The 55,646-nt window shown below is 71.8% G+C and carries 55 protein-coding genes (2 of these 55 cut by a window edge); 36 read left to right on the plus strand and 19 right to left on the minus strand.

The window, feature by feature from the left end; translation table 11 throughout:
• Window positions 1–579, plus strand: the end of a protein-coding gene (locus BX283_RS26660) for a Na+/H+ antiporter (RefSeq protein WP_101390040.1). 1,020 nt of this gene lie to the left of the window's left edge; 579 of the gene's 1,599 nt are visible here — the last part of the coding sequence; its start codon lies beyond the left edge, outside the window; its stop codon occupies window positions 577–579.
• Window positions 580–601: 22 nt separating this feature from the next.
• Here the strand turns inward: BX283_RS26660 and BX283_RS26665 are convergent, their stop codons facing one another.
• From BX283_RS26665 to BX283_RS26680, 4 genes are all read right to left on the minus strand, one after another.
• Window positions 602–1,504, minus strand: coding sequence for a 1-aminocyclopropane-1-carboxylate deaminase/D-cysteine desulfhydrase (locus tag BX283_RS26665; RefSeq protein WP_101390041.1), 903 nt, complete (start codon window positions 1,502–1,504; stop codon window positions 602–604).
• Window positions 1,505–1,526: 22 nt separating this feature from the next.
• Complete coding sequence (locus tag BX283_RS26670) at window positions 1,527–2,117, minus strand: N-acetylmuramoyl-L-alanine amidase (RefSeq protein WP_101390042.1); 591 nt, start codon at window positions 2,115–2,117, stop codon at window positions 1,527–1,529.
• 149 nt (window positions 2,118–2,266) lie between these two features.
• Window positions 2,267–3,478 carry a globin domain-containing protein gene (locus BX283_RS26675; RefSeq protein ID WP_101390043.1) on the minus strand — a complete coding sequence of 404 codons (1,212 nt, stop codon included), beginning with the start codon at window positions 3,476–3,478 and terminating at the stop codon, window positions 2,267–2,269.
• Between the two features lie 76 nt (window positions 3,479–3,554).
• Complete coding sequence (locus BX283_RS26680) at window positions 3,555–4,013, minus strand: Rrf2 family transcriptional regulator (RefSeq protein ID WP_101390044.1); 459 nt, start codon at window positions 4,011–4,013, stop codon at window positions 3,555–3,557.
• 197 nt (window positions 4,014–4,210) lie between these two features.
• Here BX283_RS26680 and BX283_RS26685 point away from each other — a divergent pair, with 197 nt between their 5' ends.
• The 3 genes from BX283_RS26685 (at window position 4,211) to BX283_RS26695 (ending at window position 7,558) form a co-directional block, all read left to right on the plus strand.
• Entirely contained in the window at window positions 4,211–5,608 is a 1,398-nt protein-coding gene (locus BX283_RS26685) for a family 2B encapsulin nanocompartment shell protein (protein ID WP_101390045.1), read from the plus strand.
• Window positions 5,609–5,778: 170 nt separating this feature from the next.
• On the plus strand, window positions 5,779–6,810 hold the full coding sequence (locus BX283_RS26690) for a family 2 encapsulin nanocompartment cargo protein polyprenyl transferase (RefSeq protein WP_101390046.1): 1,032 nt from the start codon (window positions 5,779–5,781) through the stop codon (window positions 6,808–6,810).
• 133 nt (window positions 6,811–6,943) lie between these two features.
• Entirely contained in the window at window positions 6,944–7,558 is a 615-nt protein-coding gene (locus tag BX283_RS26695) for a GNAT family N-acetyltransferase (protein ID WP_101390047.1), read from the plus strand.
• 49 nt (window positions 7,559–7,607) lie between these two features.
• Here the strand turns inward: BX283_RS26695 and BX283_RS26700 are convergent, their stop codons facing one another.
• Window positions 7,608–8,180, minus strand: a complete 573-nt coding sequence (locus BX283_RS26700; protein ID WP_101390048.1) for a TetR/AcrR family transcriptional regulator — start codon at window positions 8,178–8,180, stop codon at window positions 7,608–7,610.
• 142 nt (window positions 8,181–8,322) lie between these two features.
• Between BX283_RS26700 and BX283_RS26705 the strand changes: the two genes are divergently transcribed.
• The 5 genes from BX283_RS26705 (at window position 8,323) to BX283_RS26720 (ending at window position 10,867) form a co-directional block, all read left to right on the plus strand.
• The gene (locus tag BX283_RS26705) at window positions 8,323–8,898 is read left to right on the plus strand and encodes a dihydrofolate reductase family protein (RefSeq protein WP_101390049.1); all 576 of its coding nucleotides are present in this window, start codon (window positions 8,323–8,325) and stop codon (window positions 8,896–8,898) included.
• A gap of 58 nt (window positions 8,899–8,956) precedes the next feature.
• Window positions 8,957–9,400, plus strand: a complete 444-nt coding sequence (locus tag BX283_RS26710) for a DUF6304 family protein (RefSeq protein ID WP_101390050.1) — start codon at window positions 8,957–8,959, stop codon at window positions 9,398–9,400.
• A gap of 134 nt (window positions 9,401–9,534) precedes the next feature.
• Complete coding sequence (locus BX283_RS26715; RefSeq protein WP_257583882.1) at window positions 9,535–10,221, plus strand: DUF1648 domain-containing protein; 687 nt, start codon at window positions 9,535–9,537, stop codon at window positions 10,219–10,221.
• A complete protein-coding gene (locus tag BX283_RS41720) occupies window positions 10,218–10,511 on the plus strand; it encodes a hypothetical protein (protein ID WP_257583883.1) in 294 nt (97 codons plus the stop codon). Before BX283_RS26715 ends, BX283_RS41720 begins: the two co-directional genes overlap by 4 nt.
• A complete protein-coding gene (locus tag BX283_RS26720) occupies window positions 10,511–10,867 on the plus strand; it encodes a GntR family transcriptional regulator (protein WP_101390051.1) in 357 nt (118 codons plus the stop codon). The genes BX283_RS41720 and BX283_RS26720 overlap by 1 nt, the downstream gene beginning before the upstream one ends.
• 4 nt (window positions 10,868–10,871) lie before the next feature.
• Here BX283_RS26720 and BX283_RS26725 read toward each other — a convergent pair whose 3' ends face one another.
• The gene (locus tag BX283_RS26725) at window positions 10,872–11,279 is read right to left on the minus strand and encodes a VOC family protein (RefSeq protein ID WP_101390052.1); all 408 of its coding nucleotides are present in this window, start codon (window positions 11,277–11,279) and stop codon (window positions 10,872–10,874) included.
• Between the two features lie 150 nt (window positions 11,280–11,429).
• A complete protein-coding gene (gene sodN, locus BX283_RS26730) occupies window positions 11,430–11,825 on the minus strand; it encodes a superoxide dismutase, Ni (protein WP_067163856.1) in 396 nt (131 codons plus the stop codon).
• Between the two features lie 166 nt (window positions 11,826–11,991).
• Between sodN and sodX the strand changes: the two genes are divergently transcribed.
• Window positions 11,992–12,417 carry a nickel-type superoxide dismutase maturation protease gene (gene sodX / locus BX283_RS26735; protein ID WP_101390053.1) on the plus strand — a complete coding sequence of 142 codons (426 nt, stop codon included), beginning with the start codon at window positions 11,992–11,994 and terminating at the stop codon, window positions 12,415–12,417.
• Here the strand turns inward: sodX and BX283_RS26740 are convergent.
• The gene (locus tag BX283_RS26740) at window positions 12,321–12,950 is read right to left on the minus strand and encodes an ABATE domain-containing protein (protein ID WP_101390054.1); all 630 of its coding nucleotides are present in this window, start codon (window positions 12,948–12,950) and stop codon (window positions 12,321–12,323) included. The two genes, sodX and BX283_RS26740, sit on opposite strands and share 97 nt — an antisense overlap.
• Before the next feature lie 371 nt (window positions 12,951–13,321).
• Between BX283_RS26740 and BX283_RS26745 the strand changes: the two genes are divergently transcribed.
• Complete coding sequence (locus BX283_RS26745) at window positions 13,322–13,765, plus strand: hypothetical protein (protein WP_143676456.1); 444 nt, start codon at window positions 13,322–13,324, stop codon at window positions 13,763–13,765.
• A gap of 61 nt (window positions 13,766–13,826) precedes the next feature.
• On the opposite strand, the gene BX283_RS26750 is transcribed toward BX283_RS26745, so the two are convergent.
• The 3 genes from BX283_RS26750 to BX283_RS26760 are packed head-to-tail and all read right to left on the minus strand — an operon-like array spanning window position 13,827 to window position 16,546.
• The gene (locus tag BX283_RS26750) at window positions 13,827–14,627 is read right to left on the minus strand and encodes an amino acid ABC transporter ATP-binding protein (RefSeq protein WP_101390056.1); all 801 of its coding nucleotides are present in this window, start codon (window positions 14,625–14,627) and stop codon (window positions 13,827–13,829) included.
• Window positions 14,624–15,553: an amino acid ABC transporter permease gene (locus tag BX283_RS26755; RefSeq protein WP_101390057.1), complete on the minus strand. Its 930-nt coding sequence runs from the start codon at window positions 15,551–15,553 to the stop codon at window positions 14,624–14,626. Before BX283_RS26755 ends, BX283_RS26750 begins: the two co-directional genes overlap by 4 nt.
• Window positions 15,554–15,586: 33 nt before the next feature.
• The gene (locus BX283_RS26760; protein ID WP_101390058.1) at window positions 15,587–16,546 is read right to left on the minus strand and encodes an ABC transporter substrate-binding protein; all 960 of its coding nucleotides are present in this window, start codon (window positions 16,544–16,546) and stop codon (window positions 15,587–15,589) included.
• A gap of 545 nt (window positions 16,547–17,091) precedes the next feature.
• On the opposite strand from BX283_RS26760, the gene BX283_RS26765 reads away from it, so the two are divergent.
• The 3 genes from BX283_RS26765 (at window position 17,092) to BX283_RS26775 (ending at window position 20,957) form a co-directional block, all read left to right on the plus strand.
• A complete protein-coding gene (locus BX283_RS26765) occupies window positions 17,092–18,306 on the plus strand; it encodes an NADP-dependent malic enzyme (protein WP_101390059.1) in 1,215 nt (404 codons plus the stop codon).
• Window positions 18,307–18,564: 258 nt separating this feature from the next.
• Complete coding sequence (locus BX283_RS26770) at window positions 18,565–19,530, plus strand: zinc-binding dehydrogenase (RefSeq protein ID WP_101390060.1); 966 nt, start codon at window positions 18,565–18,567, stop codon at window positions 19,528–19,530.
• 65 nt (window positions 19,531–19,595) lie between these two features.
• Window positions 19,596–20,957, plus strand: a complete 1,362-nt coding sequence (locus BX283_RS26775) for a cellulase family glycosylhydrolase (RefSeq protein ID WP_257583884.1) — start codon at window positions 19,596–19,598, stop codon at window positions 20,955–20,957.
• 10 nt (window positions 20,958–20,967) lie between these two features.
• Here BX283_RS26775 and BX283_RS26780 read toward each other — a convergent pair whose 3' ends face one another.
• From BX283_RS26780 to BX283_RS26790, 3 genes are all read right to left on the minus strand, one after another.
• Window positions 20,968–21,825: an MBL fold metallo-hydrolase gene (locus tag BX283_RS26780; RefSeq protein ID WP_101390062.1), complete on the minus strand. Its 858-nt coding sequence runs from the start codon at window positions 21,823–21,825 to the stop codon at window positions 20,968–20,970.
• A gap of 268 nt (window positions 21,826–22,093) precedes the next feature.
• Entirely contained in the window at window positions 22,094–22,981 is an 888-nt protein-coding gene (locus BX283_RS26785; RefSeq protein ID WP_101390063.1) for a PadR family transcriptional regulator, read from the minus strand.
• A 1-nt stretch (window position 22,982) separates the two neighbouring features.
• Complete coding sequence (locus BX283_RS26790) at window positions 22,983–23,846, minus strand: DUF4097 family beta strand repeat-containing protein (RefSeq protein ID WP_101390064.1); 864 nt, start codon at window positions 23,844–23,846, stop codon at window positions 22,983–22,985.
• 145 nt (window positions 23,847–23,991) lie between these two features.
• On the opposite strand from BX283_RS26790, the gene BX283_RS26795 reads away from it, so the two are divergent.
• Window positions 23,992–24,816 carry a hypothetical protein gene (locus BX283_RS26795; RefSeq protein ID WP_101390065.1) on the plus strand — a complete coding sequence of 275 codons (825 nt, stop codon included), beginning with the start codon at window positions 23,992–23,994 and terminating at the stop codon, window positions 24,814–24,816.
• A 109-nt stretch (window positions 24,817–24,925) separates the two neighbouring features.
• On the opposite strand, the gene BX283_RS26800 is transcribed toward BX283_RS26795, so the two are convergent.
• A complete protein-coding gene (locus BX283_RS26800; RefSeq protein WP_101390066.1) occupies window positions 24,926–25,108 on the minus strand; it encodes a DUF6104 family protein in 183 nt (60 codons plus the stop codon).
• Window positions 25,109–25,242: 134 nt separating this feature from the next.
• On the opposite strand from BX283_RS26800, the gene BX283_RS26805 reads away from it, so the two are divergent.
• The 20 genes from BX283_RS26805 (at window position 25,243) to BX283_RS26900 (ending at window position 51,835) form a co-directional block, all read left to right on the plus strand.
• A complete protein-coding gene (locus BX283_RS26805; RefSeq protein ID WP_101390067.1) occupies window positions 25,243–25,629 on the plus strand; it encodes a CU044_2847 family protein in 387 nt (128 codons plus the stop codon).
• A complete protein-coding gene (locus tag BX283_RS26810) occupies window positions 25,622–27,589 on the plus strand; it encodes a trypsin-like peptidase domain-containing protein (protein WP_101390068.1) in 1,968 nt (655 codons plus the stop codon). The genes BX283_RS26805 and BX283_RS26810 overlap by 8 nt, the downstream gene beginning before the upstream one ends.
• A 229-nt stretch (window positions 27,590–27,818) precedes the next feature.
• Window positions 27,819–28,820: a MoxR family ATPase gene (locus tag BX283_RS26815; protein ID WP_101390069.1), complete on the plus strand. Its 1,002-nt coding sequence runs from the start codon at window positions 27,819–27,821 to the stop codon at window positions 28,818–28,820.
• A gap of 5 nt (window positions 28,821–28,825) precedes the next feature.
• The gene (locus BX283_RS26820; RefSeq protein ID WP_180357260.1) at window positions 28,826–32,239 is read left to right on the plus strand and encodes an SAV_2336 N-terminal domain-related protein; all 3,414 of its coding nucleotides are present in this window, start codon (window positions 28,826–28,828) and stop codon (window positions 32,237–32,239) included.
• The gene (locus BX283_RS26825; protein WP_101390070.1) at window positions 32,236–32,493 is read left to right on the plus strand and encodes a hypothetical protein; all 258 of its coding nucleotides are present in this window, start codon (window positions 32,236–32,238) and stop codon (window positions 32,491–32,493) included. Before BX283_RS26820 ends, BX283_RS26825 begins: the two co-directional genes overlap by 4 nt.
• A complete protein-coding gene (locus tag BX283_RS26830; RefSeq protein ID WP_257583885.1) occupies window positions 32,490–33,728 on the plus strand; it encodes an FxsB family cyclophane-forming radical SAM/SPASM peptide maturase in 1,239 nt (412 codons plus the stop codon). Before BX283_RS26825 ends, BX283_RS26830 begins: the two co-directional genes overlap by 4 nt.
• A 94-nt stretch (window positions 33,729–33,822) precedes the next feature.
• Entirely contained in the window at window positions 33,823–36,810 is a 2,988-nt protein-coding gene (gene fxsT / locus BX283_RS26835) for an FxSxx-COOH system tetratricopeptide repeat protein (protein ID WP_101390071.1), read from the plus strand.
• A 324-nt stretch (window positions 36,811–37,134) separates the two neighbouring features.
• Window positions 37,135–38,388 carry an acyltransferase gene (locus tag BX283_RS26840; protein WP_101390072.1) on the plus strand — a complete coding sequence of 418 codons (1,254 nt, stop codon included), beginning with the start codon at window positions 37,135–37,137 and terminating at the stop codon, window positions 38,386–38,388.
• Between the two features lie 60 nt (window positions 38,389–38,448).
• Window positions 38,449–39,159: an SDR family oxidoreductase gene (locus BX283_RS26845; RefSeq protein ID WP_101390073.1), complete on the plus strand. Its 711-nt coding sequence runs from the start codon at window positions 38,449–38,451 to the stop codon at window positions 39,157–39,159.
• Between the two features lie 59 nt (window positions 39,160–39,218).
• Window positions 39,219–39,677: a carboxymuconolactone decarboxylase family protein gene (locus BX283_RS26850; RefSeq protein ID WP_101390074.1), complete on the plus strand. Its 459-nt coding sequence runs from the start codon at window positions 39,219–39,221 to the stop codon at window positions 39,675–39,677.
• 160 nt (window positions 39,678–39,837) lie between these two features.
• Window positions 39,838–40,719: a sigma-70 family RNA polymerase sigma factor gene (locus BX283_RS26855; protein ID WP_101390075.1), complete on the plus strand. Its 882-nt coding sequence runs from the start codon at window positions 39,838–39,840 to the stop codon at window positions 40,717–40,719.
• A 393-nt stretch (window positions 40,720–41,112) separates the two neighbouring features.
• The gene (locus tag BX283_RS26860; RefSeq protein ID WP_101390076.1) at window positions 41,113–42,633 is read left to right on the plus strand and encodes an MFS transporter; all 1,521 of its coding nucleotides are present in this window, start codon (window positions 41,113–41,115) and stop codon (window positions 42,631–42,633) included.
• Window positions 42,634–42,786: 153 nt separating this feature from the next.
• Window positions 42,787–43,203, plus strand: a complete 417-nt coding sequence (locus BX283_RS26865; RefSeq protein ID WP_101392591.1) for a pyridoxamine 5'-phosphate oxidase family protein — start codon at window positions 42,787–42,789, stop codon at window positions 43,201–43,203.
• A gap of 197 nt (window positions 43,204–43,400) precedes the next feature.
• Window positions 43,401–44,888 carry an FAD-dependent monooxygenase gene (locus tag BX283_RS26870; protein WP_101390077.1) on the plus strand — a complete coding sequence of 496 codons (1,488 nt, stop codon included), beginning with the start codon at window positions 43,401–43,403 and terminating at the stop codon, window positions 44,886–44,888.
• Between the two features lie 110 nt (window positions 44,889–44,998).
• A complete protein-coding gene (locus BX283_RS26875) occupies window positions 44,999–45,835 on the plus strand; it encodes an NAD(P)H-binding protein (RefSeq protein WP_101390078.1) in 837 nt (278 codons plus the stop codon).
• A 69-nt stretch (window positions 45,836–45,904) separates the two neighbouring features.
• Window positions 45,905–46,891, plus strand: a complete 987-nt coding sequence (locus BX283_RS26880; RefSeq protein WP_101390079.1) for an alpha/beta fold hydrolase — start codon at window positions 45,905–45,907, stop codon at window positions 46,889–46,891.
• 28 nt (window positions 46,892–46,919) lie between these two features.
• The gene (locus BX283_RS26885) at window positions 46,920–48,386 is read left to right on the plus strand and encodes an FAD-dependent monooxygenase (RefSeq protein ID WP_101390080.1); all 1,467 of its coding nucleotides are present in this window, start codon (window positions 46,920–46,922) and stop codon (window positions 48,384–48,386) included.
• A gap of 179 nt (window positions 48,387–48,565) precedes the next feature.
• Window positions 48,566–49,750 carry an acyltransferase gene (locus tag BX283_RS26890; protein ID WP_101390081.1) on the plus strand — a complete coding sequence of 395 codons (1,185 nt, stop codon included), beginning with the start codon at window positions 48,566–48,568 and terminating at the stop codon, window positions 49,748–49,750.
• A 204-nt stretch (window positions 49,751–49,954) separates the two neighbouring features.
• Window positions 49,955–50,422 (plus strand): carboxymuconolactone decarboxylase family protein, encoded by a 468-nt coding sequence (locus tag BX283_RS26895; protein ID WP_101390082.1) that lies wholly within the window; start codon window positions 49,955–49,957, stop codon window positions 50,420–50,422.
• Window positions 50,423–50,605: 183 nt separating this feature from the next.
• Window positions 50,606–51,835 carry an acyltransferase gene (locus tag BX283_RS26900; protein ID WP_101390083.1) on the plus strand — a complete coding sequence of 410 codons (1,230 nt, stop codon included), beginning with the start codon at window positions 50,606–50,608 and terminating at the stop codon, window positions 51,833–51,835.
• A gap of 12 nt (window positions 51,836–51,847) precedes the next feature.
• Here the strand turns inward: BX283_RS26900 and BX283_RS41725 are convergent, their stop codons facing one another.
• From BX283_RS41725 to BX283_RS26910, 3 genes are all read right to left on the minus strand, one after another.
• Window positions 51,848–51,982: a hypothetical protein gene (locus tag BX283_RS41725; RefSeq protein ID WP_257583886.1), complete on the minus strand. Its 135-nt coding sequence runs from the start codon at window positions 51,980–51,982 to the stop codon at window positions 51,848–51,850.
• A gap of 93 nt (window positions 51,983–52,075) precedes the next feature.
• Window positions 52,076–52,897 (minus strand): AfsR/SARP family transcriptional regulator, encoded by an 822-nt coding sequence (locus tag BX283_RS26905; RefSeq protein ID WP_101390084.1) that lies wholly within the window; start codon window positions 52,895–52,897, stop codon window positions 52,076–52,078.
• A 91-nt stretch (window positions 52,898–52,988) separates the two neighbouring features.
• A complete protein-coding gene (locus BX283_RS26910; protein WP_101390085.1) occupies window positions 52,989–53,837 on the minus strand; it encodes an AfsR/SARP family transcriptional regulator in 849 nt (282 codons plus the stop codon).
• Between the two features lie 629 nt (window positions 53,838–54,466).
• On the opposite strand from BX283_RS26910, the gene BX283_RS26915 reads away from it, so the two are divergent.
• On the plus strand, window positions 54,467–54,871 hold the full coding sequence (locus BX283_RS26915; RefSeq protein WP_373979630.1) for a carboxymuconolactone decarboxylase family protein: 405 nt from the start codon (window positions 54,467–54,469) through the stop codon (window positions 54,869–54,871).
• A gap of 197 nt (window positions 54,872–55,068) precedes the next feature.
• On the opposite strand, the gene BX283_RS26920 is transcribed toward BX283_RS26915, so the two are convergent.
• Window positions 55,069–55,646, minus strand: partial view of a gamma-glutamyl-gamma-aminobutyrate hydrolase family protein gene (locus BX283_RS26920; RefSeq protein ID WP_257583887.1) — the 3' portion only. Its footprint extends 118 nt past the window's final position; the window shows 578 of its 696 coding nt (coding positions 119–696); its start codon lies off the right edge, out of view — the gene reads right to left on this strand; its stop codon occupies window positions 55,069–55,071.

Genomic DNA, 55,646 nt, shown 5'->3' on the forward strand with positions numbered 1-55,646 from the left:
ACGGCGCCGGTGATCGTGGGGTGGGCCGGGATGCGCGGGGTGGTCTCGCTCGCCATCGCCTTCTCGATCCCGATGACCATGCACGACGGCCGCCCCTTCCCGGCCCGCAACCTGGTGCTCTTCCTGACCTTCACCACGGTCATCGCCACCCTGGTGGTGCAGGGGCTGACGCTGCCGCCGCTGATCCGGGCGCTCAGGCTGCCGGGCCGGGACGCGCGGGCCGAGACGCTGGCCGAGGCACAGGCCCAGAACGAGGCCTCGGCGGCCGCCGAGCGCCGCCTGGACGAGCTTCTGGCGGACGAGGCCAACGCGCTGCCGCCGCCGCTCGCCGACCGGCTGCGCACGGTCCTGGAGCGGCGCCGCAACTCCGTGTGGGAGCGCCTGGGCGGGGTGAACGCGGTGACCGGCGAGTCGGCCGACGCCACCTACCGCAGACTGTCGCGGGAGATGATCGGCGCCGAGCGCGAGGTCTTCGTGCAGCTGCGGGACGCGCGCCGGATCGACGACGAGATGCTCCGGACCCTGCTGCGCAGGCTGGACCTGGAGGAGGCGGCGGCGTACCGGGAGAGCGAGTCGTGAGGACCGGAGCGGGTCGTGAGGGCTAGAGCGGCTGTCCGGTGACGACGGCCGCGACCGCCGTGCCCTCGGGGAAGGCGCCCTCCTCGGCGAGGGCCAGCAGCCCGTACAGCATCTTGGCGACATAGAGGCGCTCCACGGGCAGCCGGTGACGGGCCTCGAAGTCGTCCGCGAAGGCGTTGAGTGCGGGGGTCGTACGGGCGTAACCGCCGCAGTGGAAGCGCTCGTCGAGCGACCAGTTGTCCCCGGCCGCCCCGAACGCCGCCTGCTGCAACTCCCGTATCTCGCGCGCGAGGAACCCGCCCCGCAGCACCGGGACCCCGAGGGCCCGCTGGCCCGGGGCGAGCCCGGCGGCGAGACCGGCGAGCGTGCCGCCGGTGCCGCAGGCCACCGCCACCACGTCGGCGAGCCCGCGCAGTTCGCGCCCGAGGTCCGCGCACCCCCGCACCGCGAGGGAGTTGCTGCCGCCCTCCGGGACGACGTACGCGTCCGCGCCGAACCGCTCGCGCAGCCCGGCGAGCACCTCCGGCTCGGCCTTGCGCCGGTAGGTCGCGCGGTCCACGAAGTACAGCCGCATGCCGTCGGCCGCGCAGCGGGCGAGCGACGGGTTGAGGGGCCGGTCGGCGAGCTCGTCGCCCCGGACCACGCCGACGGTGGGGAAGCCGAGGAGGCGGCCCGCGGCGGCGGTGGCGCGCAGATGGTTGGAGTAGGCGCCGCCGAAGGTCAGCACCGGCCGCCCGGCCGCCTCGCGCAGGTTCAGGGCGAGTTTGCGCCACTTGTTGCCGGGCAGCGCCGGGTGGATCAGATCGTCGCGCTTGAGCAGCAGACGGACGCCGTGGCGGGTGAAGCGCTCGTCCTCGACCGGTTGCAGGGGCGAAGGAATGCGCGGCCGCAGGGCGGCGGCGAGGTCGAGCGCTTCTTCGGTCACCTGTCCATTGTGACCGGCGCCCTCACTTCAGGCGCTCCTGGATCCGCTCCCGCAGCCAGTCCATGCCGAAGCCGCGCGGGTCGACCTTGCCGGGCTGCCACTCCTTGTGGCCGATCACCGACCGCTCGGTCCAGCCGTAGTGCCGGCAGACGGCCGCCGCGGCCTTCTCGATCGCCAGGAGCTGGGCCGGTGGCCAGTCGTCTTCCCCGTCGCCGAGGTTCTCGCACTCGAACCCGTAGAAGCGCGCGTTGCCGTCGGTGTCGGCCTTGCCGCAGGGCGGCAGGCGTTTCTCGGCGATCACCGCGCGCAGCACGTCGCCGTCGCCCGCGCCGGCGTGGTTGGCGCGGCCGTTGCCGACCAGGTGGACCGTGCCGTCCTTGGTGATCACGCCATGGCAGAGCGGGCCGGGCAGGCTGTCGTAGCCGTCGTAGCAGATGCGAACGGTGGCGGCGGATCCCCGGGTGACGGTGTGGTGGATCATCACGCCGTTGAGCGGCCCCCAGGCGCCGTGCCCGGCCCGGTTGTGGGTGCGCCAGCCGTCGACCTCGACGACCCGGAGGCCTTCGGCGCGCAGGGCGGTGAGGAACTGGTCAGCCGACATGGGTGGGGCCATGGCCGACTCCTTCGGGCTTGCGGCGCCGGATGGGGCGCCTGGTGCGGTTCGGAGCGGAATGCTCGCCACCGCTTTTACCGGAACTTCCGTACGGGGGCGATCTGTTCGCACGGCGTGCGAGCCGATCCGGACAGATCGCCCGATTACGGTCAGTTGCCTGCGAGCCAGAGGTCGGGGCCGAACACCTCGTAGTGGATGTCGGCGGCCGCGACCCCCTTGTCGAGCAGCTGGCCGCGCACCGCCCGCATGAACGGCAGCGGACCGCACAGGTACGCGCGCGTGCCCGGCGCCACCGCGACCGAGGAGAGGTCGACCAGGCCCGTGCGGTCGACGGGGTGGCCCGGCTCGGGCCGCTCGTACCAGAAGTGCGCCGAGGAGTCCGCGAGTTTGGCCGTGAGCGCCGCGTGGTCCTCGCGCAGGGCGTGGTCGGCGGGGGAGCGGTCGCCGTGCACCACGGTCACCGGGGCGCGGTGGCCCGCGCCCGCCAGGTGCTCCAGCATCGACAGCATCGGCGTGCAGCCGATCCCCGCCGAAACGAGCAGCAGGGGCACCCCGCCGTCGAGGGCGGACGCGTCGAGGACGAGATCGCCGTACGGGGCCGAGACGCGCAGCCGGTCGCCTTGGCGTACGCGCGCGTGCAGGTGGAGGGAGACCTCGCCGTCGGGGTCCGGGCCCTCGCCCCGGACCCGCTTGACGGTGATCGAGCGGGTGGCGGAGCCGGGAGCGCCGCTGAGGCTGTACTGGCGTATCTGGCGGGCGCCGTCGGGGAGTTCGACCTGCACGGAGACGTACTGGCCGGGGCGGAAGCCGGGCGCCGGGGCGCTGTCGGCGGGCCGCAGCCGGAAGGTGGCGACGTCGGCCGTCTCCTCGGTGCGCCCCTCGACGGTCCACTCGCGCCACACGTCCCCGGCGGCCACGCCCCGCTCGGCGTATAGCCGGGCCTCGACGGCGATCAGGGCGTTCGCCATCAGCCAGTACACCTCGTCCCAGGCGGCGGCGACCTGGGGCGTCACGGCCTCGCCGAGCACCTCGGCGATGGCCGCGAACAAGTGCTCGTGGACGACCTCGTACTGCTCGGCCGTGACGCCGAGCGAGGCGTGCTTGTGGGCGATGCGGCCCAGCATCACGTCGGGGCGCTCGTCCGGGTGGTCCAGGAGGTGGACCGCGAAGGCCGCGATCGACCCGGCGAGCGCCTGCCGCTGGACCCCGGCGGCCTGGTTGCCCCGGTTGAACAGGTCGCGCAGCAGCTCGGGGCGGGCCGCGAAGAGCCGCGCGTAGAACCGCTCGGTGATGGCGGGGAGGGCCGCGCCGACGGCGGGCAGGGTGGCGCGTACGGTCGCGGCCGACTTCTCGGACAGCAAGGGAACTCCTTAATCGGAATCTCATACTCGTATTTTTGGCCGTGGAGCGGGACCCGGCGAGTGGTCCGGTGGTTCCTCAGTCGTCCGTCCGGCGTCCGCCCACGAGCCCGATGAGCAGCGGGCCGGTGGGCGAGGTGACGAGGTCGGCGACGGTGAGGGGGTCCAGGGACGCGCAGAACGCCTCCTGGGCCTGGCGCAGCGCCCCGCGCAGCCGGCATGCCGAGTTCAGCGGGCACGGCACGGCCCCCTCGCACTCGACCACGTCCCCGGGGCCCTCCAGTTCGCGGACGAGCCCGCCGACCGACGCCCGGCGGCCCGCCGGGGTGAGCGCGAGCCCGCCGCCCCGGCCGCGCCGCGCCTCGACGAGCCCGAGGTGCTGGAGCCTGGCGACCACCTTCGCGGTGTGCGTATAGGGCACCCGCATGGTCTCGGCCACCTCGCGGGTGGTCGGCGGGGCCTCCCGGTCGCCCTCGTCGGCGACGGCCAGGCGCATCAGTACGCGAAGCGCCAGGTCCGTGAATCTCGTCAGCCGCATGACGGCAGCCTAGATAACTTGCATATGCCGTGCAAATTTGTGGCCGGAAGTGCGAGGGTGCCCCGGCGGGAGTGCGCAACCTGCCCCGCCGAAGTCCCTTCTAGTCCCACTCATTTGTGTAATGGCGCGCGCACGGTCCGTGCTGGAAGGCTTCTCCCGCAGGTCAGCTCATGATCGGAAGATCGAGAGGGAATCACATGTCGGTCGAGGCAGGGCCCGAGAGCCGCGCGCAGCAGAGTCTTGGCACCGCCGCCGCGCGGAATCTGGCGACCACCACCAAGTCCGCCCCGCAGATGCAGGAGATCACCTCCCGGTGGCTGCTGCGGATGCTGCCATGGGTCCAGGTGCAGGGCGGTACGTACCGGGTCAACCGGCGACTGAGCTACTCGGTGGGTGACGGCAAGATCACCTTTGTGCAGACCGGCGAGCGGGTCGCCGTCATCCCGGCCGAGCTGGGGGAGTTGCCCGCGCTGCGCGGGCTCACGGACGAGTCCGCGCTGACCGAGCTGGCGAACCGGTGCGAGCAGCGCGAGTTCGCCGCCGGGGAAGTCCTGGCCGCCGAGGGCGACCCGGTGGACACGGTCTACCTGCTGGCCCACGGCCGCGTGGAGCGGATCGGCACGGGGCCGTACGGGGACGAGGCGGTGCTCGGGGTCCTCGCGGACGGGGCGCACCTGGGCGAGCAGGCACTGGTCTCCGGCGAGGCCACCTGGGACGCCACGGCCCGGGCGGCGACGGCCTGTACGGTCCTCGCGCTGAGCCGGGCGGACGTGCTCAACCTGGCGGAGCGGGCGAGCTCGCTCGGCGAGCACCTCGCGGCGTACGCGCTGATCCCCGAGCAGCGCACCAACAACTACGGCGAGGCGGCGATCGACCTCGCCTCCGGCCACGTCGGCGAACCGGTCATCCCGCACACGTACGTCGACTACGAAGGCGCGCCCCGCGAATACGAACTGTCCGTGGCGCAGACCGTCCTGAAGGTCCACAGCAGGGTCGCGGACCTCTACAACCAGCCGATGAACCAGACCGAGCAGCAGTTGCGGCTCACCGTGGAGGCGCTGCGCGAGCGCCAGGAGGACGAACTCATCAACAACCGTGAGTTCGGCCTGCTCGCCAACTGCGACTACGGACAGCGGCTCCAGCCGCACGACGGCGTGCCCAGCCCCGACGACATGGACGAACTGCTCTCGCGCCGCCGCGGCAACAAGCTCTTCCTCGCCCACCCCCGCGCCATCGCCGCCTTCGGGCGCGAGTGCAACAAGCGCGGTCTGGTGCCCGAGAGCATCGATGTCAACGGCAACCGCATCCCGACCTGGCGCGGCGTGCCGATCTTCCCGTGCAACAAGATCCCGGTCAGCGACGCCCGTACGACCTCGATCATCTGCATGCGTACCGGCGAGGCCGAGCAGGGCGTCATCGGACTCCAGCAGAGCGGCATCCCCGACGAGATCGAGCCGAGCCTGTCGGTGCGGTTCATGGGCATCGACGAGCAGGCGATCATCTCGTACCTGGTCACCGCCTACTACTCGGCCGCGATCCTCGTCCCCGACGCCCTCGGCGTGCTGGAGAACGTGGAAGTGAGCCGCTGGCGCTGACCCCGGGGACCCCGCGCGGGCGGCCGGCGGCACGGGAGGTCCGCCGGCCGTCCGCCCGGAGCCCGCGCCCCGCACGCGGCGCGTGAACGCGCGCACCGGCCACCACGTATGGAACACCGCGTATGCCAGGACCGCGCATCTGACACGGCGAGAGGAATGTCGAGTTGGTCATGGGGGAAGCCGTCGAGGGGCGCGAGGCCGTGGACCTGCTGGAGCGGACCCGGGTGGCAGTCCATCCGCGGCTGCGGAACACGGTGGAGTCGCTGCCGGGCTCGATACGGCGGGTCGCGATGTACCACTTCGGTTGGGAGCACGCGGACGGCACCCCGGCCGCCGGGCAGGCGGGCAAGGCGATCCGGCCCGCGCTCGTGCTCGCGGCCGCCGGGGCCCTCGGCGGTGACCCCGACGACGCGCTGCGGGCCGCGGCCGCCGTGGAACTCGTCCACAACTTCACCCTGCTGCACGACGACGTGATCGACGAGGACGCCACCCGGCGCCACCGGCCCACCGCCTGGACCGTGTTCGGCACCCCCGACGCGATCATCGTCGGGGACGCGCTGCTCGCGCTGGCCCTGCGGCTGCTCGCCGAGGACGGCCACCCCGCGGCCCCGGCCGCCTCGGCCCGGCTCGCGGCCTGTGTGATCGAGCTCTGCGCGGGCCAGCAGGCCGACTGCGCCTTCGAGCAGCGCGGTCCCCAGGAGGTGTCCCTGGACGAGTGCCTGGACATGGCGATGGCCAAGACCGGGGCGCTGCTGGGATGCGCCTGCTCACTGGGCGCGCTGTACGCGGGGGCGGGGCCCGAGGAGGTGGCCGCGCTCGACGCGTTCGGCCGCGAGGCCGGGCTCGCCTTCCAGCTCATCGACGATCTGATCGGCATCTGGGGCGACCCCGGCCGTACCGGCAAACCGGCCGGCGCCGATCTCGCCTCGCACAAGAAGTCGCTGCCGGTGGTGGCCGCCCTGACCTCGGGCACCCCGGCGGCGGCCGAACTCGCCGAGCTGTACCGGGGCCCGATGGGGGCGGCCGCGGTGCGGCGGGCGGCGGGGGCGGTGGACCGGGCGGGCGGCCGCGACTGGGCGCAGGTCCACGCGGGCGACCGGATGGCCCGGGCGGTGGACCAGCTGTCCCGGGCGGTCCCGGACCTCGCGGCGGCGGGCGACCTGCTGGCTCTGGCGGAGTTCGTGACCCGGCGCTCGCGCTGACAGGCCCGAGGGGGGAGGGGACGAGGCGCCCCGGGCTGCCTCCGGGGCACCTCGTCCCCTGACTCGGAGAGAGGCAACTCTAGGATCGTTCCGATCAGTTGAGGATGACCGGAACGCGACAAGGGCGGCCGACATGGGTACGGGACCGGACACGCATATACGGCGGGTCGAGCGGGACGACGAGAAGGCGGTGGAGACGGCCGTGCGCCTCCTCGACGAGGCGTTCCAGGACGACCCGGTGAGCAGCTGGGTCTTCCCGGACCCGGCGCGCCGCCGCGAGGTGCACCGCCACCTCATGCGCGCCTTCCTGGAGATCTCGCTCGACGAGGGCCACGTCGACCTCGCCGGGGACGGCACGGCGACGGCCCTGTGGATCGACGTCCCGGCCGAGCCGGAGGAGGACGGCGAGGACGGCCCGGCGCAGCTGCGGGCCGCCGTCGACCCGGAGAACGAGCGCGTCGAGCAGATCGGACGCCTCACCGGGTCGGTCCATCCGCACGGCCGGGCGCACGCGTATCTGCTGCTGATCGCGGTCGCCCCGGACCGCCAGGGCCAGGGGAGCGGGGCCGCGTTGATCGCGCCCGTCCTGGAGCGGTGCGACCGGGAAGGCCTGCCCGCCTATCTGGAGGCGAGCAGCGAGCGCAGCTCGCGGCTGTACGAGCGGCTCGGCTTCGCACACCTCGGTGAGCCGCTGCGGCTGCCGGACGGCCCGCTGATGTACCCGATGTGGCGCGAGCCGGGAGCCTGAGCGCTCGGCTCCGGGCGGGTGGGGGCCGGTAGCGCAGTCCCCGCGCCCCTCAAGGGGCCACCACCCTGGCCACGATCATCTCCACCAGGCGGTCCGTCTGGTCCGGGCCGAGGACGTCCGGCAGGGTGAGGGCGTCGATCAGCAGGCCGGTCATGGCGAAGTACAGCAGCCTCACGGTGTCCGCGTCGCCCGGCAGCCCCGCGTCCAGATGGAAGCGGATGTTGGCCTCCAGGTCGGCGCGGATGGCCTCGGTGAGCGCCTCCCGCAGCTGCGGCCTGCGGGTGGCCTCCAGACGGAGCTCCAGCATCGCGAGGTAGCCGGTGCGCTCCTTGACGATCCGCCGCAGCTGCCAGTGCATCAGCGAGGCGACCAGCTCCCGTGACGGCGCGGGCCGCATCGCCTCGCTCACCTCGGCCGGATCCGGTGTCATCCGTACGTGAATGTGCCGCCCCGCCTGGGTGAACAGGTCGTCCCGGCTAGTGAAGTAGTTGGACGCGGTGCCGGGCGGCACCTTGGCCTCGGTGTCGACGGCGCGAAAGGTCAGCCCGCGCGCGCCCTCGCGCGCCAGCACCTCGATCGCCGCGTCCACGAGTGCGGTTCTGCGTTCCGGGTTCCTGACCATCCGAGTTCTCTCTCCTCTTCGTTCGAAAGCCCGCGTCCCACGAAAAGTCCATCTGCAAGGGCCTTGCGCAACCACTACGCACAAAGTACTTTATGTGCAGTGGTTGATTGCCCGACCACCTATCGAGCCGGAAGAGGCCAGTTTGCGCAAGCTTTCGTACTACATCGCTCTCTCCATCGACGGTTTCATCGCCGCCCCGGACGGGTCGTACGACTTCTATCCGCTGAGCGACGAGCTCTTCGCCTTCATGGGCTCCGACTTCCCCGAGGCCCTGCCGACCCCCGGCCGCCAGGCCCTGGGTGTCGACGGGACGCCCAACCGGCGGTACGACACGGTGCTGATGGGCCGCGGGACGTACGAGCCCGGCATCAAGGCGGGCATGACCAGCCCGTACGCCCATCTGCGCCAGATCGTCTTCTCGCGCAGCCTCGGCGAGTCCCCGGACCCGACCGTCGAGATCGTCTCCGGCGACCCGGTGGCGTTCGTCCGCGAGCTCAAGCGCGAGGAGGGCCTGGGCATCTACCTGTGCGGCGGCGCCGACCTCGCCGGGCAGCTCGTCGACGAGATCGACGAGCTCGTGATCAAGAGCTATCCGATCGTGATGGGCGCCGGAATCCCCTTGTTCCGGGCGGAGTTCGCCCCCCGCTCCTTCGTGCCGACGGACAGCCGTTCCTTCGAAAACGGTACAGTCGTCACCACTTACGCAAGGAAGCGCTAACTCCCATTTCGGTCACGCCCTGTGACGAACGGCAGGCTGCGGCGCTAATCTCCCGCCCATGACCACACAGTCCTGGGCGGGCTGGTACCGAGACCGCCATGGATCCGAAGCGCTGACGATCACCGCCGACGGGACCCAACTGCACACCCGTATCAGGGGAGTCGACTTCGCCGGGGCCGGGTTCGACTCGCTCGGCCCGGTGCCCGGCATACCGACGGAGGGCTCGTTCGCGCTCGACGGCGGCGCCCTGCGCGACTTCGTCCTGGAATGGGACATGCCGGTACCGGTCGCCTCCGCCGACGGCGCGGTCCACCACGCCACCCTGAGCTGTCTGCTCTCCCTCAAGCCGCCCGAGCCCGATCTGGGGCTTGCGCTGCACCTCGGGGGAGCGGTGTACGCGTCGGGGCGCGCCGAGGTCGACTTCGGGTCGGTCCTCGACGACATCCGCCGCCAACTCCCCAACGGGGCGCAGCTCCAGCCCTCCGTCCTCGAAAGCATCTGACCCGCGAGCGGCCGTCACGTACCGAGACCAGGTAGGTGACGGCCGCTCCTTCTTTTTCACGTGACCGTCAGAAAGCCGTCAAGAAGCGGCAGTTGAAGACAGCCCCACCACATTGTTCTACTACTGTGCGAACAATGAAGGTTTCGCTGAACCGTGTCCGGTACCGCCTGGTGGCCGTCGCCGTGCTGCCGTTCCTGCTGGCGCTCGCCGTCGACCTGCTCCTCTTCGCCGTCCTGCGCGACCGGCTGCCGACGCGCCTGGCCACCCACTTCGACGGCGGCGGCACCGCCGACGACTATGCGAGCCGGGGCGCGTACGTGACGGTGAACATCGGCCTCGCGGCGGGTCTCGCCGCCGTCTGGGCGGTCATCGCGGCCACCGCGGACCTCGCGGTGCGCGGGGTGCGCTGGGTGATCGGCGCGGGATACGCGGCCGCGGGCCTGACCGGCTATGTGATGGCGGCCGCGCTGTACGCCAACCTCGACGCCGACGACGGCAGCGAGGTCCGGCTGCCGCTGTGGCAGCTCGCGGCGGGCCTCGCGGTGGCGGCGCTGGCCGCGGGCGCCGGGGCGCTGCTGCTGCGCCTGCTCGCCCTGCCCCCGGTCGTCCCGCCCCCGGCCCCGGCGCGGTCGAGCGGCTCGACCTCGCGGAGGGCGAGGTGGCGGGCTGGGCCAGGCGCGCCCCGTCGCGGACGCTGTGCGCGGTCGGCGTGGCGCTGCTCGTCGTCGGCGGCGTGCTCACATACGTGTACGGCTGGGGGCGGGCCGCCGCGCCGCTGGCGTGCGGGCTGCTCATCCTCGGCTGCTCCTGTCCGTACGTGACGGTGGACCGGCACGGGCTGACCACCCGCCCGACGGTGCTGCCCTGGCCCCGGGTGCGGATACCGCTTGCGGACGTGGACCGGGCGGTGAGCCGGGAGGTAAAGGCGCTCTCGGAGTACGGGGGTTGGGGCTACCGGGTGCGCCCCGGGCGCTCGGGGCTGATCCTGCGCTCGGGCGAGGCGATCGTGGTGCGGCGCACCGGCGGGCGGGAGTTCGCCGTGACGGTGGCGGACTCCGCGACGGCCGCCGCCCTGCTCAACACGCTGGCCGAGCGCGCGGCGGTGCGCTGATGCTGTTCCGGGTGGACCCGGCGTCCGCGGTGGCGCTGGGCGACCAGATCGCCGCGTCGGTGCGCCGCGCCATCGCCGAGGGCACGGTGGAGCCGGGCGAGCGCCTGCCCGCCGCCCGCGTCCTGGCCGACTCGCTGGGCGTCAACGTCCACACGGTCCTGCGCGGCTACCAGCGGCTGCGCGAGGAGGGCCTGATCGAGCTGCGGCGGGGCCGGGGCGCGGTGGTGGTCGAGGCGACCTCGTCCCGCGCCCGGGCCGGGCTGCTGGTGCGGGTGCGCGAACTGGCGCAGGAGGCCCGGCGGTTGGGCCTGACCGAGGACGAGCTCGTGGACCTGGTCCGCACGGGCCTGCGGTGACGCGTCAGTACGTCTGGAGCTCCACCAGATTGCCGTCGGGGTCGTGCAGATGGGCGGCCCGCATGGTCGGCCCCCACTGCGGCCGGTCCTGCGCCGGAGCGACCACGGTGGCGCCGGCGGAGGCGCAGAGCTCGACCCCGGCGTCCAGCGCCTCGGGCCCGTCCACACGGATGACGACGGACGCGCCCACGGGCACGTTCTCCTCGCCGACGGCCGCGGCCATCGCGGCCCGCGAGAACAGCGCGAACGTCGTACGCCCCTCACAGTCGTCCCAACTCGCGTACCCCGACCCCTCGGTCCCGCGCGCCAGCGAGCATCCGCTCAGCTTGGGCAGCACGGCCGCGTAGAAGTGGAAGGTCGGCTCGTATCGCTCCACCAGGAGCCGGGTGTAAGGGGGTTCGAGAGGTGCCATGGCCCCGAATTTACCCCGTCCGGGGGACCGGGGCGGAGGCGGCCAGAGGGGGAGAGCCCCCCTCCACCCGACGGGAAAAGCCGACAGCACCCGGCTCCGCGCGGATGCCGGGTGCTGTCGTGTGCTGCTGCCGGAACGGCGAAGGAGGCGTTACGCCTTCTTCGTCTCCCAGAAGATGCGGTCGATCTCGGCGATGAGCTCGAGCGCCTTCTCGCCGGTCTTCGGGTCCGTCGACGCCTTGGCGGCCGAGAGGGCCTTCAGGGTGTCGTTGACCAGCTGGTGGAGCTGGGGGTACTTCTCGAAGTGCGGGGGCTTGAAGTAGTCGCTCCAGAGCACCGAGACGTGGTGCTTCGCGAGCTCCGCACGCTGCTCCTTGATGACCACGGCACGCGCACGGAAGTGCGGGTCCTCGTTGGCCTGGAACTTCTCCTGGACGGCCTTGACCGACTCGGCCTCGATGCGGGCCTGGGCCGGGTCGTACACGCCGCAGGGCAGGTCGCAGTGGGCGCTGACCTTCACCTTGGGGGCAAACAGGCGGGAAAGCATTGAGCTGTCCTTCCTCGTGATCGTCTTCTCAGGTGGGACATTACTCGGTGAGAGGACCGATTTCGCGAGTGCCCCCGGGGGCTTAGGACAAAAGTCCAGGGTCACTATGGGACTCGTGGCGGAACGTACCGTGGGAGTGGACCGGGTACCGGGAGGTGGGTGGCGGATGACGGATCAGGGGCGGGAGCCGAGGGTGCCGTTGGGGGTCGCGGAGGTGACCGGGACCTCCATGGTGCCGACCCTGCTCCACGGGGACCAGCTGCTGGTGCACTACGGGACCGAGCTGCGGGCGGGTGACATCGCCGTGCTGCGGCACCCGCTCCAGCAGGACCTGCTCATCGTCAAGCGGCTGATCGAGCTGCGCGAGGGCGGGTGGTGGGTGCTCGGCGACAACCCCGACGACGAGGTCGTCGACAGCCGGGCCTTCGGGACCGTGCCGTGCGAGCTGGTGCTCGGGCGGGTGCGCGGCCGCTACCGGCCGCTCACCCCCGGGCGTCAGCGCTCGGTCGGCGTGCTGCTGTCCTGGCTGGTCTCGGCGGTGCGGCCGGTGTTCGCCGACCGGTCGGTCTCCAGGCGCTTGCGCGCCCGGTAGGCGGCCACGTTCGCCCGGGTCGCGCACCGGTCCGAGCAGTAGCGCCGGGAGCGGTTGGTGGAGGTGTCGAGGTAGGCGTTGCGGCAGGGCGCTGCCTGGCACAGGCCGAGGCGGTCCACGCCGTACTCCGTCAGGTGGAAGGCCAGGCCCATCGAGGCGAGCGCCGCGTAGCCCGCCGTCGCGTTCGAGGTGTGGTCGGCCAGGTGCATGTGCCACAGCGGGCTGCCGTCCTCGTCCCGGTGGTCGTGCCCGGAGACCTGCGGGCTGACCGGGAACTCCAGGAGGAGCGAGTTGAGCAGGTCCACCGCCTGGACCTCCTCGCCCGCGTCCGCCGACTCGAAGACCGCCCGCAGCCGCGCCCGGACCGCCCGCAGCCGCGGCACGTCCGCCTCGGTCGCGCGCCGGGCCGTCGTCGACTCGGAGCCGAACAGCTCGCGGATCACCTCGACCGTCGTCAGGGAGTCCTTGTTACGGGCCGGCTCCTCGGTGTTGACCAGGCGCACGGCGTAGTCCGAGTAGTAGGCCAGTTGCATGTGTGTTCCTTACGGTGGCGCCTTGGAGCGTGGCGCGGCCAAGTAATGGATGGTTCGACACATAGGGTATTACGTTATGAGGTGGGCAGGGGCGCGGCGGGGCTGGGTACGGCGCAGGGTGGTGCACATTCAGCCGCGAGGAATGGTGCCCGTCGGGGAAACCGGGATGAGGAGGCGGGGTTCCTTCCTTCGCGGAGTGCCGCCCCAATCCGCCTGCCGAATGGCACACGTTTTTCGCCATCCCGATCTGGTTCAGGCCGATTAGCTGCCCGTTCCTCAACTCTTGCTCAGATCGGGCCGAATTCAGTTGACCGAGCGAGACGGCCCTTGGAAGTGTTACGGCTCGTATTCGAGGCATGACAAGGGGAGAGATGACCGAGATGGCGAGAATTTCCGTGAACGCCCGACGAGCGCTGACTGCGGCGGCCACTGCGGCTGTTGCGATGGGGACGGTTCTCACGAGCGTCACTCCGGCCTCTGCCGCGGTGACCAAGTTCTGTACCCAGCCGTTCGAAAAGGCCGGGTATGCGTGCTTCTACTCCTCCGACGACCGGATCGAGGTGTTCGACAACTACGCCGACGGACGTCGTTCGGTGGCTGTCTGGTACGTCTTCGACAACGCCAACGGCAACAAGATCCTGAGCCGGGGCGAGTGCCACAACGCCGAAGGCAAGGGTAAGACCGTCACCTGCCATTACGACTTCCCTGAAGGTCGGAACATTTACATCAACCTCGCAGTCGTGTCCAGAAACGGCGCCCATGGCGCGAACGAGAACCCCACCGCTGCGATTATTGGTTCCGTTTCCGGCAGGTAGAGCGAGCTGGGTCGAATAAAAGGGGTGCGCCGGGGTTTTCCCCGGCACACCCCTTTCCGTTTCAGAGGACCTTGGACAGGAACGACTTCGTCCGGTCGTGCTGCGGATTCGTCAGGACGTCCCTGGGATGTCCTGATTCCACCACCACGCCGTCGTCCATGAAGACCAGCGAGTCGCCGACCTCGCGGGCGAAGCCCATCTCGTGGGTTACCACGATCATGGTCATGCCGTCCTCGGCCAGGTCCCGCATGACGTCGAGGACCTCGCCGACCAGCTCCGGGTCGAGCGCCGATGTGGGCTCGTCGAACAGCATCAGCTTGGGTTCCATCGCCAGCGCGCGGGCGATGGCGACGCGCTGCTGCTGGCCGCCGGAGAGCTGCGCGGGGTAGTGGCCCTTGCGGTCGCCCAGGCCCACCCGGTCGAGCAGCCGCTCCGCACGCTCGCGGGCGACGGCCTTCGACTCACGCTTGACCTGGACCGGAGCTTCCATGACGTTTTCCAGCGCCGTCATGTGCGGGAAGAGGTTGAAGCGCTGGAACACCATGCCGATGTCCCGCCGCTGTGCCGCGACCTCCGCCTCCTTCAGCTCGTAGAGCCGGTCACCCTTCTGGCGGTAGCCGACCAGTTCGCCGTCGACGTACAGTCGTCCGGCGCTGATCTTCTCCAGGTGGTTGATGCACCGCAGGAAGGTCGACTTGCCCGAGCCCGAGGGGCCGATCAGGCAGAAGACTTCCCGCGGGTTCACCTCCAGGTCGATGCCCTTGAGGATGTGCGCGAGTCCGAAGGACTTGTGGACACCCTCGGCCCGGACCATGGGGCGGCCGGTGGCGCTGGGGGCGATGTCCTTGGCGAGACTGCTCATCGAGCCACCTCCGGGCGCCGGAACGAACCGAACAGGCGCAGGTTCTTCCGCAGGCGCTGCAGCGGGGTCGGCGGAAGGTTACGTGTGGAACCGCGGGCGTAGCGGCGCTCCAGGTAGTACTGGCCGACGCTGAAGATGCTGGTCAGGATCAGGTACCAGATGGATGCCACGAAATACATCTCGACCACGGCCAGTGAGGTGCTGGACACATCCTGGGAGCGCTTGATGAGTTCGTTGAACTGGACGGCGTAGGCGAGCGACGACGTCTTCAGCATGTTGATGAACTCGTTGCCGGTCGGCGGCACGATGACCCGCATGGCCTGCGGCAGGATCACCCGGCGCAGCGTCTTGCCCTGAGTCATGCCGAGGGCATGCGAGGCCTCCGTCTGGCCCTCGTCGACGGACTGGATGCCCGCCCGGACGATCTCTGACATGTACGCGGCCTCGTTCAGGCCGAGACCGAGCAGCGCGGCGAGGAACGGCGTCATCACGTCGTTCATCTCGTCCTTGTAGAACCCCAGGTTCAGGATGGGGAACACCAGGGCGATGTTGTACCAGAGGAGCAACTGCACCAGGACCGGGGTGCCGCGGAAGAACCAGACGTAGAACCAGGCCACCGTGCTGGTGACCGGGTTCGACGACATCCGCATCACCGCGAGGACCACGCCCAGGGCCAGTCCGAGCACCATGGCGAGCACGGAGATGTAGAGCGTGTGCCAGACGCCGGACAGGATCAGGTCGTCCGTGAGGTAGTCCGGGATGACGTCATAGTTGATCTTCGCATTGGAGAACGCGATTCCGACGAGCACGAGGACGGCGAGAACCGCCGCCCCGGCCACCCAGCGGCCGTAGTGGCGCACCGGGATGGCTTTGATCTGCTCCGGCGGCACGGAGGGTGCCGGAGTCTTGTCGACAGTGTCAGTCAAGGTGACTGCCCTTCAGTGTTGCGTCCGGCTCGGTCAGGAACCGCTGTTGATCTTGGCCTCGGTCACCGCGCCGTCCGTGACGTTCCACTTCTCCAGGATCTTCTGGTACTCGCCGCTCTTGATGATCGCGTTCAAGGCCGCCTGGAGGGCTTCCTGCAGCTGGGTGTTGCCCTTGCTGACGCCGATGCCGTACGGGCCTGCCTCGATCTGCTCGCCCGCGACCTCGAAGTCCTTGCCGTCGCCCGAGGTCTTCGCGTTGTACGCGGCGACCGGGAAGTCGTTGAGGTCGGCGACGGACGCGCCCTGCTTCAGGCGGAGCAGCGCCTCCGGGTCGGTGTCGAAGGTCTGGAGCGTGATGGCCTGCTTGCCGTCCTTCTCACACTTGGCACTCTGGGTCTTGGCGATGCCCTCGGACGTGGTGCCCTTCTGCAACGCCACGACCTTGCCGCAGAGGTCGTCCAGGGTCTTGATGGCCTTGGGGTTGCCCTTCTGGACCAGGATCGAGGTGCCGGCGGTGAAGTAGTCGACGAAGTCGAGGCCGTTGCCGACCTTCTTCTTGGTGTCGGTGTCGATGCCTTGCTGACGGTCCTTGGTGTCGCTCATCGCCGACATGACCACGTTGAAGCGCTTGGACTGCAGGCCCACGATGAGCTGGTCGAACTTGCCGTTCTGGAAGTCGAACCGCACGCCGAGCTGCTTGCCGAGGGCAGCCGCGATGTCGGGGTCGATGCCCGCGGCCTTGCCGTCCTTCATGAACTCGACCGGCGGGTAGGCGATGTCCGAGCCGACCTTGATCACACCCGCCTTGCGAATGTCCTCCGGGAGCTTGGCGGCCAGCGGTGCCGACGACGAGGTGTCCTCCGAGGTGCTGCTGCCCTTGTCTGTCTGGTCTCCGCAGCTCGTGAGCAGCAGGGCACCGGCGACCGCGATCGCGCCGACCGCGGCAATCCGGGACGAGGCGGCGGTCGTACGACGGGTGGTGCTTGCGGTCATGGTCGGGTTCCTCCGGCGGGTGATGGAGTGGCCAGTGAGTGAACAGTGGGCCGTGGTGCTCATCCTTGGGCGACACGACCGTGTTGTGTCGGCATCTTGCCATTCGGACCTGCGGATTCAGGGGGGCGCGCATGTCAAAATCGGATAACGGGTCACCCCCCAACCCCAACGGGCCGGTACATCAAGGCCGGACCATGTGCGGGTTTCACCTTTACCGGCCGGAAAATCTGCGGTTCATCTCGCGTTGTGGACACGTTTCATGCCGCATAGCTCACTTGTCCCGACATGCCGCTATGAGTCGTGTCACCACGGCGTTCCGCAGTCGAAATGGACTACTCGGCGCCCCCCTCCGTCCGGTAAGAAGGATCCTTACACCCCTCATCCGGGGCTCAGGGCGCGTTGTGCGGCGTGCCCGCGCGTACGTACCTCCTCCTCGCGGGGCGGGCCAACCGCTCCTCGCGGGGAACGTGCGTGGTGCCCACCCACCCCTCCTCAACAAGGAGTGGCCACCCTCAACTGATGAAGACTTAAGGGGTCAAATCAAAATGGCAGCGGAGATCGTCAATCCTCGCAGCGACAGCAGTACCGACCAGGGCTCCGCGGAGGAGCCCTTCGATCCGGCCTTCGCCCTGCACCGGGGCGGCAAGATGGCCGTGCAGGCCACCGTGCCCATCCGGGACCGGGACGACCTGTCCCTGGCCTACACGCCGGGTGTGGCGAAGGTGTGCACCGCGATCGCGGAGAACCCCGACCTGGTCCACGACTACACCTGGAAGTCCCAGGTCGTCGCCGTGGTCACGGACGGTACGGCCGTGCTCGGACTGGGTGACATCGGCCCCGAGGCGTCCCTCCCCGTGATGGAGGGCAAGGCCATCCTCTTCAAGCAGTTCGGCGGGGTCGACGCGGTGCCCATCGCGCTCGCGACCACCGACACGGACGAGATCATCGAGACCGTGGTGCGCCTGGCGCCGTCCTTCGGCGGAGTGAACCTGGAGGACATCTCCGCGCCGCGCTGCTTCGAGATCGAGCGGCGCCTGCAGGAGGCCCTGGACATTCCGGTCTTCCACGACGACCAGCACGGCACCGCCGTGGTCACCCTCGCGGCGCTGCGCAACGCGGCGAAGCTCACCGGGCGCACGCTCGGCGAGCTGCGCGGTGTGATCTCCGGCGCCGGCGCGGCCGGTGTGGCCATCGCCAAGTTCCTCCTGGAGGCGGGCCTGGGCGATGTGGCGGTCGCCGACCGCAAGGGCATCGTCAGCCGGGACCGCCAGGACCTGACCGACGTCAAGCGCGAGCTCGCGGAGATCACCAACAAGGCGGGCCTGTCCGGCTCCCTGGAGACCGCCCTGGCCGGCGCGGACGTCTTCATCGGCGTCTCCGGCGGGACGGTCCCCGAGCCCGCGGTGGCCTCGATGGCGCCCGGCGCGTTCGTGTTCGCCATGGCCAACCCGAACCCGGAGGTCCACCCGGACATCGCGCACAAGTACGCGTCGGTGGTCGCCACGGGCCGTTCGGACTACCCGAACCAGATCAACAACGTGCTGGCGTTCCCGGGCATCTTCGCGGGCGCCCTCCAGGTCCGGGCCTCCCGGATCACCGAGGGCATGAAGATCGCGGCGGCCAACGCGCTGGCCGACGTCGTCGGCGACCAGCTGGCCGCGGACTACGTGATCCCGTCGCCGTTCGACGAGCGGGTGGCCCCGGCCGTCACGGCGGCGGTCGCCGCCGCGGCGCGGGCGGAGGGCGTGGCCCGGCGCTGACGGGTCCGCGGCCGCGGGCAGTCCTGGGCGGGCGCAGCGGCACCCCGGTTCCGCTGGGTTGCGGCTTCGCCCACGCCCCGGTTCGGCGGCTGCGACTGCGCCTGCGGACCGTGCGTGGCTGGTCGCGCAGTTCCCCGCGCCCCTATGGGGTACGGCGGACCGTGAACCGCACCCGCGTCCCCTTGCGGGGCGCGGGTGCGGCGCGTCACACGCGGTAGTGGTTCCGGCCGGGGTGCGGGCGCCCCTATCGTCAAGGCCATGTTCGCCGCCTATGCCGCACGCATCGACCGTGACCAGCCGCTCTCCGGTCTGGAGTTGGGGGAGCGGCCCGCCCCCGAGGTACGTCCGGGCTGGTCCCTCATCGACGTCCGGGCGGCCTCGCTCAACCACCACGACCTGTGGTCGCTGCGCGGGGTCGGCCTGGGCGAGGACAAGCTGCCGATGATCCTGGGCTGCGACGCGGCCGGGATCGACCAGGACGGCAACGAGGTCGTCCTGCACTCCGTGATCGGCCAGACGGGCCACGGGGTGGGCCCGGGCGAGGGCCGCTCCATCCTCACCGAGAAGTACCAGGGCACCTTCGCCGAGCAGGTCGCCGTGCCGACCTGGAACGTGCTGCCCAAGCCCAAGGAGCTCAGCTTCGCGGAGGCCGCCTGTCTGCCGACCGCCTGGCTCACGGCGTACCGGATGCTCTTCACCAACGCGGGCGTACGGCCCGGCGACTCCGTGCTCGTGCAGGGCGCGGGCGGCGGGGTCGCGACCGCCGCGATCGTGCTGGGCAAGGCCGCCGGGCTGCGGGTCTTCGCTACCAGCCGCGACGAGGCCAAGCGGAAGCGGGCGGTCGAGCTGGGCGCCCTGGAGGCGTACGAGCCGGGCGCGCGGCTGCCGCAGCGGGTCGACGCGGTGATCGAGACCGTCGGCGCGGCCACCTGGTCGCACTCGGTCAAGTCGCTCAAGCCGGGCGGCACGCTGGTCATCTCCGGCGCCACCAGCGGCGACCGGCCCGCGCACGCCGAGCTCACCCGGATCTTCTTCCTGGAGCTGAAGGTGGTCGGCTCGACCATGGGCACCAAGGAGGAGCTGGAGGACCTGCTCGCGTTCTGCGCGGCGACGGGGGTACGGCCGGTCATCGACGAGATCCTGCCGCTCGACCGGGCGCGCGAGGGCTTCGAGAAGATCGAGTCCGGGGACGTCTTCGGGAAGATCGTGCTGACGACCTCTTGATGGTTCGTCAGAAACCCTGATCTGATCTCCGGCACGGTCATCCGACGACGTGCCGGAGGTGTCCCTTGCGTACGAACAAGTTCCTTGCCGCAGTGGGTTGTTGCGCGGTGCTCGCGGTCGGGGCGGGGGTGCCCGCCGCCCATGCCCGGGAGGCGGGCGCCATCCCCCGGCTCACCGACGAGCGGGGGCGCGAGCTCACGCTCCGGGGCTGGAACGTGGAGGACAAGGCGCACCGGGGCGACCAGGCGCTCTCCGCGATCACCGAGCGGACCTTCCGCGACCTGCGGGCGCACGGCTTCGGCTTCGCCCGGCTGCTGGTCTTCTGGGACGACCTGGAGCCGGTGCGGGGGCAGTACAGCGAGGCGTACCTCCAGAAGATCCGACGGGTCCTGGACTGGGCGCACCGGTACGACGTCCAGGTGGTGATCGACGCCCACCAGGACGTCTTCGGCCCGGCGTTCGGCCATCGGGGCATACCCGGGTGGGCGACGCGGACGGACGGGCTGCCGTTCACCCCGCACCCGGACGACTGGTTCTCCGAGTACTACGAGCCCGCCGTGCAGCGGGCGTTCACGCATCTGTACGGGGACGAGGACCTGCGGAAGGCGCAGGCCGCGATGTGGCAGGTGCTGGCGCGGCGGTTCGCGCACCACCCGGCGGTCCTCGGCTACGACCTGATCAACGAGCCGATGGGCGAGTTCCGCGAGGGGGAGGACCCGGCGACGGCGGCGCGCCGGATCGAGGCCGAGCAGCTCACGCCGATGTACAACCGCCTGGCCCGGGCGGTGCGTTCGGCGGACCGGCGGCACTGGGTCTTCGTGGAGCCCACCCCGGCGGTGGGGGAGGGCGTGCCGACGGGCCTGGGGAAGATCAAGGACCCCAAGGCGGTGTACGCGCCGCACTTCTACAACACCGCGATGGAGGCGGGCGCGGACTACGACCCGTCGGCGGGCTGGATCGCGTCGTACGAGTCCGCGGTGACGGCCTATCCGAAGAAGTACGGGATGCCGGTGGTGGTGGGCGAGTGGGGACCGCTCAACAGCGAACTCCCGCACATGGCCCGCTTCTACACCGACGCGCTCGCCTCGCTGGCGCGCTACACCTCCGGCTGGGCGGGCTATGTCTGGTGCTACGGAGGCGGCTACTGCGCCGCCGACGCGCAGGGAGCGCTGCGCGGCAACAAGGCGCTGACCGCCACGCCGTACGCGCGGGCGGTGGCGGGGCGGGTGCGGTCGCAGGCGTACGACCCGTCGACGCGGACGTATCGGATCGTGTACGTGGCGGGGCGCGGCACCACGGAGCTGTCGGTGCCGTCGGCGGCTCGGAGGTGGCGGGTCCGGGTCGAGGGGCCGGGGTCGGTCCGGGGGCTCTCGGTGCGGGCGGTGGCGGGGGCGACGGTGACCGTGACGGTGGCGCCCCGCGCCTGACACCCTTCCATCAATCGCGGTGTACGAGGATGAAGTCCCCGTACGGATGCGAGCCCGGGTGGCCGTCGGTCTCGGCGAGCGCGCGGCGCAGGGTGTGCAGATGCGCGGCGGTGAGCTGGAGCGGCGGCTCGTCCGGCTGGTAGGTGGTGCCCCGGGGGTAGTCCTCGTCCGGGGTGGTGGTCATCTCGATGTGGCAGCCGAGGACGTGGGCGACGGGGCGGGTGGCGCAGAAGCCGATCAGCCGGTCGGCGGTTTCGGCGTACGCGGTGGCGTCGTCGACGTACAGCCGTCCCGGGTAGAGCGAGTCGCCGGTCAGCAGGGTCGCGGTGTGCCGGTCGTAGAAGACGACGGCGGCGGGGTGGTGGCCGGGGCCGGGGATCAGGTCGAGGACGCGCCCGCCGAGGTCGAGCTCGACGCTCTTGTGCGGCCAGTCCTCGAACCCGAAGTGCCGGACCACGTCGTCGAGTCCGGGCGGGACGACGGTGGTGTCCGGGCGGTCCGCGAACTGTCCGTCGGCGGCGATGTGGTCGCCGTGGCCGTGGGTGTGGGCGACGAGCAGTCCGTATTGCGGGCGAGGGTTGCGGGCCAGCCAGTCGTCGACCAGGGCGTCGACGGTCGCGCGGAGCGGGAAGTGGGCGGGGTCGGGGCTGGCGCCGGTGTCCAGGAGGAGGGCGCGCTCATTCCCGAAGAGGAGGAAGAGGAAGGGGGCCTCGAAGTGGACGGACTTGTTCTGGCGGAGGAGGACGGTGTGGGGGGTGGCGTGGTGGATCTGGATCTCGGGGGCGGGGTCGTGTTTGGGGGAGGGGTGGCCCGCGTGCCAATGGGTGGGCAGGGTGGGGGTGTCGGGGGCGCCGAGGAAGTCGATCACGGGTTCAGTTTGCCCCTCCCCGCCCGTTCCCTTAACCCTCCGGGGGTGGGTGGTGGGTGGAGGCTCGCTTCCCGGGGGCTTTGCCCCCGGACCCCTTGTTGCGGGGCCTGCGGCCCCTGCACCCCGCTGTGTTCGTCTGCGGACCGTGGAGGGCTGGTCGCGCAGTTCCCCGCGCCCCTTAGATGCGCCCCTTCGGGGCGCTCCTGTAGGGGCGCGGGGAACTGCGCGAGCAACCGGCCGCCGGCCCGCAGACGAACACCGGGCCCCGTCAGGCACCCCGCAGGATCGACCCGATATGCGCCGCCGCCGTCGACAAGTGGCGGCGCGTTTCCGTGAGTTGGGACTCCGTCACGCCGTGGTCGCGGGCCGCGTCGCGGATGTCGTCGCGGAAGCGGTCCAGGAGGCGGTCCAGGTCGCGGGCCGGGTTGCCGGTGGCCGGGTCGTCGGCCCAGGCGGGCGGCGCGGGCTCCTTCGCCGCGGGGCGGGTGAAGCGGCCGAGCTCCTTCGTGATCTCGGCCAGACCCTCCCGTACGCCCGTGGGCCAGTCGCCCCGCGCGAAGTGGTCCTGCACCTGCTCCGCCACCCGCTGCATCTGCTCGCGCGCGCTGTCCTGGGCCTCCTTCGCCTGGCGGCGCGCCTGCTGGGCGTCCTCGCGGGCCCGGCGCGACTCGTCCTTCGCCCGGCGCGCCTGCTCCTTCCACTCCTGCTTGGCGCGCTTGAACTCCTCCTTGGCCTGCTGCCAGGTCTCGCCCTCACCGGAGTTGCCGGCCCGTGCCTCGCGCGCCTGGCGGCGCATGTCGTCGCGCAGGTCGCCCGCCGCGCCCCGGACATCCGCGCGGATCTCCGCCGCGAGCTCCGAGACCGACTCGCGGATCTCCAGCTCCAGGTCGGCCAGCTCGCCGCTGCGGCCCGCGAGTTCGGCGCGGCCCGCGTCGGTGATCGAGTACACCTTGCGGCCGCCCTCGGTGGTGTGGGTGACCAGACCCTCCGCCTCCAGCTTGGCGAGCCGCGGGTAGACCGTGCCGGCGCTCGGCGCGTACAGCCCCTGGAAGCGCTCCTCCAGGAGGCGGATCACCTCGTACCCGTGGCGCGGGGCCTCGTCGAGCAGCTTGAGGAGGTAGAGCCGCAGACGGCCGTGGGCGAAGACGGGGGGCATGTCAGAGCACCTTCTCGGTCGAGGGGGCGGCCGGCTCCGCCGGGTCGTGCGGCTCGGGGCGGCGCAGCAGCGCGAGCGAACCCGAGACCGTGGTCGCCCGCAGCGTGCCCCGGCCCGCCCCCAGCGTCCCGGTGATCCGCTTCGCTCCCCACTGCCCGCTGACCCGCAGGTCGTCGAAGGCGTTGGAGACCGCGCCGCTGGTGGTGTTCGCCTCCACCCTGGCGTCCGCCGCCGGGTGCTCCAGGCGGATCGCGATCTCGCCGGAGACCGTGGTCAGCTGGACGTCGGCGGGCTTCCCGGACGGGTCGAGGTCGAGCACCATGTCGCCGCTGACCGACTCCGCCCGTACGGACGTGGCCGCGCCCTCGATCACCGTGAGGTCGCCGGAGACCGACTGGAAGCGGAGGTCGCCGGTGACGGCCTGGGCCTCCACGTTCCCGGAGACGGTCTCCGCGCGGACCGAGCCGGACAGGCCGACGAGCGTGGTGTCGCCGGTGACGCCGCGTACGTCCGTACGCCCCCGGATCCCGGAGACCACGGCGGTCGCGCCGACCACGCCGACCTCGACGCCGCACGCGGAGGGCACGGTGAGCGAGACGACCGCGCTGCGCCGCCAGCCCTTGCGGTCGAACCACTTGAGGAAGCCCTTCCAGGGCAGGTCCTCGTAGGCGACAGTGAGCGTCCCGCCCCGCTGGGTGACGATCAGCGGCGGTCCGTCGAGCGCGGACACCTCCAGGCGCGCGGAACCTTCCTCGGTCCCCACGACGTTCACCGTTCCGTTGACGATCCGCACGTTGAGCGCGGTCACCGGAGCGTCGAAGGTGAGTGTGCGCGGCTCCTCGACGGTCCACGTCGACTCGGCCATGGCTCTGCCCTCCCTGGGCGGGTCATACGCAACATATCGCGTCTACTTGATAGACACGATATATCGCGGATGGGGGAAGTCAAGGAGGCGTCCGGGAATGGAGGCTGGTGGGTGGAAACGGGTGAATTGCCCTAGCGTATGGATCATGTCCAGCGTCTCGGGCGCCGCCCCCGCATCCGCCCCCGGAGCCCTGCTGCTGTGCCGCGCCGAGCCCGCGGCCGTCCGGCCCGCCGCGCACCTGCTGCGCGAGCGGATGCTGCTCGCCCCGGCCGGGGACGGCTGGAGCGTGCTCGTCCCGGCGACCAAGCCGTGGCGGAACGGCGTCGACCCGGTCGACCAGGTGCTCGCCGGGTGGGCGGCCGCACTGGCCGTCGGCGCGAGCTGGCCCGTCGTGGCGCTCTGGTGGGACGAGGGGCGGGCCGGGTACACGCTGGCGTCCGGGTTCCGCCGCACGGTCGGCTATGTGTGGCTGGCCGACGGGACGGCGGCGGGGGAGGACGAGGCGATGCGTACGTTCGCGGCGCGGCTGGGGCTCGATCCCGTGCTCGACCTGGAGGAGCTCGACCGGCTCACCCGGCCCGATCCGGCGGCCGACGCGCGGGCCCGGCTGCTCGGCCTCACCGCCGTGCTCGCCCGGGCGGGCGTCGCGCTGCCGGCCGGACTGTCGCCCGGTGAGCCCGCGGACCGGCTGCTGACGGTCGCGGCGGCGACGGGGGCGGAACCGGTGGAGTGGTCGGGCTGGCGGGACGCCGTCCGCGCGGAGCTCGACGTGGTGGAGGGCGGAGTGCTGGGGCCGTGGCTGATGGGGCCCCGGGCGCGGGTGCTCGGGGCCGCCCAGGTGGCGGCGGGGGTGCCGCTGGTGGGGTGGGGGCTGGCCCGGCGCAGCGGCGGCTGGACGGTCGCCGGGGTCGTCCTGCTCGCCCATGGGGCGCTGGGGCTGACGTACGACCGGGTGCGCGGGCGGGAGTGAGCGGGTTCGGTTGCCCCTGTTCCGCCCCGCGGAACGCCTGCCGCAACGGATGACGGATGGGGAACGGTCGCCTCAGGCGTACCGACCCGTCCCCCTCGTCCGGCCGGACCTACTCGTCCTCGTCCTCGTCGTCCAGGCGGGCCAGCCACGTGGCCAGGCGTTCCACCGGGACCTCGAAGTCGGGGTTCAGGTCGACGAACGTACGCAGCTGGTCGGCAAGCCACTCGAAGGTGACCTCCTCCTCGCCGCGCCGCTTCGCCAGCTCCTCGATGCCGCGGTCGGTGAAGTACACAACGTGCTCCTGGGGTGCTCCGGATGTTCCCCTCCAGGGTATCCGGCGCGGTGAAGGGGTCCCGTGCAACCGTTCGGCAGATTACCCTCGTCATCTCAAGTCAGGGGAATATGCGACTGGTTGAGGGGGCGGCCATGGCGCAGGTGCGGGAGATCGAGTTGCCGGGCGGGGCCGTGGTGCTCGCCCGGGTGTCCACCGCCGGGGGGTACGCGGCGGACGACGACGACGTCGGGGTGATCGAGAAGGCGGTCGCCAAGGTGGAGCGGCTCGGTGAGCTCATCGAGGGCGTCGGGCGTTCCGTGCTCGACGCGGCCGCCGCCGTGCGGCCCGACGAGGCGAGCATCAGCTTCGGCATCGAGCTGTCCGCCAACGCCGGGGCGGCCGTCGCGATCCTCGCGGACGGGGAGGCCAAGGCGTCCCTCCAGGTCACGCTGACCTGGCGGTCGGCGGACCAGGCTGCGCCCCCGCTGCCGAACCCGCCCCTCACGGCCCCGGCCCCCGGCGGCTCGCCCGATGCCTGAGTACGCCCCCGACCCCTTCATCGACGATCTGGCGCGCTCGGCCACTGTCCACCTGCTCCCGGACGGTGGCGGCACGATGTGGGGCAGCGGATTCTTCGTCGCCCCCGGCTGGGTGCTGACCTGCGCGCACGTCCTGCGGCCGCATCTGGCCCGGGACCGGGAGAAGGTCTTCCACGTCGGCAGCGACCGGCTCGGCGACCCGCTGCCCGCACGGCTCGCGGCCTGGCTGGTCGACGACGACCTGCGCGACGACATCCCCGTCGAACAGGACCTGGCGCTCGTCCGGCTCCTCGACGACGACGTGGAGCACGAGTGCGTCTGGCTCAGCGACTGCGCCGAGCCGCCCGCCGCGAGCGGCGCCGTCGTCTACGGGTTCAAGCCCGAGGGGCGCCCGGAGCGCTGGCACAGCTCCATCGACATCCGTACGTACGACGGGAGTTACGGGCTCCGGTTCAGCGAGGTCGAGTTCCCCAAAGGGGTCTCCGGCGGGCCGGTGCTCGATCCGCAGACCGGCGCCGTGGTCGCCGTGATGAAGTCCCGCCGGATCGAGCGCGACGGCGGCCGGGCCATCGCCCTCCCGGCGCTGCGCCGCTTCGGCGACCTCTACCGGACCGTGCTCGCCGAGCACGACCGGTGGCACGGCGGCGAGCCCAGACTCAGCGGCTACAACACCTGGGTCGACCGGCAGCAGAACTTACCCGCGGCCGGGCTGCACCACACGCCCGAGCAGTGGAGCCCGTACGACCGGCGCACCGCCCTGCACCTGCTCGCCTCCGTGCCCGGGCCCGGCGGGGTGCCGCCGGTCGCCAAGCTGGCGCGCAAGGCACGCGGCGGGATCGCGCCGCCGGGCAGCCTGCCCGACCCGCGCACCTGGCGCGACGGCCACGGACTGCTCTACGAGGCGCACCGCCCGATGCACGCCATCGCCTTCCTGCACTACCTCAAGCTCGTCGTCGAGTACGAGCGCGGGCGCGGCGGCGACCCGGCGCGGCTGGACGCCTGGGTGAGCGAGCGGCTGCGCGGGGTCCCGCCCGTGATGCACACCGTGGTCACCGAGGCCCGGCTGCCCGAGGGGCTGCTGCCGCTGCTCGGGCCCGGCGCGCCCGAGGAGATCCTGACCGTACTGCCCTACCCCACCGTCGAGCGCGGCGGCGCCGTCGTCACCGTAGAGCTGGAGCCGCTCTCCGACGCGCCCGACCGGTTCTACTGGCGCATCCGGGTGCACGACGGCGACCGGGAGGGCTCCAGACCCGTGGCCGAGGAGTGCAGCGGCGAGGGGGTGGCCCCCGGCGAGCTGATCCGGCGGCTGCGCCGGCACCTGATCACCGCGTTCCAGAGCGTCGACACCGACGACTGCCCCGCACCCCTCGAAGTCGCCCTGCCCGCCGACCACTTCGACACCGCCGTGCACCGCTGGCAGCTCACCGAGATCGGGCGCCTGTACCGGCCGCCCTACCTCGGGGTGCAGCGCCGGGTGGTGCTGCGCGACCTCGACCGGCGCGGCGAGGCGGACCCCGAGTGGCGCGAGCGCTGGGACGGGCTGATGGCCGCCGAGGAGCTGGCCGCGGTGCCCGCACCGCTCCCGGGGAAGGCACCGAGGCTGCGCCACTTCGCCGAGCTGGAGCCGGGCGCGGTGCCGGTGCTGTGCCGGCCCGCCGGGCGCGGGGTGGGCGGCGCCGCCATGCGGGCGGCCCTGGAGGCCGGGCACGGCGTGGCGCTCTGGCACACCGACAGCCACCCCGAACAGGGCTGCCACGACCGCTGCGTGGCCCTGCGCGCGGGGGCGGCCGATCTGCTCGGGCAGGCGAAGGACCCCACTGAACTCCCGGACCGGCTGCGCCGTATCAGGGAGGAGATCAGCGATTCCAAGGATGCCCAGCACTGGGCGGAGGGTGTGGCGATGCTCTACGACGACCCGGGACGGCCGCTGCCGGACTACGAGCGGGTGGACGCTCCGTGACCCTGTCCTCGGCCCCGCCCCGCGCGGGCACGCCGTGCGCCGCCGTGCGCCCGGTCAAGCGCCGCTGTGACCGCCCGTGCGTCCGCCCGCCCAGGTGCTGTCCGGAAAACGCATTTCGGCGGCCCGGGAGTGGGTACCTTCCGACTGGACCTCGACTCGCAACGACACGTGGCGCAACGACACGTGGCCTACAAGTGGTGCCCCGCCGACCGTCGACGAGGAGCGAGCGATGGACGACTGGCTGATCTACCGAGGCTTCGGGGCACCGGATCCGGAGCGGATCCGTGCGCTGCCCCCGCCGCCCCGCTGGCGCACCTTCGGCGGCGAGCCGCGCCCGTACACGGTCCCGGACATTGACATCGCCTCCAAGCGCCGGCTCGGCGACCGCGTCTCCGAGCTGTCCGCGCACGACGCCGAGACCCTCCAGCTGATCAACGCCGCGCTGTATCTGCGCCGCCCGCTGCTGATCACCGGCGAGCCCGGTTCCGGTAAGTCGACGCTGGCGCACTCCATCGCGTACGAACTGGGCCTCGGCCGGGTCCTGCAGTGGCCCATCATCAGCCGCACCGAGCTCAAGGACGGGCTCTACACGTACGACGCCATCGGGCGGCTGCACGACGCGCAGCTCTCCGACGGCCAGGCCGACGACATCGGCCGCTACATCCGGCTCGGCCCCCTCGGCACCGCGCTGCTGCCCGCCAAGCGGCCGCGCGTGCTGCTCATCGACGAGCTCGACAAGAGCGACATCGACCTGCCCAACGACCTGCTGAACGTGCTGGAGGAGGGCGAGTTCCCGCTGCCCGAGCTGGAGCGGATCGCCGACCGGCCGGGCCGTGACGTGGTGAAGGTCCTCACCGACGACGGACAGCGGGTCGAGGTGCCGAACGGCAAGATCAGCTGCCAGGCGTTCCCGATCACCGTCCTGACCAGCAACGGGGAGCGCGACTTCCCGGCGCCGCTGCTGCGCCGCTGCATCCATCTGCACCTGGAGCCGCCGCGCGAGGAGCGCCTCGCGGCCTTCGTCCAGGCGCACTTCGGGGCCGGCGCCGACGAGCGCAACGTCGATCTGCTCAGCCGGTTCACCCGCGACGACGGCGACGGCGAACTGCGCCCCACCGACCAGCTCCTGAACGCCATCTTCCTCACCCAGCAGATGACCGAGGAGGGGCCGGAGCGGCGCCAGGAGATAGCCGAGCTGCTGCTGCGGCCGCTGGACACCAGGCAGCGGTGACCCCGATGACCGCCGCCCGGGGCCCGCGCCCCGCCGAGAGCGCCGTGAGCTCCACGCTCACGGCCCTCGTGGCGCGCCTTCGGGAGGCGGAGATCCAGCCGACCGCCCAGGAGCTGGCGGACGCGCTGTGGCTGGCGGGCTTCGCCGGGCCGCTCACCCGGCCCCGGCCGCAGGTCCCGGACGCGGGGCGGCCCGTCGACTCCGGGCCCGCGGTCAAGCCGCCGGACCCCGTTGACGACACGGGCCCCGCCACCGCCGAGCGCGTCCCCGAACAGGGCGGCTCCGGCGGGCCCGCGGTCCGTCCGTACGAGGGCCGGGCCGATCTGTTCACCCCCGGGCCCGGCACCGGACCCGGTCCGGGCGGCGACGCCGGGGGCGCACCGGACGGCTCCGACGGGGTGCGGGTGGCCGCGCCCGCCGCCGCCACCCTGCCCGAACCCCTCGCCCTGCAACGGGCGTTGCGCCCCCTCCAGTACTACCGCCCGCCCGCCCGCACCACCGGCAGCCGCCTCGACGAGCAGGCCACCGCCGACCGGGCGGCCGACACCGGGCTGATCCTCCCGGTGCTCAGGCCCGACCGCCGCCGCCAGGCCCGGCTCGCCCTGCTGATGGACGTGTCCTCCTCGACCGTGGTGTGGGAGCAGACCTTCGACGAGCTGCGCCAGGTCTGCGAGCGGGCCGGGGCCTTCCGCGAGGTGCAGCTGCACTATCTGCACGAGGGCGCCGACGGACGGCCGCGCGTCGGCTCCGGCGTCGCCCCCGGCGGGCACCTCGCCGACCCCTCCCAGTTCTGGGACCCGGCCGGACGGCAGCTCACCCTGCTGCTCAGCGACTGCGCGGGCCCCATGTGGCGCAGCGGGCAGCTGCACCGGCTGCTGTACGGCTGGGCGCGCACCGCCCCGCTCGCCGTGGTCCAGCCGCTGCCGCAGCGCATGTGGCGCTCCACCCACCTGCCCACCCGGCAGGGCGTGCTGCGGCGCCGCGAAGGCCCGGCCGGGCGCCTGGAGTTCCGGCCGCGCAGGCCCGAGCGGGGCCGCGACGCCAGGGGGATCCCGGTGCCGGTGCTCGCCCTGCGCCAGTCCTCGTTCGGCGCCTGGGCGCGGCTGGTGAGCGGCTCCACCGAGCAGACCATGGAGGCCGCGGTCGGCCGGGTCCGCGCCGACCAGGCCCCGGCCGCCGGAAGCGCCCGCGCCGAGCGGACGCTCACACCCGCCGAGCGGGTCGCCGCGTTCCGCGCCACCGCCTCGCCCGACGCCGCCCAGCTCGCCGCCTGTCTGTCGGCGGCGCCGCTGGTGCTGCCCGTGATGCAGCTGGTCCAGCGGGCGATGCTGGTCGACAGCGGGCCCGAGGTGCTGGCCGAGGTGCTGCTCAGCGGGCTGCTGCGGGTCGCCGACGAGGAGGGCGCCGACCGGGACGCGCTGCCCGGCTACGTCTTCCTGGACGGGGTGCGCGAGGAGCTGTTCGAACATCTCGGCGCCGGGAGCGCGATCCTCGTGCTCAAGCACTGCTCGGAGTACGTGGAGCGGCGCTACGGGCGGACCGTGCGCAACTTTCCCGCGCTCGCCGCGGCCGTGCTCGCCGGGTCGGTCGACCCCGGGGGCAGCGCGCCCGCCGGGCCGTCCGACGACTCCCGGCTGCGGCCCTTCGCCCGGGTCTCGGCGCAGGTGCTGCGGCGCTTCGGCAGGCCCGACCAGTTCGTCCGGCCGGGCGGCGCCGACGGCGCCGGCTCGCGCGAGCTGTCCGAGCGCGCCCGCGACTGCCTGGACCGGTTCCGCTCGTACGGCACGGTCCGCGACCTCGACATGGGCGTCCAGCTGCTCGCCGCCGCCGTGCGGGGCGAGCGGCGGATCGCCGAACGGGCGTATCTGTACGGCGAGTTGGCGCAGGCGCTGCTGCTGCGCTGGGAGCTGCGGCGGCTCGGCGAGGACCTGGGCGAGGCCCTGAACGCCGTGGAGAACGCGCTGCCGCACGAGCGCCGCGCCCATCTGACCCTCGCCCGGATCCTGGAGGCGATGGCGGACGAGGCGGAGTCGGGCCGGGCGGGCGCGGACGAGGCGTGGTGGCTGACGGCGAAGGCCCGGGTGCGGGCGGAGTCCGGTAGCGAAGGGGAGGGCACGCAAGCGGGGGGCGGCGCGGCGGTCCTGGTCGAGCGCACGGCCCACGAGGTCGCCCTGGAGTTCCTCAACCGCGCCCACAACAGCCTCGCCCTGATCGGCGGGATCCCCCCGGCCTCCGCCGCCCAGCGCGCCGACTGGCGGGCCGCCTCGCTGGCCCGGGTCCGGGTGCTGCGCCGGCTCGCGGAGCTGGAGCCGAGGTGGACGGGCGGCTGCCTGGACACCGCGGTCCAGGTCGCCGACGCGCTCCTGAGGGAGGACCGCACCGCCGACGTCCTGCTGCTGCGCGGCGCGCTGCTGCTCGCCCTCGCCCGCCACGCGGCCGCCGGACCCGGCGAGGAGGCGCGGCTCACCGCCCGTGCGTACGCCGACCGGGCCGCCAAGGACCTCTACGCCGGGTTCGAGACCCTGGCGCCGGGCTCGGTCACCGACGCCGAGGTCAGCCGGGCCTGGCTGGACGTCGCCGACGCCGTGGAGCTCAGCCAGGCCGAGTCCGACGACGCCGTCCGGCTGACCGTCCTCCAGGCCCTCGACCAGGCCCGCCGCTACGCCGGCCCCGACCGCGAGGCCCAGGCCGTGTGCCTGCTGCGGATGGCGAAGGTGCTGCGCGAGCGGTACGAGTCGACCCGCAGCCGCACCCACCTCGACTCGGCGGTGGTGGCCTGGTCGGAGGCGCTGGAGCTGATGGGCACCGACGACCCGCGCCGCGCCGCCGCCTTCACCGAGCTCGGCGGCGCGCTCACCGCGCGGGCCCGGGCCAAGGAGTCCGTCGACGACGCCCGGGGCGCGGTGCGCGCGCTGCGCCGGGCGCTCGACGAGACCTCCGAGTCCGACCCCGAACTCGCCCGCCGGCGCTATCTGCTGGGCGCCGCCCACGTACAGCGCTTCCGCGCCGAGGAGGTCCTCTCGGACCTGCACGAGGCCCACTGGATACTGGGCGCGGCGGCCAGGGCCACCGAACGCAGCGCGGTCCTCGCCCGGATCTGGCTGCTGCGCGCCGAGGTGCTGCGGCTGCTGTCGGAGCGCACCGGCTCGCCGTCCCGGCTCGGCGAGGCGGCCGACCACGCGCTGCGGGCCGCGGAGGAGAGCAGGGCGGCCGGGGAGCCGCTGACGGAGGCGCGGGCGCGCCAGCTGCGGGCGCTGCTCCTGGAGCGCACGGCGGGACCGGCCCGGGCACGGGAGGAGCACCTTGAGGTACTGCGGATCCTTTCGGACGCGGCGGCGGCGGGACGGCCGGACGCCGAGGCGGAGGCCCTGAGCCGGGCGGCGGCCGACCGGCTCGACGGCGAACTGGGAGCGTCGTGACGGCGACCGCGACGGATGGGGCGACGGCGCTGCCGGACCCCGCGGCCTTACCGGACCTGCGCCCCCTGGCGGCCCGCTCCCCGCACGAGTGCGCCCACCCCGTACTGGCCGCGGTCCTCGCAGACCTGTGCCACCGGCCCGGGGCCGACGGGCGCGCCGGGGCGTACTTCAGCGACGCGCCCGCGGCCGGGGCCTACTTCGCGGACACCCCCTCGGCCCGCCCCGGCGACCCGCGCCGGAAAGACGTGCCGTGACCACCGCCGAGGAGCCCCGCTGGCCGCACCGCGAACTCGACCCGGACGCCGTGCGGCCCGTCCCGCTGCGCCAGTTCGTCCTGAAGGTGCACAGCCGGTGCAACCTCGCCTGCGACTACTGCTACATCTACCGCGGCCAGGACGCGAGTTGGCGCGAGCGCCCGTCACGGGTGCCCGAGACGACCGTGCGCCGCACCGCCCGCCGCATCGCCGAGCACGCCGCCGCCCACCGGCTGCCCGCGCTCCGCATCGACCTGCACGGCGGCGAGCCGCTGCTCGGCGGGGCCGGTCCCGTCGTGGCGTACGCGGCCGAGGTGCGGCGCGCCGTGCGCGAGGCCGTCCGGGGCGTGGTGCCCGGCGGCTGCGAGGTCACCGCGACCGTGCAGACCAACGGCACCCTGCTCACCCCGCGCACCCTCGACCGGCTCGCCGCCGCCCGCGTCCGGGTCGGGCTCAGCCTGGACGGGGGCGCGGCCCGGCTCAACACCCGCCGCACCGACCGCCGGGGCCGCTCCTCCTGGCCCGCGGTCGCCGCGGCCGCCCGGCTGCTCGCCCGGCGCCCCGCCGCGTACGCGGGGATCCTGTGCACGGTCGACCTCGCCGCCGACCCCGAGGACGTCTACCGCTCGCTGCTCACGCTCGATCCGCCCGGCATCGACCTGCTGCTGCCGCACGGCAACTGGGCCGCGCCGCCGCCCGGAATCAACCCGGCCCCGGTGCCGGGGCGGCGCGCGCGCCCCACCCCGTACGGGGACTGGCTGGTGCGGGTCTTCGACCTGTGGTGGGACGACGACCGGATGCGCACCGGGGTGCGGCTCTTCCAGGAGATCGTGGCGCTGCTCCTCGGCGTGCCGAGCTCGGTCGAGTCGGTGGGGCTCTCCCCGATGGTGGCCGTGGTGGTGGAGACGGACGGCGCGATCGAGCAGACGGGCGCGCTGCGCTCGGCGTACGAGGGCGCCTCCGCCACCGGCCTCGACGTCTTTCGCCACTCCTTCGACCGGGCCCTGCGCCATCCCGGCGTCGCCGCCCGCCAGTTGGGCGCGGAGGGCCTTTCGCCGGACTGTGCGCGGTGCCCGGTGCGGGAGGTGTGCGGGGGCGGCAACTACGCCCACCGGTACGCCCCGTACAGCGGATTCCTCCACCCCAGCGTGTACTGCGCCGACCTGGAGCGGCTGATCCGCCACATCGCGGCCCGGCTGGCGCAGGCCGACGGGGCGCAGCGGGGCCGCCGGTGACCGTCAACTCCTGCTCATCGACACCTTTGTGACGCACAATTGAAGTCGCGCGCACATTCCGCAGCTTCCGGCCCGAGCCGAGGGAGTCCGCCGCATGTCCGACCACGAGGGCGCCGTGGAGCCCACGCTGCCCGAGCCGGCCGAGGAGTCACCCCGTGTCACCGTGCTCTTCGCCGGGCAGAGCCAGGCCTGGGCCGACTGGATCGGGCAGCAGCTGGAGCGGGCGGGCCACCCCGCCGTCCTCATACGGTGGGACCCGCTGCACCTGAAGCCCGCCGACTCGGCCCTCGCCGACCTGCTGGAGCCGCCCGGGCACATCCTGGTGGTCCTGGACGACTGGTATCTGCGCTTCGACTCGGAGAAGTACCAGGGCTGGGCGCGGCTGCTGCGCGACACGCTGCCGCAGCACCGCGACCGGGTGGCCGCCGTCAGCGTCACCGCCAAACCGCTGCCGCCCGCCGCGGCCACCCTGCGCCCCATCGGGCTGCGCGGGGTCGGCCCCGACGAGGCGCGCCGCCGGGTCCTGGAGTGCGCCGGGACGCCGGGCCGCCCCGGCGCGGTCGTCCTGGAGCGGCCCATCCGCTTCCCCGACGACCGCCCCGGGATCTGGAACGCGCCGCGCCGCAACCGCCAGTTCACCGGCCGCGAGGACGCCTTCGAGCGGGTCCACGACATCCTGGCCGCCTCCGGCGAGGAGGGCGGCCGGGTGGTGATCCACGGGCTGAGCGGCGTCGGCAAGACCCAGGCCGCGATGGAGTACGTCCACCGGTTCGCGGGTGAGTACGACATCGTCTGGTGGGTCGGCGCCGCCGCCAAGGCCAGCGCCCGCGAGGGGTTCGCGGCGCTCGCACCGGCGCTGGGCCTGCCGCAGGGCAGCCGGCTCGGCGAGGTCATCACGGCCGTGCGCGGGGCCCTGGAGGCGACCGGCCGGCGCTGGCTGGTCGTCTTCGACGGTGCGGAGAGCCCGGAGGCGGTCGGCGAGCTGATCCCGGAGGGCCCCGGGCACGTCCTGGTCACCGCCAACTCGCCCGAGTGGCCCGGCCTGAGCGCCCAGCTGGTGCAGCTGCCGCCGTTCGACCGCGAGGAGAGCGTCGCCTTCGCCCGCCGCCGCGCCGAGCGGCTCGGCGAGCAGGACGCCGACCGGCTCGCCGAGGCCGTCCAGGACCTGCCGCTGCTGCTCGACCAGACCGCCACCTGGATCGCCAACAACCCTGCCGCCTCCGTCGCCGACTATGTACGCGGCATCAGCCAGGGCGACCCGCACACCGTCTCCACCATGCCCTCCCGCGAGTACCCGGCCAGCTTCCAGGCCGCCTGGTCCAAGACGCTCAACAGCCTGCACGAGACCTCCGCCGAGGCCTGGGAGCTGCTGAAGCTCCTCGCCCACTTCTCCCCGGACTCGGTCCCGCTGCGGCTCCTCCAGAACGCCCGGGTCAGCGATCTGCCGCCGCACCTGGCCGCCCTGGTCACCGACCCCAGCAGCTGGAACTCGGCGCTGCGCACGCTCTCCCGGGTGACGTCGACGCCGCTGGAGTACGACGACCCCGGCCGGCTCGGCACCCGTACCGTCGGCTCCCTGCGCATCCACCGGCTGCTGCACCGCTTCGTCCGCGGCAGCCTGCCCGAGCAGGACCACGAGCGGGCCACCGCCACCGCCTGCCGGGTGCTGGTCGCCGCCGACCCGCGCGACCCGGCGGGCTCCCACAACTGGCCGCGGTACGCGGAGCTCATCCCGCACCTGGAGCCGTCCGGCGCGCTCACCTCCACCGACCCGGACGTGCGCCGCCTCGTCCTCAACTGCATCGAGTACCTGCGGGTGCGCGGCGAGTTCCGCGAGGGGCGCCGGCTCAGCGGCCTCGCCGTGGAGTCCTGGCGGCCGCTGTCCGGCCCCACCGACGGCCTCGTCCTGGTCGCCACCCACCAGCTCGCCCATATGTTGCGCCAGTTGGGGGAGTACGGACGTGCCGAGGAGCTGGGCCGCGACACCCTGCGGCGGCTGATGGCGGAGGGCCGCGGCGGCATCGAGGTGGTCCGCGCCAAGAACGGCCTGGGCGGCACGCTGATGGTGCTCGGCAAGTACGCCGAGGCGCGCGCCCTGTTCGAGGAGGCGGCGGGGGAGACCGCTGCCCTGCTCGGCGACTGGAAGGTGCCCCGCCTCCTCGCGATCCGCCACAACCTGGCGGTCACCCTCGCCCTCCAGGGCCACTACGCCAAGTCGCTCTCGCGCCACGAAGAGGTCCTGGAGGAGTGCATCTCGGTCCTCGGCGGCAAGGACCACCTCACCCTCCAGGCCGGGCTGTACAAGGCCCAGATGCTGCGGCTGATGGGCCGGTACGGGGAGGCGCTGACCATCCAGGAGTACAACCACCGCCTGCACCGCCAGATCCTGGGCGACGACCACCCCCAGACGCTCACCGCCCAGCACAACCTGGCCCTGTGCCTGCGCCGCGACGGCGAGCCCGAGCGGGCCAGGGGGCTGCTCTGCGAGGCCCGCGAGGCGATGCTGCGGCGCTCCGACGCGACGGCGTTCACCTGCGACTACGCCATGCTGCTGAGGGATCTGGGCCGCCACGAGGAGGCGCACGCGCTGGCCACCGAGGCGGCCGCCGGATACGAGGAGCTGCTGGGCGCGGAGCACCCGTACACGATCGGCGCGCACGACAACGTGGCACTGGTGCTGCGCGAGACGGGCGAGCACCGCGCCGCCCGCGACCTCTCCGAGCGCAATCTGCGGGCCTTCACCCGGGTGCTCGGCCATGTCCACCCCTGGACGCTGGGGTGCGCCATGAACGCCGCCTCGGCGCGGGCGGCCGACGGCGATCTGCCGGGCGCGGCCGAGCTCGGCCGCTCCGCGCTTGTGCGGGCGGTCACCTCGGTCGGCCAGACGCATGTCCTCGCGGTCAACCTCCAGGCGGGCCTCGCCCAGGACCTGCGGGCGCTCGGCCGCCGGGCCCAGGCCGCCGAGCTGCTCCGGGACGCGGTGACGACACTGACCGTCGCCCTCGGCGAGAACCACCGCCAGACCGCCTACATGAGGAGCGGGGCGCGGCCGTACTGGGACTTCGAGCCGATGCCGGTGTGAGGCGGCTGGGGCGGATGTGGTGGCTGTGGCGGTTGTGAGCAAAGCCACGTATGGCCGGATCCGATATGGCTCTGACGTTCCTCTGACATGGAACAGGCAATTCCCTGACGTGGACGTGCTGTTCCTGTAGTTGGTGGCCGAATTCCGTGCTCTCCCCGCGACGCCCCGCCTTGAAGCGGAGCATGATCGTCAACATCCTTGATGGGGCCCGGAGCAATGCTCAAGGGGCGCTCCCTTCGGGTGGGCGACGATCGGGCGCGTGCCGAGAACCCTCCCCCGGTCAGGGCGGGAGGCCGATTCCCCATGCCTTCGGAAGGGTGTGCCATGACTCAGGGCGACACGATCGGCGCCGGAGCGTCGGCCGCGGCAGCCGACACGTCCCACGGGAAACGGTCCACGCGCCTGGGGAGGACGACCGGGTTACGCACGGTCGCCACCCGGGACGGCTGGCTGCGCCCCGAGGCCACCCGGCTGCCCTCGCTGACCGGACTGCGCTTCCCCGCGGCCCTGCTGGTCTTCCTCAACCACACCGGATTGCCGTTCCCGTTCCTGCGCCTGGTGAAGGACGACGACGCGGCGATGGACTGGTTCGACCTCACCCGGAACGCGGGCGCCCTCGGCGTGACGTTCTTCTTCGTCCTCAGCGGATTCGTCCTCACCTGGGCGGTCCGGGAAACGGACACCATACGCGCCTTCTGGCGTCGCAGGATCGTGAAGATCTACCCGAACTACGCGATCACCTGGGGCCTGGCGATGGTCCTCTTCGCCTCCGCCTATACGCCGGCCAGGACCGCCGTACTGAACCTGCTCATGGTGCACGTATGGGTGCCGGAGTTCGATGTGTTCTCCAGCGTGAACCAGCCCAGTTGGTCGCTGGGCTGCGAATTGCTCTTCTATCTTTCCTTCCCGCTGCTGCACAAGATATTCCGCCGCATCAAGGCCGGGCACCTCAAGTACTGGATATCCGGGGTGACGGCGGCCATCATCGCCACGCCGTTCTTCACCTACCTGCTGCTGCCGGACGACCCCAACTTCCCCGGCGGCCAGGCACTCGGCGCCCGCGCCTCCACGCACCAGTACTGGTTCGCGTACAACTTCCCGCCGATGCGGCTGCTCGACTTCGCGCTCGGCATGCTGGTCGCGCAGGCGGTGCTCCACGGGCGCTGGTGGAACATCGGCATGACCTGGTCGGGCCTGCTGCTGGCCGGGAGCTATGTGTGGGCCTCCCACGTGCCGTTCCTCTACTCGCAGCGGTCCATGACCATCGTCCCGATCATCTTCCTGATCGCGGCCGCCGCCACCGCCGACGCGAGGAACCAATTCACACTCTTCCGCAATCGCGCGATGATCTGGCTCGGCGAAGTCTCCTTCGCCTTCTACCTCGTCCACTTTGTCGTACTCGCATATGTGCGCAAGTGGCTGGGCCACGAGATGTACTCGGTGCCGCAGACCGTCGGCATCGTCCTCGTGGAATTCACGATCGCCCTGCTGGCGTCGTGGGCGCTGTACGCACTGATCGAGCGCCCCCTCACCCGTAACTGGTCAAAACCCCGGCACCCCAAGGCCGCGGCGAGCTGACCCGCTCCGAACCACTTGCATTCAAGTGGAGTTCAAGATTCGACTGTAAGGATTCCCCCCATGAAGACCATCGCCCTCATTACAGGTGCCAACAAAGGAATCGGATTCGAGATCGCGCGCCAGCTCGGCGAGCTGGGCATCACCGCGATCGTGGGCGCGCGCGACGAGGAGCTCGGCAAAGCCGCCGCCGAGAAGCTCGGCCAGCCCTTCGTGCAGATCGATGTGACCGACCCGGAGAGCATCAAGAAGGCCGCCACCTACATCGACCTCGCCTACGGCAAGCTCGACATCCTGGTGAACAACGCCGGTATCACGGTCTCGCACGAGGACGGCAAGCCGAGCGCCACCTCGCTGGAGACCATCCGCTCGGTCTACGAGACCAATGTGTTCGGTGTCGTGGCGGTGACCAACGCGTTCCTGCCGCTGCTGCGCAAGTCGCCGGCGGGCCGGATCGTCAACCAGTCCAGTGAGATGGGCTCGCTCACCAACGTGCTCAACCAGGACCACCCGATCTGGCACGTCAACAACCTGCCGTACAACTCCTCCAAGACCGCGCTCAACATGATCACGGTGTCCTACGCCAAGGAGCTGTGGGACACCCCGATCAAGGTCAACGCGGTCGACCCGGGCTGGTGCCGTACCGACATCACCGGGGGCGAAGGCTACAAGTCGGCCGAGCAGGGCGCGGCGATCGCCGTGAAGCTCGCCACCCTGGACGCGGACGGCCCCACCGCCACGTTCGTGCAGGACCAGGGCGAACTGCCCTGGTAGACAAGGCCGTTACGGCAAGCTGTTACCTCCCACACCCGCACTGCTGAAGGAACAGAACGATGTCCACTCCCCGTATGAACAACCCCGCGCAGGTGCTGCCCGACTCGATGGCGGCCATCGGCGGCCTCATCAAGTCGATCCGCAAGTCCGGTGTCGACGACGCCGTTCTCGAACTGATCCACCTGCGCGTCAGCCAGATCAACGGCTGCGGCCCGTGCCTGGACGCGTCGGCCAAGGCCGCGCAGAAGGCGGGCGTCTCCGACGAGCGCATCTTCTCGGTGGGCGCCTGGCGCGAGACGCCGTTCTACAGCGACGCCGAGCGCGCGGCGCTGGCGCTCGCCGAGCACGTCACCCGGCTCGCGGACCGCGAGGACGCGGTGCCGGACGCCGTGTGGAACGAGGCCGCCGAGCACTACGACGAGCAGCAGCTGGCCGCCGTGGTCCTCCAGATAGGTGTGGTCAACCTGTTCAACCGCCTCAACGCCTCGACCAAGCAGCAGGCGGGCCAGGCCTGGTGACCGCGTCGCACGCCGCCGGGGACCTTGTTCCCCGGCGGCGTGCGGCAGTCGGCCGCCACAGAGGCCGGCCGAACGAGCCCACCGGCGGCGGACGCTGTCACATTTGCCGGGGCCGGTTCGTCAGGAGAATGACGGAACGCGAACCAAAAGGATGTGACCGATGGACGAGCGCGAGTGGCTGGCGCAGCGGTTCGAGGAGAACCGGAGTCATCTGCGGGCGGTGGCCTATCGGATGCTCGGCTCCGTGAGCGAGGCGGACGACGCCGTCCAGGAGGCCTGGATCCGGCTGAGCCGGTCCCACAGCGACGACATCGAGAACCTGGCGGGCTGGCTGACGTCGATCGTCGGCCGGGTCTGCCTCGACATGCTGCGCTCGCGCCGGGCCCGGCGCGAGGACCCGCTGGACGCCCAGGTCACCGAGCCGGCCCTCGCGCCGGACGACGCGGGCGACCCCGAGCACCAGGCGCTCATCGCCGACTCGGTCGGTCTCGCCCTGCTCGTGGTCCTGGAGACGCTGGAGCCCGCCGAGCGGCTCGCGTTCGTCCTGCACGACATGTTCGCCGTCCCGTTCGACGAGATCGCCCCCATCGTCGACCGCACCCCGACCGCGGCCCGCCAGCTCGCCAGCCGGGCGCGCCGCCGCGTCCAGGGGGCCGAGCCGGTGCCGGACCCCGACCTCACCCGGCAGCGCCAGGTCGTCGACGCCTTCCTCGCCGCGGCCCGCGGCGGTGACTTCGAGGCGCTGGTCGCGGTCCTCGACCCCGATGTGGTGGCGCGCACCGACGTCAACGCCGAGGTCGGCAGGCTGTCGGTGATCCGCGGCGCGGCGGCGGTGGCCAAACAGGCCCTCACCTTCGCCCAGTTCACCAAGGCGGCCCAGCCGGCGCTGGTCAACGGGGCGCCGGGCGTGGTGGCGAACAGCGGCGGCCAGCAGTTCCGTGTGATGGCCTTCAAGTTCACGGACGCCGTCATCGTCGAGATCGATGTGATCGCCGACCCCGCGCGGCTGCGCGAGCTCGACCTGGCGGTGCTCCAGGACTGAGCCGCCGCCCCGTACGGGAAAGGGCCCGGAACCGCGACCGCGGTTCCGGGCCCTCCTGTGTGGGGGCGCATCACCGCAGGTCAGACACCGTTCTAAAACTATTTTTCGTCCAGCGGTCACATTCGCCGCGCGGGATCCGTCATATCAGTGACGGACGAGTCCGGGCGGTGAGCCGAGGGGGGCAGCACCGGTGGAGCGTCCGTCGCCCTCGTTCGGGGGCGCCCGTACGAACAAGCCCCCGATGGAGAGCAGCCTTTGACACGTATGGCCCGCGTCCCGAACTGAACTCTCGGGCGGCGTTCCGTATGCGGACGCGGTTGTGTCCGGCAGCCATCCGGCAGCGCCGGGGGCGCTCTCACCCACTCGATTTCCCATTGATTTAGGAGTCTCGCAATGGCTGCCGCCGACTCACTCCCGAGGTCGGGACCCGCGACGGGCGTGAAGCCCGGCCTGATCCTGGCGTTCCTGTGCCTGGGCCAGTTCATGGTCTTCCTCGACGTGTCGATCGTGAACCTCGCCCTCCCGTCCATCCAGGACGGGCTCGACATGTCCGATGTCAGTCTCAACTACATCGTGACCGCCTACTCCACCGTGCTCGGCGGCTTCCTGCTGCTCAGCGGCCGGCTCGCCGACACCTTCGGGCGCCGGCGGCTCCTGATGACCGGCTTCGTGGTGTTCGCCCTGGCCTCGCTCACCTCGGGCCTCGCGCAGAACGCCGCCATGCTGATCACCTCGCGTGGCTTCCAGGGCCTCGGCTCCTCGATGATCGCCCCCGCCGCGCTCTCGATCCTCACCAACACCTTCCCCGAGGGCGCCGAGCGCAACAAGGCGCTGGGTGTCTGGGGTTCGCTGGCCGGTATCGCCTCGATCGTCGGCGTGATGCTCGGTGGCGTCCTGGCCGACGGCCCGGGCTGGGAGTGGATCTTCTGGATCAACGTGCCGATCGGTCTGGGCGTGGTGCTCCTGGCCCCGCGCATCCTGCCCGAGAGCAAGTCGGACGCGCCGCGCCAGCGCTTCGACTTCGCGGGCGCCGCGACCCTCACGGCCGGTCTGCTGCTCCTCATCTTCACCCTCGGTGAGGCCATCAACGTCGGCTGGGGCACCGCCCGTACGATCGGCAGCCTGATCGGTGTCGCCGTCCTGCTCGTCGCCTTCCTCGTCATCGAGACCAAGGTCGAGGCGCCGATGATGCCGCTGCGCATCTTCCGCCTCAAGACGATGCGCGTCGCCAACCTCTCCGCGATCCTGGTCTTCGGTACGTTCGGTGCGCTGTTCTTCTTCGCCAGCCTCTTCATGCAGCAGGCGTTCGGATACTCGCCGATGAAGGCCGGCTTCGCCTATGTGCCGCTCGCCCTCGCGGTGGCGGTCGGCGCCGGCATCGCCTCCGGCATGATCACCAAGATGGCCGCCCGCCCGGTGCTCGCCGTGGGTCTGACGCTGACCACCTCCGGCCTGCTGATCCTGTGGCGCACCGGCGCCGGCAGCTCGTACCCGACGCACCTGCTGCCCGCGTTCGTCCTGCTCGGCCTCGGCTGCGGCATGGTCTTCGTGACGCTCCAGATCGCCGCGTTCGTCGGCATCCCGGACGAGGAGGCGGGCATCGGCGCCGGTCTCATCAACACCAGCCAGGAGGCCGGTGGCGCCCTCGGCCTCGCCGTGATCGCGACCATCGCGTACAACGGCCTGGAGGACAAGCTCGCCAAGACCGGTGGCGACCCCGGCAAGATCCACGACATCCAGGCGACGGCCAACCACCACGCCTTCCTCTCCGCCGCGATCCTCTGCTTCGGCGCCCTCCTCGTCGCGCTGTTCTTCATGCCGAAGGGCGCGCAGTCGATGAGCTCGGCGCACGCGCACGGCAACGGTGACGCGGAGGTCGCGGGTACGCCCGAGACCGCCGGGGTGGAGAAGTAGTACTGACCTCTGTGAACCGCCCGCTCGCCGCATAGGGCTGGGCAGGCCGTGGCGCTCCTCCGACACCTGGCGGAGGAGCGCCATCGGTCGCTGAACGGGGGCCGGGCCGCCGTGGCCACGGCCCCCTGGAACGCCTGGAAGGACGTATCCGCGATGTCACTGCCCCGAGGGCGGACGAGCGCTCCGGAGGTCTCCGCCTCGGTGGCGGCGTTCCTCACCGAGCCGCTCACCGCCACGCTGACCACCCTGCGGCCCGACGGCTCGCCCCATGTGGCGCCCGTCCGGTTCACCTGGGACGCGGCGTCGGGGCTGGCCCGGGTCATGACGGTCGTCACCTCGCGCAAGGCGCGCAACGTGCTGGCGAACCCGGGCGGCCGGGCCGTCCTGTGCCAGGTGGAGGGCTTCTCCTGGGTCACCCTGGAAGGCACCGGCAGGGTGTCGGACGACCCGGCGCGGGTGGCCGAGGGCGTCAGGCGCTACGCCAAGCGCTATTGGTCGGCTCCGCCGAATCCGCCCGGCCGGGTGGTCCTGGAGATCGCGGTCGACCGGGTGATGACCCTCAATACGTAATTCCCCGCACCACACCGCACGGCTTTATCGGCGCGGCACCACCGGATGCACCCCATTCGGCGGCGCCGCGCCCTTTTGTATTGCATACGATCCAACTCCCGTACAGAACTGATGACTTGAGTCGTACTCAGGCGCCCGCTGCCACGATCGGTGATATCGGCTGATCCATGTCATCCAGCTGCACGAGGAGTGCGAATATGACCCAGGGCGCAATTGTTGTCGGGGCCGGTCCGGTCGGGCTGATGCTCGCCGGTGAACTCCGCCTTGCCGGTGTGGAGGTCGCCCTCTACGACAAGCTGCCGGCTCCCAGCGGGGAATCGCGCGGCCTCGGATTCACCGGCCGTACGGCCGAAGTCCTCGACCAGCGCGGCCTGTTGAGCAGGCTCGGCGAGTTCCGCTGGGGCAAGCAGGGCCACTTCGGCGGCGTCCGCATCAACTTCGACGAGCTCGACGAGAGCCACTACGGCATCATGGGCCTGGCCCAGTCCCGTACCGAGGACACCCTCGGCAAGTGGGTCGAGGAGCTCGGCGTCACCGTGCGCCGCGGATACGAGGTCACCGGCTACCGCGAGACCGAGGACGGCGTCGTCGTCGAGTACGAGGGCCCCGACGGCCCCGGCGAGGAGGCGGCCCAGTACCTGGTCGGCACCGACGGCGGCCGCTCCACCATCCGCCGCCTGGCCGGTATCGACTTCCCGGGCGAGCCCGCCACCCGCGGGATGTACCTGGCCGACGTGGTCGGCGCCGGACTGCGGATGCGCCCCATCGGCGAGCGCATCGAGGGCGGCGGCATGGTCCTCTCGGTCACCCTGGAGCCGGGCATCGACCGCATCGTCATCCACGAGCCGGGTGTGCGCCCGCACCACGGCGAGGGCGAGCTGACGTTCGCCGAGGTCGCGGACGCCTGGGAGCGCATGACCGGGGAGGACATCCACGGCGCGAGCGCCCGCTGGATGTGCGCGCTGACCAACTACACCGGCCAGGCCACCGACTACCGCAAGGGCCGTGTCTTCCTCGCCGGCGACTCCGCCCACGACCACGCCCCGCTCGGCGCGCAGGGCGTCAGCGTCGGCATCCAGGACGCCGTCAACCTCGGCTGGAAGCTGGCCGCCGCCATCAAGGGCCAGGCACCCGACGGGCTTCTGGACACCTACCACTCCGAACGGCACCCGGTCGGGCAGCAGTTGCTGCGCAACACGCTCGCCCAGTCGCTGATCTACCTCAGCGGCGAGGAGATGGAGCCGCTGCGCGCCGTGCTGCGCGAGCTGGTGCAGATCCCGGACGCCGCCCGCCACCTCGCGGGCCTGGTCAGCGGTCTGGACGTACGGTACGACGTCGACACCGACGGCAGCGGCCACCCGCTGCTCGGGCTGCGCCTCGCCCCGGGCCGCGAGGTCGAGCAGGCCGACGGCGGCCGCAAGCGGGTCGCCGAGCTGCTGCACGCCGGGCACGGCGTCCTGATCACCACCGGTGACTCGCGCGAGGCGGCCGAGCTGGCCGCGGGCTGGGCGGACCGCGTCGACGTGGTCACCGGCAGCTGGGTGCCCTCGGGCACCGCCGCCGGCCAGGACCCCGAGGCCGTTCTCGTCCGCCCCGACGGACACGTCGTGTGGGCCGCACCCGACGGCGGCAAGCTCCGCGACGCGCTTGAGCGGTGGTTCGGCGCGGCTCAAGTGGCCGCTTAGAAGCTGACTGCGCAACCAGCCGCCACCCTGCCCAGGGCCTGTCCGGCGCCTACCCGCCGGACAGGCCCCGGCCGTACCCACCGCACAGCTCCATCCGAAAGGGATCCACCATGACTGTCCTCGTCACCGGCAGCAGCGGCAAAGTCGGCTCGCACCTCGTGCGGCTCCTGCACGCCAGGGGCGTCGCCGTACGCGCCGGCTCGCGCAGCCCCGAGAAGCTGACGCTGCCCGAGGGCGTCGAGTCCGTGAAGCTGGCGCTCGACGAGCCCGCCGGCTTCCCGGCCGCGCTCGCCGGGGTGACCTCGGTCTTCCTGTACTGCGAGGCCTCCGCCGTCGACGAGTTCGTCCAGCGGGCCGAGCAGGCCGGTGTCGAGCACGTCGTCATCATGTCCGCCGACGCGGTGCTGCGCCCCGACGCGGCCGTCAACCCGATCGCCGCGCCCCACCTCGCGGTGGAGCGGGCGCTCGCCGCCTCCTCGATCACCTCGACCCCGCTGAACTGCGGCGCCCTCGCCAGCAACGCCATGCCGTGGGCCTGGCAGCTCAAGGCGCGCGGCACGGTCGGCCTGCCGTACCCGAACAGCTACGCCGACCCGGTCAACGAGCGCGATGTCGCCGAGGCGGCCCTCGCGGTGCTCACCGACCCCTCCCTGCGCGGCCGTTCGTACCACCTCACGGGCCCCGAGGCGCTCACCTTCACCCAGCACATCGCGGCCATCGAGGCGGCCGCGGGCCGGTCCATCCCGGTCACCGAGGTGCCCCCGGCAGTGTGGCGGGCGAACAAGCCCGACTTCATGCCGGGTGACATCGCGGACGCGCTGCTCGACCTCTGGGCGGCCAGTTCCGCCCCGGTACCGCTCACCGACGACGTCGAGAGGCTGACCGGCCACCCCGCCCGGCCCTTCTCCGAGTGGGCCCAGGAGTACGCGGGCCCGTTCCGCGGCTGACAGCGGCCTCCCCCCTCCGCTCGGCACGTCCCCCCCCCACGTTGACCCGTACGACAAGGCAGGACAGACATGTCGCTCGACCGCAGGAAGATGATGACCCTGGGCGCCGGGTCGGCCGCCCTCGCGATGGCCGGCGGCGCCGTCGCCGCCGAACCCGCCTCGGCCACCGGGCACCACGGCGTCCCGGACGACGCGGCGCTGGCGCGGTCCCTGCCCGGCGGGTTCCGCAGCCATTACGCGCGCGTCAACGGAGTGCGGCTGCACTACGTGGCCGGCGGCTCGGGCGCGCCCCTGTTCCTGCTCCCCGGCTGGCCGCAGACCTGGTGGTCGTACCGCAAGGTCATGCCGCTGCTGGCGCGCCGCTTCCGGGTGATCGCGGTCGATCTGCGGGGCCAGGGCTCCTCGGAGAAGCCGCAGGGCGGCTACGACAAGAAGACGATGGCCCGCGACATCCGCGAGCTGGTGCGCGCGCTGGGCTACGAGCGGGTCAATATCGCGGGCCACGACATCGGGTCCAAGGTGGCGTTCAGCTTCGCCGCCAACCACGGCGACGCCACCCGCAAGGTGGCGATGCTGGACGCCCTGCACCCCGACGAGAGCTTCTACGAACTCCCGCTGATCCCGCGCCCCGGCGCCGGCTTCAACCTGTGGTGGTACGCCTTCAACCAGGTGCAGGGGCTCCCGGAGGAGCTGATCCGCGGCCGCTCCCGGCACCTCATCGACTGGTTCTTCGCCAACTCCCTCTCCGACCAGTCCCTGGTGAGCGACTTCGACCGGAACGTCTACGCGCGGGTGTACGACACCCCCGACGGCATCCGGGCGGCCAACGGCTGGTACCGGGCCTTCGCCCAGGACATCGCCGACATCAAGACGTATCCGAAGATCACCGCGCCCCTGCTCGGCCTCGCCTCCGAGGTCAGCTACGCCCAGTTCCGGCAGACGCTGCCGGCGCTGGCGACCGACGTACGCGTGGTGAAGCTCGACAGGACCGTGCACTACCTCCAGGAGGAGGCCCCGGACCGCGTCGCCGGGGCGTTCACGGAGTTCTTCGCCTGACCAACGATGACATACGAGGAGCACGCACATGGCACACGGAGCGATCATTGTCGGGGCCGGCCCTGTCGGGCTGATGCTCGCCGGTGAACTCAAGCTCGGCGGTGTGGACGTGGCCGTCTACGACCGGCTGCCCGCGCCCAGCGGCGAGTCCCGCGGCGTCGGCTTCACCCGCCGCGCCGCCGAGGTCTTCGACCAGCGCGGACTGCTCGCCCGGTTCGGTGACGTCGAATGGGCCCAGGGCCACTTCGGCGGGGTGCGCATCGACTTCTCCAAGCTGGACGACAACCACTTCAGCGTGCGGGGCGTGCCCCAGTTCCGTACCGAGGAGATCCTGGAGGGCTGGCTCGCCGAGCTCGGCGTGAAGGTCCACCGCAACCACGAGGTGACCGGCTTCCGGGAGACCGAGGACGGCGTCGTCGTCTCCTTCGAGGGCCCCGACGGGCCGGGCGAGGCCGAGGCCCAGTACGTCGTCGGCTGCGACGGCGCCCGCTCGGTCGTCCGCAAGACCGCCGGGATCGACTTCCCCGGCTGGGACGCCACCCGCGGTATGTACATGGCCGACCTGGTCGGCGCCGGGGTGCGCCAGCGGCCCATCGGGGAGCAGGTGCCCGGCGGCATGGTGATGGCGTTCAACCTGGAGAACGGCGTCGACCGGATCGTCATCCACGACGAGAAGCTGCGCCCCCACGAGGACAAGAGCCAGCTCACCTTCGAGGTCGTCGCGGACGCCTGGCAGCGGATGACGGGGGAGTCCCTGCACCACGCCGAGGTCCGCTGGATCAGCGCCTTCACCGACACCACCCGGCAGGCCTCCGAGTACCGCAAGGGCCGCGTCTTCCTCGTCGGGGACGCCACCCACATCCATATGCCGGCCGGTGCGCAGGGCATGAGCGTCGGCGTCCAGGACGCGGTGAACCTGGGCTGGAAGCTGGCCGCCGCCATCAACGGCTGGGCGCCCGAGGGCCTGCTCGACACCTTCCAGTCCGAGCGGCACCCGGTCGGGGAGAAGCTGATGCGCAACACCCGCGCGCAGACCCGCCTCTACCTCACCGGCGACGAGATGGAGCCGCTGCGCGCGGTGATGCGCGAGCTCGTCGAGTCCCCGGACGTGGCCCGCCATCTGGCCGGACAGGTCAGCGGTCTGGACGTGCGGTACGACATGGGCGCGACCGGCCACCCGCTGCTCGGTATGCGCCTGTCGCCGGACCGCGAGCTGAAGCTCGCCGACGGCGCCCGGACCCGGGTCGCGGAGCTGCTGCACGCCGCGCGCGGTGTCCTGATCACCACCGGCGAGGCGCGCGAGGCGGCCGAGCTGGCCGAGGGCTGGGCGGACCGCGTCGACGTGGTCAGCGGCAGCTGGGTCCCGGCGGACAACCCGGCGGACGAGGACCCCGAGGCCGTACTGCTGCGCCCCGACGGCCACGTGGCCTGGGTCTCGCGCGACGGCGGCAAGCTGCGCGACGCGCTGGAGCGCTGGTTCGGCACGGCTCGCTGAGCCGGGCGGGCCGCCGGGCCCCGAGCTCCCGGCGGCCCGCGCGAGGCGCCCGAGGCACACGAGCAGCGCTCTAGCCGGGCGCAGTGTAATCGCCCCCGGCGGCGAGCATCCCCCGCCGTTCACGTCCCTTCCTCTCCCCCCACGAGAGGACAACCCCCACTGTCCCAGGAAGGTTTGTCATGACGCACGGCGCGACCAGGACGCTGCGCGAGGTGCCGACGCGGGACGGCCTGCTCAGTCCCGGGCTCTCGCGGCTTCCCTCGCTGACCGGGCTGCGGTTCCCCGCCGCGCTCCTGGTCTTCTTCAGCCATGTAGGCCTGCCGGTCCCCCTGCTGCGCCTGCTCAAGGACGACCAGGCGACGAACGACCTCGCCAAGGCGACGGAGAACGCCGGCTCCCTGGGTGTCGCCTTCTTCTTCGTGCTCAGCGGCTTCGTGCTGACCTGGTCCGCCCGGGAGAAGGACACCGCCCGCGCCTTCTGGCGCCGCCGGTTCGCCAAGATCTACCCCAACTACGCCATCACCTGGGGTCTGGCGATGCTGGCGTTCGCCTCGTCGTTCACCCCGACGCGGGTGGCGCTGGCCAACCTGTTCATGGTCCAGGTCTGGGTGCCGGACTTCCAGTACCTGTTCAGCGTGAACCCGCCGAGCTGGTCCCTGGGCTGCGAGTTCGTCTTCTACGCCTCCTTCCCGCTGCTGCACCGGCTGTTCCTGCGCATCCCGGCCGAGCGGCTGAAGTACTGGATCGGCGGCCTCGTCGCGGCGATCATCCTCACGCCGCTGTTCACCTACAACGTGCTGCCCGACGCGGGCGCGGTGTCGCTCACCGGGGCCCCCGCGGACGCCTCGGTGAAGCAGTACTGGTTCTCCTACTTCCTGCCGCCGGTGCGGCTCCTCGACTTCGCGCTCGGCATGCTGGTCGCGCACGCGGTGATGCGGGGGCGCTGGCGCAACATCGGCATCGTCTGGTCGAGCCTGCTGCTCGCGGGCGGCTACTGGCTCTCCTCGCAGGTGGACCTGCTCTACTCGCAGCGCTCGACCACCATCATCCCGATCGTCCTGCTCATCGCGGCCGCCGCCACCTCGGACATCGAGGGCAGGTTCACGGTCTTCCGCAACCGTACGATGGTGTGGCTCGGCGAGATCTCCTTCGCCTTCTACCTCCTGCACTTCATCGTGCTCGCCTACGGCCGCAAACTCCTCGGCCACGACCTCTACTCGACGCCCGCGGCCATCGGTCTCATCGCGGCGATGCTCGCCGTCAGCGTGCTCGCCTCCTGGGCGCTGTACGCACTCGTGGAGCGGCCGATCACGCGGCGCTGGTCCCGCTCCCGCAAGGCCCGGGCGGCCGCCGCCGCCACCTGAACACAATCGTCCGATTTGTGGTTGCACAGACCACGCGAATCAGCCACCCCCCAAGGCCGGCACGCTCCCAACGGGCGTGCCGGCCGCTTGTGTTGGGGCCTATGTGGCCGAAAAGCGAGCGCGACCCGAGTTGATCTCAAGGCCCCTGCTTCACAGTAGCTACCGAACCCCCCAACCCCCCGAACAGAACCTGAGGAGCCAGCCATGCACGAGCCGCGTATGGACAACCCGGCCGCCTTCAACCCCGAGGCCGCCCGGCTGATCCAGGAGCTCTACTTCGCCTCCCGCAAGGGCGGCGTCCCCGAGCTCATCCTGGGCCTGGTGCACCTGCGGGCCAGCCAGATCAACGGCGACAGCTTCTGCGTCTCCGGGGACGCCCAGCGCGCCCGGGAGGCGGGCCAGAGCGACGAGAAGCTCTTCGCCGTGGCCGCCTGGCGCGACGCGCCGTTCTTCACCGAGGCCGAGCGCGCCGCGCTGGCGCTCGCCGAGGCGGCCACCCGTATGGCCGACAAGTCCGACCCGGTTCCGGACGAGGTGTGGAACGAGGCGACCAAGCACTTCAACGCCGAGCAGATCTCGTCCCTCGTCCTCACCATCGGTGTGACGAACCTGTTCAGCCGCCTCAACGTCACCACCAAGCAGCTGGCGGGCAGCCGGGAGTGGGACAGGTAGGGCCGGACGGCCCCACGCACGCACGGGCGGGCGGACGGCCCGGTCACCCGGTACCCGGGGGCCGGGCCGTCCGCGGCAGCACAACCCGGCCGGTCGGCGCGCGCCGACCGGCCGGCCGGCAGACCGAACCGACAGTCCAGTTGACAGCTCAGAGACGACTCCCATGTCCCAGGAGGGTGTGCCATGACTCACGGCAACACGATCGGCGGCGGGCCGCCGGCCGCCGCCGCACGCGAAGTGCCGGTCCGCGACGGCCTGCTGCGCCCCGAGACCACGCGGCTGCCCTCGCTGACCGGGCTGCGGTTCCCCGCCGCGCTCCTGGTCTTCCTCAACCACACCGGGCTGCCGTTCCCGGGGCTGCGGCTGCTGAAGGACAACGGCACGACCAAGGACTGGTTCGAGCTCACCAAGAACGCGGGCTCCCTCGGCGTCACGTTCTTCTTCGTCCTCAGCGGGTTCGTGCTGACCTGGTCGGCGCGCGCGAGGGACACCTCACCCGCGTTCTGGCGCCGCCGGTTCGTGAAGATCTACCCGAACTACGTGGTCACCTGGGTGCTGGCGATGGTGCTGTTCGCCTCCGCCTACACCCCGACCCGCACCGCCGTGGCCAACCTCTTCATGGTCCAGGTGTGGGTGCCGAAGTTCGACGTCTTCTCCAGCGTGAACACGCCGAGTTGGTCGCTCGGCTGCGAGTTGGTCTTCTACGCCTGCTTCCCCCTGCTGCACCACCTGTTCCAGCGCATCCCGGTCGAGCGGCTGAAGTACTGGATCGGCGGTCTGACCGCCCTGGTGATCGCCACCCCGGCCATCACCTACGCCGTCTTCCCCGACAAGCCGTACTTCCCCGGCGGAGAGCAGCTGGGCGCGCACGCCACCGTCACGCAGTACTGGTTCGCCTACTTCCTGCCGCCGGTGCGCATGGTGGACTTCGCGCTCGGCATGCTGGTGGCGCTCGCGGTGATGAAGGGCCGCTGGTGGAACATCGGCATGCTCTGGTCGACCGTGCTGCTCGTCGGCGGCTACGTCCTCGCCTCGCACGTGCCGTTCCTCTACTCGCAGCGCTCGACGACGATCATCCCGATCGTCTTCCTGATCGCGGCCGCCGCGACCGCGGACGTGAAGGGCTCCTTCAGCCTCTTCCGCAACCGCACGATGGTGTGGCTCGGCGAGATATCGTTCGCCTTCTATCTGATCCACTTCATCGTGCTCACCTACGGCCGCAAGTGGCTCGGGCACGACTACTACTCGACCGCCCAGACGACCGGCCTGCTGGCCGCGATGTTCGCCATCAGTGTGCTGGCGGCCTGGGCGCTGTACGCACTGGTCGAGCGGCCGATCACCCGCGGCTGGTCCAGGCCCAGGCGCACGAGGGCCTCGGCGGGCAGCGCGGGTCCGCTCGCCGGGGCCAAGTGACCTGCGCCAGGTTCAGTCGATCCCCCGAATGATGTTCAGCTCGACGTCGTCCTCCTCCGCCCCGGCGAGCCGGAGCGGAGGAGCGACGGCGACGAGGTCACCCGGCCGAAGCTCGTGATCTTCCCGGTCTTCCCTGTTCTCGTACATCTGCTCCCCCTTCGCATGGATACGAGCACGGGCCGTTCGAGCATGGCCGTCCGGTGGCGGCACGGCGAGCCGCCGGGTTGCACACGGCTCGGATCAGGCCGCGTACAGATCGAACGTGGAGGTGCGGCGCGGGCCCGCCACGACGTCGAGCTGGGGGTCGACGGCGAGGATCGCCTGGTGCAGCCGCTGGAGCTGCGGCGAGGGCTCCACACCGAGGTCCTCGATGAGCCGGCCGCGCAGCTTGCGGTACACATCGAGCGCGGTGGCCTGCCGTCCGGAGCGGTAGAGCGCCACCATGGCCTGCGAGTGCAGCCCCTCGTGCTGGGGGTGACGGGCGATCAGATCGGTGAGCTCGGCGGTCAGTTCGGCATGCCTGCCCAGGCGTAAGTCGGCGTCGATCCGGCGTTCCTTCACCACGAGACGGCTCTCCTCCAGGCGCATCACCTCGATGTCGAGGATCGGCCCGACCCGCACGTCCACGAGCGCGGGCCCCTCCCACAGGTCGAGCGCCCGCCGGAAGCAGTCCGCCGCCTGCTCGTTGTGGCCCTCGTCGAACGCCAACTGACCCTCCGCCGCCAGCTGTTCGTACGCGTGGACGTCGACCGCCTCGGACGGGATCTGGAGCAGATAGCCGCCGTAGCGCGTGGCCAGAACATCCTTGGCCGAAAGTTGTGCGTCGGGACCCATGGCACCGGCGAGCCGGCGCCGCAGCTGGAGGATGTAGGTCTGGAGGGTGGTCAGCGCGCTCTGCGGCAGATCGGTGCCCCAGATCTCCTCCATCAGCGTCGGTACGGGGATGACGCGCCCCGGGTACAGGGCGAGCAGCGCGAGGATCTGACGGGGCTTGCCCGCCGTGGGGACGACGGAGACTCTGTTCACTTCGGCACTCAAAGGGCCCAGGACCTGAATTTTCACGGCTTCCTCTCGGATAAAAGGCGGGGGTGCGCCGGGACATCGTTGTCTCCCCCCGGGGCCGGGCCGCCGGGGGAGCAGTCGTACGTACGGGTCAGCTCGCGCGGGCGACGAACTGCTCGGTGACGGGGGCGCCGTCGGGCACCGGCGAGCCGGGCCGGGCCGCGAGGATGGCCATCTGGAGCCTGCCGAGCGCGGCCGAGGGCTCCAGACCGGCCTGGGCGACGAGGGTCGCGCGTAGCCGCTGGTAGGCGTCGAGCGCCTCGCTGCGCCGCCCGGAGCGGTGCAGCGCCAGCATGAACTGGCCGTGCAGCGCCTCGTGCATGGGGTGGCGGCTGACCAGCACGGTCAGCTCGGAGAGCAGCTCGCGGTGGCGGCCGAGGCGCAGATCGGCCTCGATGCGCCGGTCGAGCGCGGCGAGGCGGGCCTCCTCCAGCCGCTCGGCCTCGGTGCGCAGCCGGGTGCCCTGGTGGACGCCGGTGAGCGCGGACCCCGTCCACAGGGCGAGCGCCTCGCGCAGCAGCCGGGCGGCGCCGGTGTGGTCGCCGGCGTCCATGGCCCGGTGGCCGGCCGTGGCGAGCCGCTCGAACTCGCGGAAGTCCACGGTCCCTTCGGCGTCCTCGGTGCCGTCGCCGCCGGTCTCCAGGCGGTAGCCGCCGGGCAGCGTGACGAGGACGTCCTTGGCGGTGCGCCGCTCGCCGTCCCGGCGGGCCAGCGCCTCGCCGATGAGCTCGCGGAGCTGCATCACATACGTCTGCACGGTCGTACGGGCACTGCGCGGCGGGGCGTCGTCCCACAGCTCTTCTGCCAGTGTCGCGAGCGGCACCACCTGATCGGAGTGCAGCGCGAGGAGTGCCAGCACTTGCCGAGGCTTCGGGGCGGTCGGCGCGATCGATAACCCGTTCTTCCGCACCGACAGTGCACCCAGCACTTCGATGTCCATTTTTCTCCCCAGAGTCGGGAAATGAGGGGGGTAAGGGTATTCGGGTCGGAAGTGTCCGCTCGGCTGGCAGGCCCTCGGCGGCAACCCGCTTTGATCATGTGCCCGAACCCACCCGCTGCGGCAAGCCCGCCTGTGGCTGATTTGACGTACCTGTCAAAGTCCTGACCGCGTTGTCAAAATCCTGTAGCAGTCGCGAATTCTGCTCGGATTGAAGCCGCTCGACTCTGGGTAAAGAACGGCCGGATGTGGCGGATTTTCGCGGCCGTGCGCCCTGCCCCCGCCCGGATCCCGCTCCCACTTCGACCCCGCTCCCGTGGTGCTCCGGGATCCGGATCTTACGTGGTCCTTAGGTAAGCGCCCAGTGCACAGGCACCCCACACCGCCCGATGTGGCGTGGGTCACACCTGACTCCCGTCACATTCGCGGGCCACGTTTCGTCATAGCTGTGACGGAGGAAGCCGACCGGTGTGGATGTTCTGGCAGGGCCGGTCGGCGTCCGCCGTCACAGTTCCCGCGTTTTTCTGTGTGAAGTGTTCGGCGTTTTACGTGAGATCTTTTGAGGAGAGCAAACCATGACTGCTCGGGCGAAGCACCCTGCTTTTGTCGTTCCCGGTGCCATTGACGCTTTGGTGGCCCTCGGAAAGGCCAGCAAGGAGGTTCCCGGCGTCGATGTGAAGCTGCTGGAGCTGCTGCATCTGCGGGCGAGCCAGATCAACGGCGACGGTGCCAACGCGGACCGTCACCCGCGTCTGGCGAAGGCCGCGGGCGAGACCTCCGACGAGCGCCTGTTCGCCGTGGCCGCCTGGCGCAACACGCCGTACTTCACGGACGCCGAGCGTGCCGCCCTGGCGCTCGCCGAGGCCGTGACCCGTCTTTCGGACCGCGAGGACGCGGTCTCGGACGAGGTGTGGAACGAGGCGGCCAAGCACTTCAACGAGCAGCAGCTCGCGGCGATCGTCCTCTCGGTCGCCACCGCGAACCTGTGGAACCGTCTGCACGTGGCCATCGGCCAGGTTGCCGACCCCAACAGCTGATCACCCCCGTACAGCTGCTGGTGCCGGCCGACACCCCCGACGGCCGGCAAGGTCGGGCGGACGGCTCGACGGCGGGCGGCCCGGTCACCGCAAGGACGTTGCGGTGACCGGGCCGCTTTTGTGTCGGACGGGTTCGTGCGGACGGGGAGGGGCTGGGGGCGGCTCCCTGCGGGAACCGCCCCCAGCCCCTCTTCGCGCTACTTCTTCCGCGCGGCCTCGATGAAGGCCTCGAACAAGGGGAGCGTGTCGCTGCCCAGCTCGCCGTGGGCCTGGAGTCCGGCGAGGAAGGGGGCCGAGGGGTCCTCGGCCTCGGCGCCCTCGATGACGCCGTCGTCCGACCAGGCGGTGGCGACAAGCCCGGCGCCGAGCTTGTCGATGCCCTGGTGGTGGTGGCAGTAGACGGTGGCGGTCGGCCCGAGGGCGTTGCCGAGCAGCGAATCCGGCTTCACCTGGATCTCGCGCGGCTCGTACTTCCCGGGGACGGCGGGGGAGTGCTCGGGAAGGTGCTGGTCGAGGGTGCCGCCGCGGATGATGGATATCAGCTGGAGGCCGCGGCAGACGCCGAGCACCGGAATCCCGCGCCGCTCGGCGACCGCGAGGGCGGCGAGCTCGGCGGTGTCCCGGGCCTTGTGCGGGGGAAACGTGAACTTCTCCCGCTCGGCACCGTAAAGGGCGGGGTCGATATCGGCGCCGCCGCTCATCAGCAGTGCGTCGGCGCGCTCCATCACGGCGTCCACCGCTTCGGGAATCGGCGGTACGAGAATCGGCGCGCCAC

Source organism: Streptomyces sp. TLI_146, from assembly GCF_002846415.1.
In the GTDB taxonomy this organism is placed as follows: domain Bacteria; phylum Actinomycetota; class Actinomycetes; order Streptomycetales; family Streptomycetaceae; genus Streptomyces.

Bases quoted from the DNA above. Each gene is read 5' to 3' on its own strand.
- BX283_RS26720 (WP_101390051.1), top strand. From the start codon at position 10,511: ATGCTGTTCCGGGTGGACCCGGCGTCCGCGGTGGCGCTGGGCGACCAG.
- BX283_RS26845 (WP_101390073.1), top strand. From the start codon at position 38,449: ATGAAGACCATCGCCCTCATTACAGGTGCCAACAAAGGAATCGGATTC.
- BX283_RS26750 (WP_101390056.1), bottom strand. From the start codon at position 14,627: ATGAGCAGTCTCGCCAAGGACATCGCCCCCAGCGCCACCGGCCGCCCC.
- sodX (WP_101390053.1), top strand. From the start codon at position 11,992: ATGACGGATCAGGGGCGGGAGCCGAGGGTGCCGTTGGGGGTCGCGGAG.
- BX283_RS26890 (WP_101390081.1), top strand. From the start codon at position 48,566: ATGACGCACGGCGCGACCAGGACGCTGCGCGAGGTGCCGACGCGGGAC.
- BX283_RS26710 (WP_101390050.1), top strand. From the start codon at position 8,957: ATGACCACACAGTCCTGGGCGGGCTGGTACCGAGACCGCCATGGATCC.
- BX283_RS26885 (WP_101390080.1), top strand. From the start codon at position 46,920: ATGGCACACGGAGCGATCATTGTCGGGGCCGGCCCTGTCGGGCTGATG.
- BX283_RS26760 (WP_101390058.1), bottom strand. From the start codon at position 16,546: ATGACCGCAAGCACCACCCGTCGTACGACCGCCGCCTCGTCCCGGATT.
- BX283_RS26815 (WP_101390069.1), top strand. From the start codon at position 27,819: ATGGACGACTGGCTGATCTACCGAGGCTTCGGGGCACCGGATCCGGAG.
- BX283_RS26895 (WP_101390082.1), top strand. From the start codon at position 49,955: ATGCACGAGCCGCGTATGGACAACCCGGCCGCCTTCAACCCCGAGGCC.
- BX283_RS26900 (WP_101390083.1), top strand. From the start codon at position 50,606: ATGACTCACGGCAACACGATCGGCGGCGGGCCGCCGGCCGCCGCCGCA.
- BX283_RS26870 (WP_101390077.1), top strand. From the start codon at position 43,401: ATGACCCAGGGCGCAATTGTTGTCGGGGCCGGTCCGGTCGGGCTGATG.
- BX283_RS26790 (WP_101390064.1), bottom strand. From the start codon at position 23,846: ATGGCCGAGTCGACGTGGACCGTCGAGGAGCCGCGCACACTCACCTTC.
- BX283_RS26795 (WP_101390065.1), top strand. From the start codon at position 23,992: ATGTCCAGCGTCTCGGGCGCCGCCCCCGCATCCGCCCCCGGAGCCCTG.
- BX283_RS26865 (WP_101392591.1), top strand. From the start codon at position 42,787: ATGTCACTGCCCCGAGGGCGGACGAGCGCTCCGGAGGTCTCCGCCTCG.
- BX283_RS26875 (WP_101390078.1), top strand. From the start codon at position 44,999: ATGACTGTCCTCGTCACCGGCAGCAGCGGCAAAGTCGGCTCGCACCTC.
- BX283_RS26680 (WP_101390044.1), bottom strand. From the start codon at position 4,013: ATGCGGCTGACGAGATTCACGGACCTGGCGCTTCGCGTACTGATGCGC.
- BX283_RS26685 (WP_101390045.1), top strand. From the start codon at position 4,211: ATGTCGGTCGAGGCAGGGCCCGAGAGCCGCGCGCAGCAGAGTCTTGGC.
- BX283_RS26770 (WP_101390060.1), top strand. From the start codon at position 18,565: ATGTTCGCCGCCTATGCCGCACGCATCGACCGTGACCAGCCGCTCTCC.
- BX283_RS26860 (WP_101390076.1), top strand. From the start codon at position 41,113: ATGGCTGCCGCCGACTCACTCCCGAGGTCGGGACCCGCGACGGGCGTG.
- BX283_RS26745 (WP_143676456.1), top strand. From the start codon at position 13,322: ATGACCGAGATGGCGAGAATTTCCGTGAACGCCCGACGAGCGCTGACT.
- BX283_RS26785 (WP_101390063.1), bottom strand. From the start codon at position 22,981: ATGCCCCCCGTCTTCGCCCACGGCCGTCTGCGGCTCTACCTCCTCAAG.
- sodN (WP_067163856.1), bottom strand. From the start codon at position 11,825: ATGCTTTCCCGCCTGTTTGCCCCCAAGGTGAAGGTCAGCGCCCACTGC.
- BX283_RS26765 (WP_101390059.1), top strand. From the start codon at position 17,092: ATGGCAGCGGAGATCGTCAATCCTCGCAGCGACAGCAGTACCGACCAG.
- BX283_RS26670 (WP_101390042.1), bottom strand. From the start codon at position 2,117: ATGGCCCCACCCATGTCGGCTGACCAGTTCCTCACCGCCCTGCGCGCC.
- BX283_RS26850 (WP_101390074.1), top strand. From the start codon at position 39,219: ATGTCCACTCCCCGTATGAACAACCCCGCGCAGGTGCTGCCCGACTCG.
- BX283_RS26695 (WP_101390047.1), top strand. From the start codon at position 6,944: ATGGGTACGGGACCGGACACGCATATACGGCGGGTCGAGCGGGACGAC.
- BX283_RS26810 (WP_101390068.1), top strand. From the start codon at position 25,622: ATGCCTGAGTACGCCCCCGACCCCTTCATCGACGATCTGGCGCGCTCG.
- BX283_RS26820 (WP_180357260.1), top strand. From the start codon at position 28,826: ATGACCGCCGCCCGGGGCCCGCGCCCCGCCGAGAGCGCCGTGAGCTCC.
- BX283_RS26840 (WP_101390072.1), top strand. From the start codon at position 37,135: ATGACTCAGGGCGACACGATCGGCGCCGGAGCGTCGGCCGCGGCAGCC.
- BX283_RS26805 (WP_101390067.1), top strand. From the start codon at position 25,243: ATGGCGCAGGTGCGGGAGATCGAGTTGCCGGGCGGGGCCGTGGTGCTC.
- BX283_RS26910 (WP_101390085.1), bottom strand. From the start codon at position 53,837: ATGGACATCGAAGTGCTGGGTGCACTGTCGGTGCGGAAGAACGGGTTA.
- BX283_RS26880 (WP_101390079.1), top strand. From the start codon at position 45,905: ATGTCGCTCGACCGCAGGAAGATGATGACCCTGGGCGCCGGGTCGGCC.
- BX283_RS26690 (WP_101390046.1), top strand. From the start codon at position 5,779: ATGGGGGAAGCCGTCGAGGGGCGCGAGGCCGTGGACCTGCTGGAGCGG.
- BX283_RS41725 (WP_257583886.1), bottom strand. From the start codon at position 51,982: ATGTACGAGAACAGGGAAGACCGGGAAGATCACGAGCTTCGGCCGGGT.
- BX283_RS26700 (WP_101390048.1), bottom strand. From the start codon at position 8,180: ATGGTCAGGAACCCGGAACGCAGAACCGCACTCGTGGACGCGGCGATC.
- BX283_RS26725 (WP_101390052.1), bottom strand. From the start codon at position 11,279: ATGGCACCTCTCGAACCCCCTTACACCCGGCTCCTGGTGGAGCGATAC.
- BX283_RS26715 (WP_257583882.1), top strand. From the start codon at position 9,535: ATGAAGGTTTCGCTGAACCGTGTCCGGTACCGCCTGGTGGCCGTCGCC.
- BX283_RS26855 (WP_101390075.1), top strand. From the start codon at position 39,838: ATGGACGAGCGCGAGTGGCTGGCGCAGCGGTTCGAGGAGAACCGGAGT.
- fxsT (WP_101390071.1), top strand. From the start codon at position 33,823: ATGTCCGACCACGAGGGCGCCGTGGAGCCCACGCTGCCCGAGCCGGCC.
- BX283_RS26740 (WP_101390054.1), bottom strand. From the start codon at position 12,950: ATGCAACTGGCCTACTACTCGGACTACGCCGTGCGCCTGGTCAACACC.